Annotated in this window: 50 protein-coding genes and 1 riboswitch (1 of these 51 cut by a window edge); of the genes, 31 read left to right on the top strand and 19 right to left on the bottom strand. The window is 63.4% G+C overall.

The features are described from left to right. The 8 genes from tolQ to ftsH form a co-directional block, all read left to right on the top strand. On the top strand, positions 1-278 hold the 3' end of the coding sequence (gene tolQ / locus NKJ80_RS12325) for a protein TolQ (protein WP_023673844.1). The gene continues 433 nt to the left of window position 1, outside the view; 278 of the gene's 711 nt are visible here — the last part of the coding sequence; the start codon falls outside the window, past its left edge; it ends in the stop codon at positions 276-278. Between the two features lie 9 nt (positions 279-287). Further along, on the top strand, positions 288-740 hold the full coding sequence (tolR, locus tag NKJ80_RS12320; RefSeq protein ID WP_023673843.1) for a protein TolR: 453 nt from the start codon (positions 288-290) through the stop codon (positions 738-740). A gap of 7 nt (positions 741-747) precedes the next feature. After that, positions 748-1,905, top strand: a complete 1,158-nt coding sequence (tolA, locus tag NKJ80_RS12315) for a cell envelope integrity protein TolA (protein ID WP_023684181.1) — start codon at positions 748-750, stop codon at positions 1,903-1,905. 38 nt (positions 1,906-1,943) lie between these two features. Continuing rightward, positions 1,944-3,248 (top strand): Tol-Pal system beta propeller repeat protein TolB, encoded by a 1,305-nt coding sequence (gene tolB / locus NKJ80_RS12310; RefSeq protein ID WP_023673841.1) that lies wholly within the window; start codon positions 1,944-1,946, stop codon positions 3,246-3,248. A gap of 249 nt (positions 3,249-3,497) precedes the next feature. Further along, entirely contained in the window at positions 3,498-4,004 is a 507-nt protein-coding gene (gene pal / locus NKJ80_RS12305) for a peptidoglycan-associated lipoprotein Pal (protein ID WP_027050585.1), read from the top strand. Between the two features lie 211 nt (positions 4,005-4,215). After that, positions 4,216-5,298 carry a tol-pal system protein YbgF gene (gene ybgF, locus NKJ80_RS12300; RefSeq protein ID WP_023694601.1) on the top strand — a complete coding sequence of 361 codons (1,083 nt, stop codon included), beginning with the start codon at positions 4,216-4,218 and terminating at the stop codon, positions 5,296-5,298. A gap of 51 nt (positions 5,299-5,349) precedes the next feature. Beyond that, the gene (gene tilS / locus NKJ80_RS12295) at positions 5,350-6,765 is read left to right on the top strand and encodes a tRNA lysidine(34) synthetase TilS (protein WP_352497630.1); all 1,416 of its coding nucleotides are present in this window, start codon (positions 5,350-5,352) and stop codon (positions 6,763-6,765) included. 103 nt (positions 6,766-6,868) lie between these two features. Further along, a complete protein-coding gene (ftsH, locus tag NKJ80_RS12290) occupies positions 6,869-8,794 on the top strand; it encodes an ATP-dependent zinc metalloprotease FtsH (protein ID WP_023673598.1) in 1,926 nt (641 codons plus the stop codon). Positions 8,795-8,860: 66 nt separating this feature from the next. Here ftsH and NKJ80_RS12285 read toward each other — a convergent pair whose 3' ends face one another. Next, complete coding sequence (locus NKJ80_RS12285) at positions 8,861-9,229, bottom strand: winged helix-turn-helix transcriptional regulator (protein WP_023704885.1); 369 nt, start codon at positions 9,227-9,229, stop codon at positions 8,861-8,863. A 185-nt stretch (positions 9,230-9,414) separates the two neighbouring features. On the opposite strand from NKJ80_RS12285, the gene NKJ80_RS12280 reads away from it, so the two are divergent. Both NKJ80_RS12280 and NKJ80_RS12275 read left to right on the top strand, forming a co-directional pair. Beyond that, positions 9,415-10,179, top strand: coding sequence for an SDR family oxidoreductase (locus NKJ80_RS12280; RefSeq protein ID WP_023829277.1), 765 nt, complete (start codon positions 9,415-9,417; stop codon positions 10,177-10,179). A gap of 28 nt (positions 10,180-10,207) precedes the next feature. Further along, positions 10,208-11,077, top strand: a complete 870-nt coding sequence (locus tag NKJ80_RS12275; protein ID WP_023829276.1) for an NAD(P)-dependent oxidoreductase — start codon at positions 10,208-10,210, stop codon at positions 11,075-11,077. 72 nt (positions 11,078-11,149) lie between these two features. Here NKJ80_RS12275 and NKJ80_RS12270 read toward each other — a convergent pair whose 3' ends face one another. Further along, positions 11,150-11,602, bottom strand: a complete 453-nt coding sequence (locus NKJ80_RS12270; RefSeq protein ID WP_023829275.1) for a hypothetical protein — start codon at positions 11,600-11,602, stop codon at positions 11,150-11,152. A gap of 241 nt (positions 11,603-11,843) precedes the next feature. After that, positions 11,844-12,845 (bottom strand): hypothetical protein, encoded by a 1,002-nt coding sequence (locus NKJ80_RS12265; protein WP_023834648.1) that lies wholly within the window; start codon positions 12,843-12,845, stop codon positions 11,844-11,846. Positions 12,846-13,188: 343 nt separating this feature from the next. Between NKJ80_RS12265 and glmM the strand changes: the two genes are divergently transcribed. The 5 genes from glmM to serA all read left to right on the top strand — a co-directional run bounded on the left by glmM (position 13,189) and on the right by serA (position 19,765). Further along, on the top strand, positions 13,189-14,541 hold the full coding sequence (glmM, locus tag NKJ80_RS12260; RefSeq protein ID WP_023728611.1) for a phosphoglucosamine mutase: 1,353 nt from the start codon (positions 13,189-13,191) through the stop codon (positions 14,539-14,541). A 251-nt stretch (positions 14,542-14,792) separates the two neighbouring features. Then, entirely contained in the window at positions 14,793-15,638 is an 846-nt protein-coding gene (locus tag NKJ80_RS12255) for an outer membrane protein (RefSeq protein WP_352497629.1), read from the top strand. 229 nt (positions 15,639-15,867) lie between these two features. Next, a complete protein-coding gene (locus NKJ80_RS12250; protein WP_023694608.1) occupies positions 15,868-16,728 on the top strand; it encodes an outer membrane protein in 861 nt (286 codons plus the stop codon). A gap of 201 nt (positions 16,729-16,929) precedes the next feature. After that, positions 16,930-18,105, top strand: a complete 1,176-nt coding sequence (locus tag NKJ80_RS12245) for a phosphoserine transaminase (protein WP_352497628.1) — start codon at positions 16,930-16,932, stop codon at positions 18,103-18,105. Positions 18,106-18,163: 58 nt separating this feature from the next. After that, a complete protein-coding gene (gene serA, locus NKJ80_RS12240; RefSeq protein WP_023726192.1) occupies positions 18,164-19,765 on the top strand; it encodes a phosphoglycerate dehydrogenase in 1,602 nt (533 codons plus the stop codon). A gap of 63 nt (positions 19,766-19,828) precedes the next feature. Here the strand turns inward: serA and NKJ80_RS12235 are convergent, their stop codons facing one another. Both NKJ80_RS12235 and NKJ80_RS12230 read right to left on the bottom strand, forming a co-directional pair. Next, positions 19,829-20,293, bottom strand: coding sequence for a DUF2231 domain-containing protein (locus NKJ80_RS12235; protein WP_352497749.1), 465 nt, complete (start codon positions 20,291-20,293; stop codon positions 19,829-19,831). 105 nt (positions 20,294-20,398) lie between these two features. Further along, a complete protein-coding gene (locus NKJ80_RS12230) occupies positions 20,399-21,304 on the bottom strand; it encodes a DMT family transporter (protein ID WP_023688976.1) in 906 nt (301 codons plus the stop codon). Between the two features lie 209 nt (positions 21,305-21,513). Here NKJ80_RS12230 and NKJ80_RS12225 point away from each other — a divergent pair, with 209 nt between their 5' ends. Both NKJ80_RS12225 and NKJ80_RS12220 read left to right on the top strand, forming a co-directional pair. Continuing rightward, the gene (locus tag NKJ80_RS12225) at positions 21,514-22,812 is read left to right on the top strand and encodes an adenylosuccinate synthase (protein ID WP_023684197.1); all 1,299 of its coding nucleotides are present in this window, start codon (positions 21,514-21,516) and stop codon (positions 22,810-22,812) included. 76 nt (positions 22,813-22,888) lie between these two features. After that, positions 22,889-24,547 (top strand): hypothetical protein, encoded by a 1,659-nt coding sequence (locus tag NKJ80_RS12220; protein WP_352497627.1) that lies wholly within the window; start codon positions 22,889-22,891, stop codon positions 24,545-24,547. A 26-nt stretch (positions 24,548-24,573) separates the two neighbouring features. Here NKJ80_RS12220 and NKJ80_RS12215 read toward each other — a convergent pair whose 3' ends face one another. From NKJ80_RS12215 to NKJ80_RS12200, 4 genes are read right to left on the bottom strand one after another with little or no spacing between them, the layout of a single operon-like run. Beyond that, positions 24,574-24,873 (bottom strand): CcdB family protein, encoded by a 300-nt coding sequence (locus NKJ80_RS12215; protein WP_023673676.1) that lies wholly within the window; start codon positions 24,871-24,873, stop codon positions 24,574-24,576. Beyond that, entirely contained in the window at positions 24,873-25,115 is a 243-nt protein-coding gene (locus tag NKJ80_RS12210; RefSeq protein ID WP_502902199.1) for a type II toxin-antitoxin system CcdA family antitoxin, read from the bottom strand. The genes NKJ80_RS12215 and NKJ80_RS12210 overlap by 1 nt, the downstream gene beginning before the upstream one ends. A 55-nt stretch (positions 25,116-25,170) precedes the next feature. Then, positions 25,171-26,991: an ABC-F family ATP-binding cassette domain-containing protein gene (locus NKJ80_RS12205; protein ID WP_023690493.1), complete on the bottom strand. Its 1,821-nt coding sequence runs from the start codon at positions 26,989-26,991 to the stop codon at positions 25,171-25,173. Position 26,992: 1 nt separating this feature from the next. Beyond that, positions 26,993-27,652 carry a thiamine diphosphokinase gene (locus NKJ80_RS12200; protein ID WP_023690494.1) on the bottom strand — a complete coding sequence of 220 codons (660 nt, stop codon included), beginning with the start codon at positions 27,650-27,652 and terminating at the stop codon, positions 26,993-26,995. Positions 27,653-27,814: 162 nt separating this feature from the next. Next, positions 27,815-27,929, top strand: a riboswitch (TPP riboswitch). Positions 27,930-27,972: 43 nt separating this feature from the next. Here NKJ80_RS12200 and thiB point away from each other — a divergent pair. The 4 genes from thiB to NKJ80_RS12180 all read left to right on the top strand — a co-directional run bounded on the left by thiB (position 27,973) and on the right by NKJ80_RS12180 (position 33,297). Continuing rightward, the gene (gene thiB / locus NKJ80_RS12195) at positions 27,973-28,980 is read left to right on the top strand and encodes a thiamine ABC transporter substrate binding subunit (protein ID WP_031246663.1); all 1,008 of its coding nucleotides are present in this window, start codon (positions 27,973-27,975) and stop codon (positions 28,978-28,980) included. 220 nt (positions 28,981-29,200) lie between these two features. Then, complete coding sequence (gene thiP, locus NKJ80_RS12190; protein ID WP_023707250.1) at positions 29,201-30,799, top strand: thiamine/thiamine pyrophosphate ABC transporter permease; 1,599 nt, start codon at positions 29,201-29,203, stop codon at positions 30,797-30,799. Next, positions 30,796-31,560, top strand: coding sequence for a thiamine ABC transporter ATP-binding protein (gene thiQ / locus NKJ80_RS12185; protein ID WP_023707251.1), 765 nt, complete (start codon positions 30,796-30,798; stop codon positions 31,558-31,560). Before thiP ends, thiQ begins: the two co-directional genes overlap by 4 nt. A 330-nt stretch (positions 31,561-31,890) precedes the next feature. Beyond that, positions 31,891-33,297, top strand: a complete 1,407-nt coding sequence (locus NKJ80_RS12180) for a M48 family metalloprotease (protein WP_245260137.1) — start codon at positions 31,891-31,893, stop codon at positions 33,295-33,297. A 92-nt stretch (positions 33,298-33,389) separates the two neighbouring features. On the opposite strand, the gene NKJ80_RS12175 is transcribed toward NKJ80_RS12180, so the two are convergent. After that, the gene (locus tag NKJ80_RS12175; RefSeq protein WP_023685806.1) at positions 33,390-34,247 is read right to left on the bottom strand and encodes an RNA polymerase factor sigma-32; all 858 of its coding nucleotides are present in this window, start codon (positions 34,245-34,247) and stop codon (positions 33,390-33,392) included. A 397-nt stretch (positions 34,248-34,644) separates the two neighbouring features. On the opposite strand from NKJ80_RS12175, the gene NKJ80_RS12170 reads away from it, so the two are divergent. The 3 genes from NKJ80_RS12170 (at position 34,645) to NKJ80_RS12160 (ending at position 37,000) form a co-directional block, all read left to right on the top strand. Next, the gene (locus tag NKJ80_RS12170) at positions 34,645-35,418 is read left to right on the top strand and encodes an amino acid ABC transporter substrate-binding protein (protein ID WP_023699299.1); all 774 of its coding nucleotides are present in this window, start codon (positions 34,645-34,647) and stop codon (positions 35,416-35,418) included. 137 nt (positions 35,419-35,555) lie between these two features. Next, the gene (locus NKJ80_RS12165; protein ID WP_023693608.1) at positions 35,556-36,236 is read left to right on the top strand and encodes an amino acid ABC transporter permease; all 681 of its coding nucleotides are present in this window, start codon (positions 35,556-35,558) and stop codon (positions 36,234-36,236) included. Further along, positions 36,233-37,000 carry an amino acid ABC transporter ATP-binding protein gene (locus tag NKJ80_RS12160; protein ID WP_023673665.1) on the top strand — a complete coding sequence of 256 codons (768 nt, stop codon included), beginning with the start codon at positions 36,233-36,235 and terminating at the stop codon, positions 36,998-37,000. Before NKJ80_RS12165 ends, NKJ80_RS12160 begins: the two co-directional genes overlap by 4 nt. A 190-nt stretch (positions 37,001-37,190) precedes the next feature. Here the strand turns inward: NKJ80_RS12160 and NKJ80_RS12155 are convergent, their stop codons facing one another. The 6 genes from NKJ80_RS12155 to NKJ80_RS12130 form a co-directional block, all read right to left on the bottom strand. Next, on the bottom strand, positions 37,191-37,772 hold the full coding sequence (locus tag NKJ80_RS12155) for a CarD family transcriptional regulator (RefSeq protein WP_023673664.1): 582 nt from the start codon (positions 37,770-37,772) through the stop codon (positions 37,191-37,193). A 427-nt stretch (positions 37,773-38,199) separates the two neighbouring features. Further along, the gene (gene fdxA, locus NKJ80_RS12150; RefSeq protein ID WP_013529180.1) at positions 38,200-38,538 is read right to left on the bottom strand and encodes a ferredoxin FdxA; all 339 of its coding nucleotides are present in this window, start codon (positions 38,536-38,538) and stop codon (positions 38,200-38,202) included. Positions 38,539-38,791: 253 nt separating this feature from the next. Beyond that, positions 38,792-39,178 (bottom strand): RNA-binding S4 domain-containing protein, encoded by a 387-nt coding sequence (locus tag NKJ80_RS12145; RefSeq protein WP_023699303.1) that lies wholly within the window; start codon positions 39,176-39,178, stop codon positions 38,792-38,794. 75 nt (positions 39,179-39,253) lie between these two features. Next, positions 39,254-42,760, bottom strand: coding sequence for a helicase-related protein (locus tag NKJ80_RS12140; RefSeq protein ID WP_352497748.1), 3,507 nt, complete (start codon positions 42,758-42,760; stop codon positions 39,254-39,256). A gap of 693 nt (positions 42,761-43,453) precedes the next feature. Beyond that, entirely contained in the window at positions 43,454-44,179 is a 726-nt protein-coding gene (gene phbB, locus NKJ80_RS12135) for an acetoacetyl-CoA reductase (RefSeq protein ID WP_023698448.1), read from the bottom strand. Between the two features lie 129 nt (positions 44,180-44,308). Then, positions 44,309-45,493: an acetyl-CoA C-acetyltransferase gene (locus NKJ80_RS12130; RefSeq protein WP_023673832.1), complete on the bottom strand. Its 1,185-nt coding sequence runs from the start codon at positions 45,491-45,493 to the stop codon at positions 44,309-44,311. Between the two features lie 302 nt (positions 45,494-45,795). Between NKJ80_RS12130 and phaR the strand changes: the two genes are divergently transcribed. After that, positions 45,796-46,410, top strand: coding sequence for a polyhydroxyalkanoate synthesis repressor PhaR (phaR, locus tag NKJ80_RS12125; protein WP_023685813.1), 615 nt, complete (start codon positions 45,796-45,798; stop codon positions 46,408-46,410). Between the two features lie 45 nt (positions 46,411-46,455). Here the strand turns inward: phaR and NKJ80_RS12120 are convergent, their stop codons facing one another. Beyond that, positions 46,456-46,911: a GNAT family N-acetyltransferase gene (locus tag NKJ80_RS12120; RefSeq protein ID WP_031194243.1), complete on the bottom strand. Its 456-nt coding sequence runs from the start codon at positions 46,909-46,911 to the stop codon at positions 46,456-46,458. Between the two features lie 50 nt (positions 46,912-46,961). Next, the gene (locus NKJ80_RS12115) at positions 46,962-47,381 is read right to left on the bottom strand and encodes a rhodanese-like domain-containing protein (protein WP_352497625.1); all 420 of its coding nucleotides are present in this window, start codon (positions 47,379-47,381) and stop codon (positions 46,962-46,964) included. A gap of 68 nt (positions 47,382-47,449) precedes the next feature. Between NKJ80_RS12115 and ftrA the strand changes: the two genes are divergently transcribed. After that, positions 47,450-48,463: a transcriptional regulator FtrA gene (ftrA, locus tag NKJ80_RS12110; RefSeq protein WP_352497747.1), complete on the top strand. Its 1,014-nt coding sequence runs from the start codon at positions 47,450-47,452 to the stop codon at positions 48,461-48,463. Here the strand turns inward: ftrA and NKJ80_RS12105 are convergent. Beyond that, positions 48,460-49,599 carry a citrate synthase gene (locus NKJ80_RS12105; RefSeq protein WP_023693620.1) on the bottom strand — a complete coding sequence of 380 codons (1,140 nt, stop codon included), beginning with the start codon at positions 49,597-49,599 and terminating at the stop codon, positions 48,460-48,462. The genes ftrA and NKJ80_RS12105 overlap by 4 nt on opposite strands. Before the next feature lie 93 nt (positions 49,600-49,692). On the opposite strand from NKJ80_RS12105, the gene NKJ80_RS12100 reads away from it, so the two are divergent. The 5 genes from NKJ80_RS12100 (at position 49,693) to NKJ80_RS12080 (ending at position 57,322) form a co-directional block, all read left to right on the top strand. After that, entirely contained in the window at positions 49,693-50,781 is a 1,089-nt protein-coding gene (locus NKJ80_RS12100) for a citrate synthase/methylcitrate synthase (RefSeq protein WP_023693621.1), read from the top strand. Positions 50,782-50,982: 201 nt separating this feature from the next. Beyond that, entirely contained in the window at positions 50,983-52,113 is a 1,131-nt protein-coding gene (locus NKJ80_RS12095) for a patatin-like phospholipase family protein (RefSeq protein WP_023727617.1), read from the top strand. A gap of 521 nt (positions 52,114-52,634) precedes the next feature. Next, positions 52,635-53,831: an efflux RND transporter periplasmic adaptor subunit gene (locus NKJ80_RS12090; protein WP_352497746.1), complete on the top strand. Its 1,197-nt coding sequence runs from the start codon at positions 52,635-52,637 to the stop codon at positions 53,829-53,831. Positions 53,832-53,896: 65 nt separating this feature from the next. Continuing rightward, positions 53,897-57,067 carry an efflux RND transporter permease subunit gene (locus NKJ80_RS12085; RefSeq protein WP_023745740.1) on the top strand — a complete coding sequence of 1,057 codons (3,171 nt, stop codon included), beginning with the start codon at positions 53,897-53,899 and terminating at the stop codon, positions 57,065-57,067. 96 nt (positions 57,068-57,163) lie between these two features. Further along, on the top strand, positions 57,164-57,322 hold the full coding sequence (locus tag NKJ80_RS12080) for a DUF3309 family protein (protein WP_023707271.1): 159 nt from the start codon (positions 57,164-57,166) through the stop codon (positions 57,320-57,322). The last annotated feature ends 162 nt before the right edge of the window (positions 57,323-57,484 follow it).

Here is a 57,484-nt window from a genome sequence, read left to right as displayed (position 1 = left end):
CCTTCATCGGCCTGTTCGGCACCGTCATCGGCATCATGACCTCGTTCCAGGCGATTGCCGGTTCGAAGAACACCAGTCTCGCGGTTGTTGCACCCGGCATTGCCGAAGCGCTGCTGGCGACGGCCATCGGTCTTCTCGCCGCCATACCGGCGGTTATCGCCTACAACAAGCTGTCATCCGACGCGAACAAGATCGCGGTGCGGATGGAAGGGTTCTCGGATGAGTTCTCCGCCATACTCTCGCGCCAAATCGATGAAAAAGTAGCGCCTAAGGGCTGAGGTAAGAAGATGGGTATGTCGGTTGGCATGGCAGGACGCGGCGGGCGCGGACACAGGCGGCGCGGCCGCCACCATGCATTGATGTCGGAAATCAACGTCACGCCGATGGTCGACGTGATGCTGGTGCTCTTGATTATCTTCATGGTCGCCGCACCTATGTTGACGGTCGGAGTGCCGGTCGACCTGCCGGAGACGAAGGCCAAGGCTATGAACGCCGACACCCAGCCGATCACCGTTTCGATCGACGCGGCCGGCAAGATTTTCCTGCAGGAGACCGAAATCCCAAGGGAAGAGCTGGTCGCCAAACTGCAGGCGATTTCCAAGACCGGCTACGAAGAGCGCATCTTCATCCGCGGCGACAAGGCGACCAACTATGGCGCCGCGATGGAGGTGATGGCCCTCATCCAGGCCGCCGGCTACAAGAATATCGGCCTGATTTCACTGCAGCAACAGGATCAGTAGACGCACGATGAAGACCGGCCTCACCACATCGGTGATACTGCATACGGTGGCACTGGCTTTCGGCCTGTTCACCCTGTCGGCGCCGGCCGCGCTGCCGTCCACGGATGTCGAGTCGATAGCGGTCGACATCGTTCCCATGGAAGCCATTGCGCAGACGCTGCAGGGCGACAAGAAGGCGGTGATGCACGAAAAGCCGGCGCCGATGCCGACCAAGCGTCCCGACATCGTGCCAGATGCACAGAAAATCGGCGAGAACAGCGTTGATACCGACAAGCCGGTGACGGACGAGCCCAAGCCGAAGCTGGTGGAGAAAACAGCGACGGCTGCTCCGGCGCCGACCCCGACCGAAAAGCCGAAGACCGAGGACACGCCGAAGCCAAAGGAAGCGCCGAAGCCGACACCTGCGACGGAGGTGGCGCCGGAGCCGCAGCCGAAGGAAGAGGTCAAGCCCGAGCCGGTGAAGCAGGTTGAACCGAAGCCGACCCCGGTGAAGGAGCCTGCACCAACACCGCAGCCGGACACGACCGCCGCCATAGAGCCGAAGCCACGCGTGAAGCCCGATGCGGTCGCCGAAGCCATATCGGATCAGCAGCCTCTGGAAGAAGCGCAGCTTCCGACTTCCGCTCCTGCTCCCGAAGCACGGCCGAAGCCGCAGCCGGCGCAGGCCGAAAGCGCGAAGGCACCGGACCGCAAGGACGCTGACAAGCCAGTCAAGGAAGCCTCGTCGAAGCCGAAGTCGGATGACAAGCAGTTCAATGAGGCTGACATCAAGGCTTTGCTCGACAAGCAGAAGCCATCCGGCGGCGGCGCCAAGCGCTCGACCCAACAGGCATCGCTAGGCGGCGACAAGGATCAAGGCCAGAAGCTGTCGAAGTCCGAGCAAGGGGCATTGGAAGAACAACTCGGTGGCTGCTGGACCCTCCCGGTTGGGCTTGAGGGTTCTGAGGATTTCACCGTGGTGATCCGTTTCAGCCTGGATGCCTCCGGCAAGCTGGAGGGCCGTCCGACCGTCGAGAAGTCCAGCGGCAACCCCCAGTTCGACAGCAGCGCGGTTCGCGCTGTGCAGAAATGCGATGTCGCCGGCCTGCAGGTGCCCGCCGGAAAGCATGACATTTGGTCCGACGTTCGCGTCAACTTCGATCCCAGAGCGATGCTTGGCCTGTAGCCTGAGCACCCAGAAATCAGCAAGAGAAGCGAGAAGACATGAAATCCATCCTCAAGCCGCTCCTGATGGTCGCCGCGATGGCGATGGGCATGAACGCCGTCGTCACCTTGCCTGCTCGAGCAACCCTCGAGCTCAACGTCAACAAAGGCAATGTCGAACCGATGCCGATCGCCATCCCAGATTTCCAGGGAGGGCTCGGCGCGCAGATTTCCGAGATCGTCACCGCCGACCTGAAGCGCTCCGGTCTCTTCGCACCGATAGACAAGAACGCCTTCATCGAGAAGATCGCCAATCCGGATGCGCAGCCCCGTTTCGACGACTGGAAGGTGATCAATGCGCAGGCGCTGGTCACCGGCAGCGTGAGCAAGGAGGCGGACGGCCGAATCCGCGCCCAGTACCGACTATGGGATATTTTTGGCAACCAGCAGATAGCCGGGGAGCAGTTTTTCGCCAACGACGCAAATCAACGCCGTGTCGCCCACATCATCGCCGATGCGATCTATGAGAAGCTCACCGGCGAGAAGGGCTATTTCGACACACGCGTCGTCTTCATCGACGAATCCGGCGCCAAGAATGCGCGCAAGAAGCGGCTCGCCATCATGGACCAGGACGGCGCCAATGTGCGCTATCTCTCCGATGGCCGCTCGATCGTGCTGACGCCGCGTTTCTCGCCCAACCGGCAGGAAATCACTTACATGTCGTACGAAAGCGGTCAGCCGCGGGTCTATCTGCTGCAGATCGAGACCGGGCAGCGCGAACTGGTCGGCAATTTTCCCGGCATGACCTTTGCGCCGCGCTTTTCGCCCGACGGCCAGAAGGTGATCATGAGCCTGCTGCGCGACGACGGCAATTCCAACATCTTTGCCATGGATCTGCGCAGCCGCTCGACCACCCGGCTGACCAACTCGACCGCCATCGACACCTCGCCCTCTTATTCGCCCGACGGCAGCAAGGTAGTGTTCACTTCCGACCGTGGCGGCCGTGCGCAGATTTATGTGATGGGCGCCGACGGCTCGGGCCAGACCCGCATTTCGTTCGGCGACGGCGTCTATTCGACGCCGGTATGGTCGCCGCGCGGCGACCTCGTCGCCTTCACCAAGCAGACGGGCGGCGAATTCCAGATCGGCGTCATGAAGACCGACGGTTCGGGCGAGCGCATCCTTTCCTCGGGCTTCCAGCAGGAGGGACCGACCTGGGCGCCCAACGGCCGCGTGCTGATGTTCTTCCGCGACTCCGCCGGCGGCCCAAAACTGGTTTCCGTCGATCTCACCGGCCGCAACGAACAGTCGATCCCGACCGCGAATTTCGCGTCGGATCCCGCCTGGTCGCCGCTGCTGGAGTAGGTTCGGCCGAATTGCCACACCTGCTAAAAAGGGGCCCGTTTGGCCCCTTTTCCATTCATTAGTCGCGTTTCGGCCGCATTTCCGCCTAGGGTCCGCGCCAACTGTGACCGTGGATTTGAAGGTCGTGGACGGACGATCGAAACCAAACATTAACCGTATTTCTTGAATGCCGGTTAACCCAAACGTGGTTACTGGGTGATCAACGAAATCACTCGAAATACGATCACTCGAATACGAAGGAGAGGCGGCATGGGCCGTATCGCAGCACTTACCAGAAACCCGGCGATGATCGCCCTGATCGCAATGCTCGCCATCACCGGTTGCGCCTCGAAGAAAACCCCGAACAGCGCTGAAGAGCTCGGCCTCAACGGCGCGGGTGCGGCAACGCCCGGCTCGGCGAAGGACTTCACCGTCAACATTGGCGACCGCATCTTCTTCGACACGGACTCGACCGCGATCCGCGCCGATGCGCAGACGACGCTGTCGCGCCAGGCGCAGTGGCTCAACCAGTACAAGCAGTACGCCATCGTCGTCGAAGGCCATGCCGACGAACGCGGCACGCGTGAATACAATCTGGCTCTCGGCGCCCGCCGCGCCGCCGCCACTCGCGACTTCCTGGTCGCCAGGGGCGTTTCGGCGAGCCGCCTGAAGACCATTTCCTACGGCAAGGAACGTCCGGTCGCGGTCTGCGACGACATCTCCTGCTGGTCGCAGAATCGCCGCGCCGTCACCACGCTCTCCGGCGCCGGCTCCTGATGAGTAAGACGGCGGCCTTAGTCGCATAATTGCAACACTTCCATGCGAAAGGCGGCCTTGTGGCCGCCTTTTTCAGTTTCGGTCCCGGAAACAAACCCGGAAACAAAATTTGGCCGAAGTCTCGCCTCCTGCTAAGAGCCGAGGGCGTCGTGCCGGTCCCACTGTGATCGGAAGGCGCGAACAGGCTCACGATATTCACGGCGAGAGGCACATGCATTTCAGATCGGTCTTGAGCGGCACGCTTGCGCTGCTGCTCGTATCAGGCTTCGCGGCTTCCGCGAGCGGCACCGGACAACCCGCGGATAGCGGCTTTTCCTTCCATCTGCCGACGCTCGGCATTTTCGGCAAGAAGGAGAAGCCGGAGCAGCAACAGATCGCGCAGCAGCAGGACGGCACCGCCGCCGCGGGGCTGGAAGATCAGCTCCGGCAGATGAACGGCAAGCTCGAGGAACTCAACTTCCAGATCCTGCAGATGCAGGAGCAGATGCGCAAGCAGCAGGAAGACAACGAGTTCCGCTTCCAGCAGTTGGAAGGCGGCTCCAGCGGGCAGCCGCCGGCCCAGAAGAAATCGGAGGCCGCGCCGCAGGACGGTGGCGCGGGCACCGGCGTCGCCGAGGCCCCGGCAGACCAGGCGCCGGCCGATGCCGGCGCGCAGCCGGATGGCGGCCAGAGCGTCGGCGAGGTCATCGTCGAATCGCAGACCGGCGATCCCGGCAAGGTGATCAACGGCACGCCGCCCAAGACCTTCGGCACCATTACCGTCGACAAGAACGGCAATGTAATCGACGCCGGCGGCAACACGCAGGCAGCGGCGCCGGCGGAAGGTGCGGCTCCCGCCGCCGAGGCGCCGGCTGCCGGGGCTAAGACCGGCAAGTCGGACGGCACGGTGGTGGCGGCGCTGCCTGCCACCAACAACCCGGAAGAGATCTACCGCAACTCCTACCAGTTCATCCTGTCGGGCGACTACAGCACCGCCGAGCAGGGTTTTCGCGACCACATCGCTCGCTTCCCGAAGGACGCCAAGGCGGCGGACGCGCATTACTGGCTTGGCGAATCGCTGCTTGGCCAGCAGAAGTATCATGACGCTGCCGAGGTTTTCCTCTCCGCCAGCAAGGACTATCCGAAGGCCAAGAAGGCGCCTGACATGCTCCTGAAGCTTGGCGTGTCGCTGGTCGGCCTCAAGCAGAAGGATGTCGCCTGCGCCACCTTCGGCGAGATCGGCAAGCGCTATCCCGATATTTCGGCCGCGCTCAAGGAACGCGTCAAGCAGGAGAGGGCGCTGGCGGCGTGCTAGTCTTTGCCGTGTTGTCCCAGAACCGGGACCACTTTTGCGCGACATGCATTGATGCTCGATACCGAGCCTGACCTTTCGAATTTTTCGCAGATCGACTTTACCAACGGCGCGCTTGCGGCCGTGTCCGGCGGCAGCGACTCGACCGCCCTCCTTCTTCTCCTCAAGGCTCACCTCGACCGCAGCGCCCCGACAGCCCGGCTGCTGGCGGTGACGATCGACCACGGCCTGCGTCCGGAAGCAGCAGCCGAAGCGCGCAGCGTGGCAAAGCTTTGTGCCGAGCGCGGCATCGCGCACCGGACGCTCAACTGGTCCGGCGCCAAGCCGTCGGCCGGCCTGCCCGCGGCGGCGCGCGAGGCGCGCTACCGGTTGCTGGCCGAGGCAGCGCATGCGCAAGGCATTGGTGTGATCGTGACCGGCCACACCGCCGACGACCAGGCCGAGACCGTCCTGATGCGAGCCGCGCGGAATGATGGGCGAGAGCTCGGTGAAACGGCAGGCCGAGGTCTCGCCGGCATGGCGCCGGCCACCCTCTATGACTGGCGGACCTGGATCGCGCGGCCGCTGCTCGGCGTGCGGCGCGCCGCATTGCGCGCCTTCCTGCAGCGCGAACATGTCGGCTGGGTCGAGGATCCGACCAACATCGACACGAATTTCGAACGCCCGCGCATCCGGGCCGTGCTCGGCGAAGACCGGAGCGGGCAGCGTTTTGCCGAGGCAATCGGCCTGGCTGGGCGGGCTGCCGGCGATCGCGAGGAACTCGGTCGCCGCGCCGCCGCCCTGATCGGTGAATTTGCCAGCCGGCCGGCGAGGGGTCTCATCCGTCTCGATCCCGGTTTTGCCGAAGCTGACGAAACGCGAGCCCCGGTCTATGCGCTGCGTGTTCTGCTGGCGGCGACGGGCGGCACCGCCTTGTTGCCGGACCAGGCGCGCGGCGAAGCGCTGTTCGAGCAAATGCGGGCCGGACCGCTTTGCGCCACATTGTCGCGGACGGTCGTCGATATCAGGCGAAACGGCATCTTCCTGCGCCGTGAATCGCGCGACCTGCCGCGTTCCGCGCCGGCAGCTGGCACTCTGCTCTGGGACGGTCGCCGGCGGATCACGCCAGACATCGAAGCCGGGGCGATCACATTGGATGACAGTCCGGGTGCATGGTTGATCGCGCCGCTTGGCGCCGCTGCCGCCGCCAAAACGCCGATTGCCGGGGATGGCGCGCCGCCAAGCCTTGTGCGCGCCGCCCTGGCTGCGGAACCGGCGCTGTGGCGCGGCGGCGAATGCCGTGGTTTTGCAGGGGATGTAGCGGCGGCGGCGGCAATCGCGGTCAGCCCCGCCGCTGCCCCCTTTGCCCGTTTCCTGCCTTGCTTCGATCTGGTGTTGGCGCAGGCCGTCGCCGAGTTGATCGGCGCACCGCCTGTTCCGGCTTGCCCTTTGGCCGCCACAGTGCCGGTTGATCATGGCGCGAAAGCTTAACCCAGACGTGCTGTTATGCTTGGCAAGGGGGGGCGCTCTCCCTATGTTAGGCGCAAGTTTCCTCTCATGACGCGTGTCCCAGCGGGCACCAACGGGACAATTGATGAATCCGAATTATCGCAATCTCGCGCTCTGGGCGATCATAGCGGTCCTGCTCATTGCTCTCTTCAATCTGTTCCAGACGCCGCAGACTCGCGGGGCCTCGACCGACGTTCCCTATTCGCAGTTCCTGCAAGAGGTCGCGGCCGGCCGGGTCAAGACGGTGGTCATCGCCGGCGCCCGCATCACGGGCACCTACGCCGACAACGCCAATGGCTTCCAGACCTATTCGCCTGGCGATCCGCAGCTGGTCTCGCGGCTGCAGGACAAGAACGTCACCATCAATGCGCGGCCTGAGTCGGACGGTTCCAACTCGCTGTTCAGCTATCTGATCTCCTACCTGCCAATGATCCTGATCCTTGGCGTGTGGATATTCTTCATGCGCCAGATGCAGTCCGGCTCCGGCCGCGCCATGGGTTTCGGCAAGTCGAAGGCCAAGCTTCTCACTGAGGCGCATGGCCGCGTCACCTTCCAGGATGTCGCCGGCGTCGACGAGGCCAAAGAAGATCTGGAAGAGATCGTCGAGTTCCTGCGCGATCCGCAGAAGTTCCAGCGCCTCGGCGGCAAGATCCCGCGCGGCGTGCTTCTGGTCGGACCTCCCGGCACCGGCAAGACGCTGCTCGCCCGCTCCGTCGCCGGCGAAGCGAATGTGCCGTTCTTCACCATTTCGGGTTCCGACTTCGTCGAGATGTTCGTCGGCGTCGGCGCAAGCCGTGTCCGCGACATGTTCGACCAGGCCAAGAAGAATGCTCCCTGCATCATCTTCATCGACGAAATCGACGCCGTCGGCCGCCATCGCGGCGCCGGCCTCGGCGGCGGCAATGATGAGCGCGAACAGACGCTGAACCAGCTGCTGGTCGAGATGGACGGCTTCGAGTCCAACGAGAGCATCATCCTTATCGCCGCTACCAACCGGCCCGACGTGCTCGACCCGGCGCTGTTGCGTCCGGGCCGTTTCGACCGCCAGGTGGTGGTGCCGAACCCCGACATCGTCGGCCGCGAGAAGATCCTCAAGGTGCATGTGCGCAACGTGCCGCTGGCGCCGAATGTCGACCTCAAGGTGATAGCGCGCGGCACGCCGGGCTTCTCGGGTGCCGACCTGATGAACCTGGTCAACGAATCCGCTCTGATGGCGGCGCGCCGCAACAAGCGCCTTGTCACCATGGCCGAGTTCGAGGACGCCAAGGACAAGATCATGATGGGCGCCGAGCGCCGCTCGTCGGCCATGACCCAGGCCGAAAAGGAGCTCACGGCCTATCACGAGGCCGGCCATGCCATCCTGGCGCTCAACGTGCCGTCGGCCGATCCGCTGCACAAGGCGACCATCATCCCGCGCGGCCGCGCGCTCGGTATGGTCATGCAGCTGCCGGAAGGCGACCGCTATTCGATGAGCTACAAATACATGATCTCGCGGCTTGCCATCATGATGGGCGGCCGCGTCGCAGAGGAGTTCAAGTTCGGCAAGGAGAACATCACCTCGGGCGCCTCTTCGGACATCGAGCAGGCGACAAAGCTGGCGCGCGCCATGGTCACGCGCTGGGGCTTCTCCGACAAGCTCGGCCATGTCGCCTATGGCGACAACCAGGAAGAGGTTTTCCTCGGCCATTCGGTGGCGCGCACGCAGAACGTCTCGGAAGAGACCGCGCAGATCATCGACGCCGAAGTGCGCCGGCTGATCGACGAGGCCTATGTCACGGCCAAGTCCATTCTGACCAAGAAGAAGAAGGAATGGATCGCTCTGGCGCAGGGCCTGCTCGAATACGAGACGCTTTCGGGCGAAGAGATCAAGCAGCTGATCGCCGGGCAGAAGCCCGCGCGAGATTTGGGGGATGATACCCCCACAAGCCGCGGCTCGGCTGTGCCGAAGTCCGGCCGCCGCAAAAAGGGTCCCGAGCCCGAAGGCGGCATGGAGCCTCAGCCGTCGAGCTGAGCTGACATCACTTGATGCAAGAAAACGCCGCGGCTCAATCCGCGGCGTTTTGCTATTCAGGGTCTCTCAAAGAGCATGCGGGACGGATGCATTTGCTTTGCCGGGGCGCACACCGTCAGTCCGGCCAGCATGTTGCTTGCCCCATCTGGCCAGCGGGATCAGGGCATTGTCCAGCTCGATGCCGAATTCGGTAATCGAGTATTCGACCCTCGGCGGCACCTCGGGAAAGATTTCGCGATGGACGATGCCGTCGGCCTCCATTTCGCGCAGCTGTTGGATCAGCATCTTTTCGCTGATGTCAGGCACCAGCCGCTTCAGCTCACCGAATCGTGCCGGCGCCTTGTGAATCTGCCAGAGCAGTAGCGCCTTCCATTTGCCGCTGATGACCTCCAGCGCCGGCCCCAATCCGCAACTATCTGGCTGTTTCTTTCCCATGTTTCATCCAATTCTGAGCAATCGGTGGGTAGCTTACATTTTTGTCGGTACTTGAGAAAAACCAAGCCGGTCCATAGCTTCAAACCAGCTCGCCGGCATCGGCGAACACCACAACATCATATCGGTACCTCGCTTCGACCTGCAAAGGCCGTCGGCGGCCGGATTTTGTCAAAAACGGATGGATCATGACACGATACGCAAACAAGAAGGCCGTTGTCATAGGCGGGACGCACGGCATGGGGCTCGCCGTTGCCGAAGCCCTGATCGAAAGCGGCGCCGAGGTCTTGGTCACTGGCCGCGACCAGCGCAACATCGAGGCCGCGCGAGCCAAGCTGCTTTCGCGAGCTCATGTCGTGCGGTCCAATATCTCAGACATGGCCGATATCGTCACGCTCGGTGCCGAAGTGGGGCAGAAGCTTGGCCAGATCGACTTCCTTCACGTCAATGCCGGGGTGGCCAATCTCGAACCCGTGGAGCGGGTCACCGAGGACAGTTACGATCGCACCTTCGACATCAACACCAAAGGCGCTTTCTTCACCGCGCAGCGCCTGCTGCCCCTCATCAGGGATGGTGGCGCCATAGTCTTCACCTCGTCGATCGCCGACGAATCCGGCACTGGCGGCATGAGCGTCTATTCCGGATCGAAGGCGGCACTGCGCGCCTTCGCCAAGGTCCTGGCCGCCGAGCTTCTGCCGCGCCGGATCCGCGTGAATGTGGTCAGCCCTGGTTTCATCGATACGCCGACGATGGGTGTGGCCGACGCCTCGGCCGAGGAGCGGGCCGCCTTCATGGCGATCGGCGACGCGGTCACGCCGATGAAGCGCCACGGCACGATGGAGGAGGTGGCGCGCGCAGTGCTGTTCCTGGCGTTCGACGCGACCTTCACCACGGGCGCGCGGCTGACCGTGGACGGTGGCCTCGGCCAGGACCTGAGCCCGATACCGGCGTAACCGCGCAACCAAACCAAGGAGAAGCGGAATGAGCGACATATCAGTAATCGGTCTCGGCGCCATGGGCACGGCGCTTGCCGAAGCCTTTCTGAACCAGGGACATGGGGTGACGGTGTGGAACCGTTCTCCGGCAAGGGCTGAGGCTTTGGCAGCCAAGGGCGCCATTGTGGCCAAGAGTGTCGAGGAAGCCGTCAGATCGAGTCCACTGATCGTGGCGTGCCTGCTTGTCTATGACACCGTTGGTGAGGTGCTCGGCCCAAGCCGAGCCGCGCTGTCGGGCCGCACATTGGTCAATCTCACCAACGGCACGCCCGAGCAGGCGCGGGCGATGTCGGGCTGGGCGGTGAGCCAGGGCGCCAGCTATATCGACGGCGGCATCATGGCGGTGCCGCCGATGATCGGCGGGCCGCACGCCTTGATTCTCTACAGCGGTTCGCGCCAGGCGTTCGATGCCTGTTCGGGGCAGCTCGGAGCGCTCGGCACCAGCAAATTCCTCGGTGAGGATCCAGGCCTCGCGCCGCTCTATGATATCTCGCTTCTGACCGGCATGTACGGCATGTTCGCGGGCGTTCTGCAGGCGTTGGCATTGACGGGCGCAGCAGGAATCCCGGCCGGCGAGTTCATGCCGTTGCTGGCCTCCTGGCTTCAGTCGATGCAAGGCCTGCTGCCGAAGTGGGCGGAACAGATCGACAGTGGCGATCACACCAGCAATGTCGTTTCCAACCTGGGCATGCAGGCTGATGCCTATGTCAATCTCATCGATGCCAGCAGGTCGGCTGACGTCAGCACCGAACTCGTCTTGCCGATGCAAAGCCTGATGAAGCGCGGGGTGGCTGCCGGCCAGGCCAATGCCGATCTTACAAGCCTGGTCGCACTGCTCTCGAAACAAGGCGCTTGACGGGGAAGACCCAAGAGAAGGCCCGCCAACCTTGCGGTTGGGGGCCTTCGATCTTCAAACGCTGCTGGTCGATCAGCTCTTCAGCTTGGCGTTGCAGAGGCTGTAATAGCCGCCGCCCTTCTGGATCCAGCGAAGGCCGTTCAACGTACCCGCGTCCTTGTTGCCGTGGTAGCCCTGCAGGCATGTCTTCATCCGCGCCTTCGAGGGCTTCTCGGTCTTGAATTCGGCGGCGAGGGTGGTCGGGAATGTCACGCCCGTCGGCGCTACAGCGAGGGCGACCGCCGCGCTGGTTTCCTTCTGCGGCTGCGGCTCGGTTTTGACCGCATCCGCATTGGCACTCTCCGCAGCTGACGTCGCACACTTCTCTGTGCGGAAAGCGGTCCAATCCATGCCGTTCAGAGTGCCGCCTTCCTTGGCTGTGCGATAAGCCTCGCCGCATTCCTTCATTGTCAGTGCGCTTGCAGGGGTGACGCTCCACGCAATCCATGCCGTCACAGCCAATGCCGCCAATTTCAATCTGGACATAAGACCCTCCTGGTTGACAAAAGTTCGATGTCCTTTTGTATACCATTTGTTCTGCATATGTTCAATTGGAATCTTTGCGAACCACCGATATGTCTGGGGTGGGCAGTGTGGGCGAATAGATGATGCCGACAGCTTCCGCGATATGTAGACGTCGATCAACGCCGGGTGTGTTCGAGCGCAATAAAAAGGCCCGCGCATGCTGCGATGCGCGGGCCTCTGTCTGGAGAATATGGCTACGCGATCAGCTCTTCAGCTTGGCATTGCAGAGGCTGTAGAAGCCGCCGCCCTTCTGGATCCAGCGCAGGCCATTCAGCGTGTTGGCGTCCTTATTGGCGTAGTAGAGCTCGAGGCAGGTGTGCATGCGGCCCTTGGCCGGCGTCTCGCCGGCGTATTTCTTCGAGATCGCGGCCGGGAACTTCACGCCCTTGGGAGCGGTGACCGAGGGCTTCTCGGGCTCGCTGGTATAGGTCGCCTCGCTCGGAGCGGGCACGGTGTCGTCGTCATCTGCGCCTGCGCCGCATTCGGCCTTGCGGAAGTCGTTCCACTTCTTGCCGCCCAGAGTATTGGCAGACTTGGCAGCCTGGTACTTGGCGCTGCAATCGGCCATGCTCAGGCCCTTGCCGCTGCTGTCGGCAGCTGCCTTGGTGGTTGCCTTGGCGGGTGCTGCCGCGGCCGAGGCCCCGGCGGCGCATTCGGTCTTGCGGAAGTCATTCCACTTCACGCCGTTCAGCGTGCCGGCGGCCTTTGCCGCCTGGTATTTGGTGCTGCATTCCTTGGCCGTCAGGCCCTTGGCGCCATCGTCGGTTGTGGCTGCGGCCTTGGTCGTGGCCTTGGCCGGTTCTGCCGAGGCGGATGCGCCGGCGGCGCATTCGGTCTTGCGGAAGTCGTTCCACTTTGCGCCATTGAGCGTACCGGCGGCCTTGGCAGCCTGGTACTTAGCGCTGCATTCCTTGGCCGTCAGACCCTTGGCGCCGTCATCAGCAGCGGCGGCCTTGGTCGTGTCCGTCTTGGCCGCAGCGGCCTTCTTGGCCGCCGGCTTTGCGGTCTCGGTGGTGGCCGCCGCGTCGGTGCCGCACTCGGCCTTCCGATACTGATTCCAGGTCTGCCCGTTCAGCGTGCCGGCGTCCTTGGCGGCATTATACTTGGTACTACACTGGGCCATGGTCAGCGCGTTGGCGGGCGCCGCCATGAACAAGGTTGCGACGGCAAGACCCGTCAAAGTTGCAAGTCGGTGGATGAGCATGGCGTTCTCCCGTTGCTGCGCCCATAGGTTGTACCTGTGTCAATCAATAGCTCTCAACGCTAGGCTGCGCCAGATGCTAAACGGCGTTCTCCCGATAAGGTGATGGACCCTTGCGATCTGCCCCTCCAACAGTCCGGCTTACCGGCCCAATCTGCGCAGTGTGGCCCAGTGTGAATGCTATATTGCGGCAACACCGTGTCATGATACGCTGCCAACGCTCCGAACAGCCTGCTACAATGATTTTCTAAGAATTGGTAATATACAATCACACAATGTGATAGTCGGGCTCGGACCAATTGTGGCATTACGAGCCGGCTGAAAACCGACGGGGATTCTGGCAAGCATGGCAGGACGTTATTTTGGCACCGACGGCATTCGCGGGCGCGCCAACAAGTTTCCGATGACGGCTGAGATTGCGATGCGGGTCGGCATGGCCGCCGGCCTGTCGTTCCAGCGCGGCAGCCATCGCCACCGCGTCGTGCTCGGCAAGGACACCAGGCTGTCCGGCTACATGATCGAAAACGCCATGGTGTCCGGCCTGTGCGCGGCCGGCATGGATGTGTTCCTGCTCGGCCCGATCCCGACACCGGCGGTCGCCATGCTGGTACGCTCGCTGCGCGCCGATATCGGCGTCATGATCTCGGCCTCGCACAACCCTTATTACGACAACGGCATCAAGCTGTTCGGTCCCGATGGCTACAAGCTCTCCGACGAGATCGAGGAGCGCATCGAGAGCATGCTCGACAAGGATATCGAACTGGCGCTCGCCGATTCCGACGGGCTCGGCCGCGCCAAGCGCGTCGACGGCGTGCATGACCGCTACATCGAATTCGCCAAGCGCACGCTGCCGCGCTCGATGTCGCTGTCGGGTCTCAGGATCGTCGTGGATTGCGCCAATGGCGCAGCCTACAAGGTGGCGCCTGCCGCACTTTGGGAACTGGGCGCCGAGGTCATTGCCATCAATGTCGATCCGAACGGTTTCAACATCAACAAGGAATGCGGCTCGACCCATCCGGCCGGCCTGCAGAAGAAGGTGCATGAAGTGCGCGCCGATATCGGCATCGCACTCGACGGCGATGCCGACCGTGTCGTCATCGTCGACGAGAACGGCGCCATCGTCGACGGTGACCAGATCATGGCGCTGATCGCCGAGTCCTGGCACCAGAGCGGGCGATTGGCCGGCGGCGGCGTCGTCTCGACGGTGATGTCCAATCTCGGCCTCGAACGCTTCCTTGGCGACATGAAGCTGCAGCTGCATCGCACCAAGGTCGGCGACCGCTATGTCGTTGAGCATATGCGCGCGCATGGGTTGAATGTCGGCGGCGAGCAGTCGGGCCACATCGTGCTGTCCGATTTCTCGACCACTGGCGACGGGCTGGTCTCGGCGCTGCAGGTGCTGGCCTGCATCAAGCGGCAGAACCGGCCGGTCAGCGAACTGTCGAAGAAATTCGAGCCGGTACCGCAGCTGCTGAAGAATGTCCGCATCGCCGGCGGCAAGCCGCTTGAGGAAGCCACGGTCAAGGCGGCGATCGAAGACGCGCGCAACCGTCTCGGCAAGGCCGGCCGCCTGGTCATCCGGCCCTCCGGCACCGAGCCGCTGATCCGCGTCATGGCCGAGGGCGACGACCCACAGCTGGTCGAGGCCGTGGTCAACGACATCGTCGACATCATTTCGGAAACGCGCAGCGCCGCCTGATTGCGCTGCCTACAACGGCAGGGGCGGACTGCCGGCTCAAGACTTCAAGCCCGCCTGCAGGCGGGCTTTTTGTTTCGGCCAGGGTTGGTCCCAGCGTCATGCCGGCGGAGGCCGTTTGCTAAAATGTCGAGAATTCGTGGTTAATCGACAGGGTTAAACGCCTTTTAACTTTTGCAATTCATTATCCACAACTGAGGTCAAACACATTCGAGCGGATTCAAAGTTCCGACGGGTTCTCAGGGGTGACAAACATGTTCAATGCAGCAAAAATGGCTTTCCTTGCCGCGCTGTTCGCAGGCGTGGCCGGGCCAGTATTCGCCGCCGATCTGGCGGAGCCGCCAGTGGTCGAAGAGGCGCCGGCGCCGATCGCCTACGAGCAGCCGGCCGATTTCGGCGGCTGGTACATCCGCGGCGATATCGACTATCACTGGTCGAAGTTCCGCGGTGGTGACTATATTACCTACGGACCCGGCACGAACGACTTCGACACCGGCAAGCTCAAAAGCGCATTTTCGGCCGGCGCCGGTGTCGGTTACCAGATCAACCAGCATTTCCGTACCGATCTCACACTCGACTGGATGAGCAAGTCCAAATTCCGCGGCTCGACCAGCGGAACCTGCGGCGATCTGCTTCCTTGTACTTCCGTCGACACTTCCTCCTATTCGGCATTGTTGCTCCTCGCCAATGCCTATGTCGATATCGGTACTTGGCACGGCGTGACGCCCTATGTCGGCGCCGGCATCGGCGGTGCATGGCTGAAGTGGGATACGCTGCACAACACCGACAGGGACGGTTCGTTCGAGCACCGCGGCGGCAAAGGCTGGCGTTTCGCCTACGCCCTCATGGCCGGCGCCTCCTACTGCCTGACCGACCGCGTCAAGCTCGATGTCGGCTATCGCTACAGCCACATCAATGGCGGCCGCATGTTCGAATACGCTTCTGGACTGGGCGGCACCACCGGCGCTGGTCCGGGCTTCGATCGCGGCATCAATGTGCACGAAGTGCGCGGCGGCCTGCGCTACCAGTTCGGCCGGTCGGACTGCGCCCCGCCGCCGGAGCCTTACCAGCCCGAGCCCGAGCCGATCTACACCAAGTAAACGCTTCGAAACTTCCAGTTCGCGAACCGCCCGGCTTTTGCCGGGCGGTTTCGTTTGTGGTCTCAAAGAGACCTTCCAGACGGCGTTGACCGCCAGGAAAAAGCCCGGCGAAATCAATTCGGTAACGCTCCGTTATCCTTAACCCTGACTTAACCACTATGGTTAACAATGCTTGCTGAAACGGCGCCCGCGATTAAGGACGGGCGCCAATTTCAGGAGCCGGGGACCCATGAATTTCAAATTGCTGACAGCGCCGGCACTTGCCGCACTCGCGCTAGCGCTGCTGACGCCGGCGCAAGCCGCGGACTACGACCCGCCGATCTATGTCGATCAGGCGCCGGACTATCAACCGGTCGAGGTCGGCTCGGGCTGGTATCTGCGGGGGGATGTCGGCTACGCGTTCAGCCATCCCTTCGAGCATGAGGAAGCGACAACCGGCCCGCTTAACAGCTTTACCGATGAGAGCAGCCTTTTCACGGGCAGTTTCGGTATGGGGTATCATGTCAACGACTATCTTCGGGTCGAGCTGAACGGCGGGATTCTTCCGACCGACAAATTCGGGGAACACGCCAAGTTGGCAGCCACTTGCGACGGCCATACGCTTGTGGACGACGGTTTTGGCACCATCAATTCCGTCGCGGCTACGCAGGCATGCGATCTTTCCGACAATGCTTCCAACAAAGGCTACAGCATCATGGCCAATGGCTATGTCGATCTCGGCACCTATGTTGGAATCACTCCATATCTTGGCGGAGGGGTCGGTGTCGCATACAATAAATATTACAGGAGCATTGGGGCGAAGGATTGCGTGGAAGTGGCCCCCAATTCGTCCGGCACGGGCGGGTTCTCTTGTGATGATCCGGCCGGCTACGAGGGTGCAACGGATAAAGAGGGCAAATTCAACCTTGCTTATTCGATAGGGGGCGGTCTTTCCTATCAGGTGGCCAAGAACGTGTCGGTTGACCTTGGCTACGAATATTTCTCGGTGCCGGGCGCCAAATACGTCGCTTATGACAGCGGCGCCTTCAACATCCACAAGGGCATCAATTATCAGACGGTCAAGCTCGGGCTGCGCTACGACCTCTGGTAGGCTGGCTGCAGATACGAAACCCGACGGCGGATCTCTTCGATCCGCCGTTTGCGTTTGGGCTCACGAAATCCTGATCCCGGACTGCTTCTATCTTGTCAGCGACAAAAACTTTCCTCTTGACGCCTGAGGGCTGAACGCATATCGCCGTCCGTGGGCCACCCCTCCCCAACGAGGGGCCACTATCTGGAAGGATAGACCACGATGACGACGCATACGAAGCCCGGACTCCGTCCGGCAAACCCCAATTTCTCCTCAGGTCCCTGCGCAAAACGCCCCGGCTGGTCGGTCGAGGCGCTGAAGAATGCTGCGCTCGGCCGTTCGCACCGCGCCAAGATCGGCAAGACCAAGCTCGAACAGGCCATCGAGTTGACGCGCGAGATTCTCCAGGTTCCGGCCGATTACCGTATCGGCATCGTGCCGGCGTCGGACACGGGTGCTGTCGAGATGGCGCTGTGGTCGCTGCTCGGTGAACGCGGTGTCGACATGGTGGCATGGGAAAGCTTTGGCTCGGGCTGGGTGACCGATGTCGTCAAGCAGCTGAAGCTCGCCGATATCAGAAAGGTCGAGGCAGGCTATGGCGAACTGCCGGATCTCACCAAGATCGATTTCGACCGCGATGTGGTCTTCACCTGGAACGGCACGACCTCAGGCGTGCGCGTGCCGAATGGCGATTTCATTCCAGCCGACCGCAAAGGCCTGACCATCTGCGACGCGACCTCGGCCGCATTCGCGCAGAGGCTCGATTTCCAGAAGCTCGATGTCGTCACCTTCTCCTGGCAGAAAGTGCTGGGCGGCGAGGGCGCACACGGCATGCTGATCCTGTCGCCTCGCGCCGTCGAGCGACTGGAAACCTACAAGCCGGCGTGGCCGCTGCCGAAAATCTTCCGCCTGACCTCGGGCGGCAAGCTGATCGAAGGCGTCTTCAAGGGCGAGACCATCAACACGCCGTCGATGCTGTGCGTCGAGGACTATCTCGATGCGCTTCATTGGGCGAAGTCGATCGGCGGTCTCGATGCGTTGATTGCCAGAGCCGATGCCAATGCCGCCGTGCTCGATGGCTTTGTCGACAAGTCGTCCTGGCTCGGCCATCTCGCGGTCGATGCGGCGACACGGTCCAACACGTCCGTATGTCTGTCCTTCACCGACGCCGATGTCGCGGCGCTCGACGCCGACGGGCAGGCGGCCTTCGCCAAGGCGATCGTCTCTGTGCTCGACAAGGAAGGCGTCGCCTACGACATCGGCTCCTATCGTGACGCACCTTCCGGTCTGCGCATCTGGTGCGGCGCCACCGTCGAGACCTCCGATCTCGAGGCGCTGCTGCCCTGGCTCGACTGGGCCTTCGCCACGCAGAAGGCTTCGGTGAAGGCAGCAGCCTGAGAATTCGTGGCGGCCTGCGGGCCGCCATTTCCCGACAATCCAGTTCAAGGAGGCCGCCATGGCGCCCCGCGTTCTCGTCTCTGACAAACTCTCCACCACCGCCGTCCAGATATTCAAGGACCGCGGCATCGAGGTCGACTATTTGCCCGATCTCGGCAAGGACAAGGAAAAGCTGCTCGAAGTCATCGACCAGTATGATGGTCTTGCCATCCGCTCGGCGACCAAGGTCACGGAAAAACTGATCAACGCAGCGACAAGACTCAAGGTCGTCGGCCGCGCCGGCATCGGTGTCGACAATGTCGACATCCCCGCGGCGAGCCGCAAGGGCATCATCGTGATGAACACGCCTTTCGGCAATTCGATCACCACGGCCGAACATGCGGTGGCGATGATCTTTGCACTCGCACGGCAGATCCCGGAGGCCAATGCCTCGACCCATGCCGGCAAATGGGAAAAGAACCGTTTCATGGGCGTCGAGATCACCGGCAAGACGCTGGGTGTCATCGGCTGCGGCAATATCGGCTCGATCGTCGCCACGCGCGGCGTCGGCCTGAAGATGCATGTCGTTGCCTTCGACCCGTTCCTGTCGGACAAGCGCGCCGAGGAACTCGGCGTCGACAAGGTCGAGCTGGACGAGCTTTTCGCCCGCGCCGATTTCATCACGCTGCACACGCCGCTGACCGACAAGACGCGCAACATCATCGACGCGGCGGCGATCGCCAAGATGAAGAACGGCGTGCGCATCATCAATTGCGCGCGTGGCGGGCTCATCGTCGAAGCCGACCTGGTCGCGGCGCTGAAGAGCGGCAAGGTGGCGGGCGCCGGCGTCGATGTGTTCGAGGTCGAACCGGCGGAAAACAACGCGCTGTTCGGCATGGAGAATGTGGTGGCAACGCCGCATCTCGGCGCCTCGACAGCGGAAGCGCAGGAAAATGTCGCGCTCCAGGTGGCCGAGCAGATGGCCGACTATCTGATCAAGGGCGCGGTTTCGAATGCCATCAACATGCCCTCGATCACGGCCGAGGAAGCACCGCGGCTAAAGCCGTTCGTCAAGCTCGCCGAAGTGCTCGGCGCCTTTGTCGGCCAGGTCACCGAGGACCCGATCAACGAGGTCGAGATCCTGTTCGACGGCTCGACCGCGACGATGAACACGCGTGCCTTGATCAGTGCCACGCTTGCCGGACTGATCCGGCCGCAGGTCGCCGACGTCAATATGGTGTCGGCGCCGATCATGGTGAAGGAGCGCGGCATCATCGTCGCCGAGGTCAAGCGCGACAAGTCGGGCGTGTTCGACGGCTACATCAAGCTGACGGTGAAGACCGAGCACATGACGCGCTCGATCGCCGGCACCTGCTTCTCCGACGGCAAGCCGCGCTTCATCCAGATCAAGGGCATCAATCTCGACGCCGAGGTCGGCCAGCACATGCTCTACACAACCAATGCCGATGCGCCCGGCATTATCGGCCTGCTCGGCACGGTGTGCGGCGAGAACGGCGTCAACATCGCCAACTTCCAGCTCGGCCGCAACCGGCCGGGCGGCGACGCGATCGCGCTGCTCTATCTCGACGCGCCGTTCCCGGAGAAAGTGCTGGAACAGGTCAAGGCGCACAAGTCCATCGACTCGGCCAAGCGGCTGCAGTTCGACGTCAACGCAATGTAGTTGACGGCGTGGCGGATGCGGCGGTCCTCCCCCCATCATTGGGCGGCCGTCGCAGAGGCCGGTTCAGGTCAATTCGTCTGAGCCGTCGGAGACGCCCACGCGATGCCGATAGACCAGTTCCCAGCCCTTCCACCCTGTAAACAGCAGGATCAGAACCACGATCAGCGATAAGATAAAGCCGGTCGGGATCACAGCCGCCGCTCCACCGACATAACGAGAGTACCAGTTATAAAGCTCGATCAGCACGACGAGCACGTTGCCGCCGGCATGGAGCCATGCCGTCGTGAGATTGCGGATCTGAACATCGCCGAGAACATCCGTCAGGCCGGTAAGAGCGGCCAAGGCGCCCATGATCAGGCCGGCGCCGAGAAGCCAAAGCGATCCGGTGACACACCTGGGATCGGCTGTCTGCCAGAAAATCAGATCGCAAACGAAGGTACCGACAAAGAAGGCGATCGGAAACGGAATCAGCATTGGATGAATGGGGTGACCGGCAATGCTTGCTGTGCTGCGAGGGTTATGGCTCATCTTGTTGCCTCCCACGCAAGCAAACTCCGCCAGAGGTAAAATGTTCCAGGTCGGCGCGCGGCAGCAGTTATCGCGACGGCGGCGCAGCGCGGCAGCGGCCAAATGTTATCCGCAGCGGTTCGGTGCCGACATCTTGCGCCCGCTGTATTCGGCGAGCGAAATGCCGCCCAGCACCAGGGCAAGCGCCAGCGCCTGGTAGAGCTGGAATGTCTCGCCGACGATCAGCACTGACAGCAGCGTGCCGAAGATCGGCACCAGATTGATGAACAGCCCGGCACGGTTGGCGCCGATCAGTTCGTTGCCCCTGATGTAAGTGATCTGCGAAATGACCGAAGCGCCGATCGCGGTATAGACGATGACCACCCAGCCGCTGATATCGGGGACGATAACCTTGCCGGCGGCGACCTCCCACAGGAAGAACGGCAGCGAGGTGATGAGGGCAGCGATCGCCAGGGACAACATCAGGCTCTGCCAGCGCATCACCGGCTTCAGCCGCAGCCCGACCGAATAACCGCTGTAGAGGACGACCGCGACCAGCATGATGGCGTCGCCGAAATTGAGTTCCAATGTGAGCAGCCGGCGCGGATCGCCGTGGCAGGCAGTCAAGATGACGCCGAAGATGGTCAGCACCACGCCCGCAATCTGAGCCCAGCTCACGCGCAGGCGGAAGAAGAAGAAATTGGCAATGATGATCAAGACCGGCATCGCCGCCTGTTCGATCGAGACATTGATCGCCGTCGTGTAGTTGAGCGCGGTGTAAAAAATGGTGTTGAACAGAGTGAAGCCGCTGGCGCCAAGTGCAGCCAGGACGAACCAGTGTTTGCGCACCACCGGCCAGTCCTCCCTGATCGTGCGCCAGCCGATCGGCAGCAGGATCGCGACGGCCAGCACCCAGCGCAGGAAGACCAACGTCATCGGCGAGACGTGATCGACCGCCAGCTTGCCGGCGACGGAATTGCCGCCCCACAACAAGGTGGTCAGCAGCAGGAACAGGTAGGCGCGTCGATGCATTGCGGGATTCCGGCCGCTTGGGGAGTTGTGTTTGCCGGCCTATTGCCCCCGCCGACGCAAGTAAATGATGTCAAAGCCGAAAATTGTTGTGCCTCAGGGCATTTTCGGCGGCAAAGAAAGGTCGCGCTTGCGAGGTCTTGACGCTATAGAGGCCTGTCGTTTCGAACCATATCCAGGCCGCCAGGGCGGCATCTCAAGGGAAAAGAAACATGGCCAATGTGGTGGTCGTCGGCTCGCAATGGGGCGACGAAGGCAAGGGCAAGATCGTCGACTGGTTGTCGGAGCGCGCCGACGTGGTCGTGCGCTTCCAGGGCGGCCACAATGCCGGCCATACGCTGGTCGTCGACGGCAAGGTCTACAAACTGTCGCTGCTGCCGTCGGGCGTGGTGCGGCAAGGCAAGCTGTCGATCATCGGCAATGGCGTCGTCTTCGACCCGCACGCCTTTGTCGCCGAAGTGGCAAAACTCAAGGCGCAAGGCGTCGAGGTCACGCCGGACCGCCTGAAAATAGCCGAAAACACCGCGCTTATCCTGTCGCTGCACCGGGAGCTGGACGGATTCCGCGAGGACGCCGCCTCCAATTCCGGGACGAAAATTGGCACGACGCGTCGTGGCATCGGCCCAGCCTATGAAGACAAGGTGGGCCGGCGCGCGGTTCGGGTGATGGATCTGGCGGATTTGGAAACGCTGCCCCTCAAGGTCGACAGGCTGCTGACGCATCACAATGCGCTGCGTCGCGGGCTTGGCCATGGCGAAGTCACGCATGAGGCGATCATGACCGAGCTGACCTCGGTGGCCGATGAGATCCTGCCCTATATGGACCGCGTCTGGAAAATCCTCGACGACAAGCGCCGCGCCGGCGAACGCATCCTGTTCGAGGGCGCGCAAGGCACGCTGCTCGACATCGACCACGGCACCTATCCGTTCGTCACCTCGTCCAACACCGTTGCCGGCCAGGCAGCCGCCGGCTCGGGGGTGGGCCCCGGCGCCATCGGCTATGTCCTGGGCATCACCAAGGCCTATACGACGCGTGTCGGCGAAGGCCCGTTCCCGACCGAGCAGAAGAACGAGATCGGCGAATTTCTCGGTACGCGTGGCCACGAATTCGGCGTCGTCACCGGGCGCAAACGCCGTTGCGGCTGGTTCGACGCCGTGCTGGTGCGCCAGGCCGTCGCCGTCAACGGTATCAAGGGCATCGCCCTGACCAAACTCGACGTGCTCGACGGGCTGGATGAGATCAAGGTCTGCACCGGCTACCGTCTCGACGGCGAAACGATCGACTATCTGCCGGCCAGCCAGGGCGCGCAGGCGCGTGTCGAGCCGGTCTACGAGACGCTCGAAGGCTGGAAAGGCACCACAGCCGGCGCGCGCAGCTGGAACGACCTTCCGGCGCAGGCCGTCAAATATGTCCGTTACATCGAGGAGCTGATCGGGGCACCCGTCGCGCTCCTTTCCACCAGCCCGGAACGGGACGACACGATACTTGTGACCGATCCGTTTCAAGACTAGTTTTCTGAAGCCTTTCCGGGCATCGCGGCCGATTTGCGGGGGCCGGCGCGGAAACAAAATACAGGTCGACTGAAGCATGGCAGATTTCGTTGCTATTCTGAAAAAGGCGCTCGACAAGCACGGCGACGAAACGCCCGAAAAGCGTACGCGGATCTATGAAAGCGTTCGTACCATGCTGGCGAAGAAGCTTGCGGAGTATTCGCCGCCGCTGGCCGCCGAAGCCATAAGCACGCAGAAGCGATCCCTGGAAGATGCCATCTCGAGCGTCGAGCGCGACTATGCCAGGGCGGTGCCGGCATCCGATCCGCTGGCGGAGCTGGAGCACATCTTCTCCTCCATCGACCGCAACAAGAACCAGTCCAGTCATGTAAAGCCTTCCGCCACGCCTGCGCCGGCCTGGCAGCCGGCGAAACCCGTGCAGCCGGCGCCGACCGCCAGGACAGAGCCGAGCTGGCAGAGGCCCGCGCCGACACCGCCGTCGCCTGCGGCGCGTGCAGAAACCATCGACAAGCAAGCCGTGGAGCTGGACGCCGACGACGACAGCGCCGATGTGTTCGCCAATGACGAGCAGCCGGCGGCGGACACGTTCCAGCGCCTGCGCCCAGCCGAGCGCAGGCGCAGCTATGGCGGGTTGATCGCGGCTGTCGTCGCGCTTCTGGTGGTCGCCGGCGGCGGCTATGGCATCTGGCTGAACAAGGATGCCTTTGGCTCGATGCTGGGCCTCGGAGGCGACACCAAGACGGTCTCGACCGAACCGCTGGTAAAGCCGGCGCCGGCCAAGCCCGCGGCCGATGCACCCGCACCGGCTGCTGCCGGCGAGGGAACGAAGTTCACCCAGCGCCTGTCGCCCGAAGGCGGTGAAACCGACCCCGGTCCCGCGGCCGGTCAAAGCGGCATCGGCGAGGGCGAGTCCGTCGCCGCGCTGACCACACCGCCACCCCCGGCTCCAGCGCCTGCGCCGGCGCCAGCGTCTGCGCCGGCGCCAGTGCCTGCGACCCCGCCGGCCGGCGACGCCGCAGCCACGGGCGCGCCCGCCACGCCGGCGCCCGACGCTTCCGCCACGCCACCGGCAACGCCGCCCGCCGATGGCGTCGCACCGCCGGCCAATGGGGCAGCACCGGCTGATGCCGCCGCCACGCCGCCCGCTGCGCCGGCGGCCGCCGCTCCCGCGCCGACCGTTGCGGTCGGCCAGAAGGCGATCTTCTACGAGGAACGCACCTCGACCGCGCAAGGTTCGGCCGAACCCGGCAGCATCGTCTGGTCGCTGGTGCAGGAATCGCCCGGCGGCGACCTGCCGCCCGAGCCGGCGATCCGCGCCGAGGCGACCATTCCCGGCAAGGACATCCAGCTGCGCATGACCATCCGCCGCAATACCGACCAGACGCTGCCGGCCAGCCACATCATCGAGATGATCTTCCTGACGCCCGAGGGCTTTGACGGCGGTGGCGTCGACAACATCCTGCGCGTCGCCATGAAGAGTTCGGAACAGGATGCCGGCAGCCCGCTGATCGGCATTCCGGCCAAGATCGCCGACGGCTTCTTCCTGGTGGCGCTCAACGACACCAAGGCCGACGAGGACGCCAATATGACCTTGCTTCGAGGCCAGGACTGGATCGACGTGCCGGTGGTCTACAAGACCGGACGCCGGGCGCTGCTGACCATGGAAAAGGGCATTCCGGGCGAGAAGGTGTTCGACGAGGCGCTGAAGGCCTGGCAGGCCAAGACGGCAGGTTGACGGGCGGCAGTAGCGGCTGCCTTCGCTCAGAAGCCCTGGAACAGCATGTCGAGGGCGGCGACGATGTCGTCGTGATGTCTAGAAAGGTTTCCCTCTGGCATCCGCAATTCGGACGCGCTGAAGGCCGACACAAACTGTGTGACCATCACAAGATCTTTGCCGTTTATAGCGAAGGTCGGGTTCAGGCGGCGGCCAGGAAGCGGGGCAATCTCGGGCGGCATCAAAGGAACGACCACCCTCGTGCTCAGCCCTTCAAGCATATCTGACTGCACGTCGAGAAGATAACCGTCGCTCTCGGTACTCCGATAGAAATCGTAACGCGCCATCAGAACGGCCGGTGTTTAGCCAATGGCAGTCCGTTCTTTCGGACATATTCGTTGGAGCTTTCGATGGCTTCCCTGTTTTCTTCTTGCCATCGACGCGTTTTCTCCGCCGCAATCGCTTTCGCGATCCCTGCTTCGGCAGCGCGGGAGATGTTGATGCCCAACGCTTTGGCGTCCTTGATCAACTGAGAGTCAATGGACGTGTTGACAGGGGTCCGCTGAGTTTTTGGCGTCGATTGAAGCACGGAGATGCCTCCTTTCATGCGCACAATATACGCGCATAAAAGACCGCAGGCAATGCTACCCCTCCATCTCCTCACGCAGCATTTCCAGTTCCAGCCACTCTTCCTCGAGTGCGGCCAGCGTGGCGCGTTCCTTGTCGAGGGCGGCGATGGTCTTTTGGAACGAGGCCGGGTCGCGCTCGTAATAGGCGGGATCGGCGATGTTGTTTTCCAAACGCGAGATCGAGGCCATTACCGCCTCGATCTTCTTGGGCAGCGATTCCAGGGCGAATTTCTGCTTGAACGACAGTTTCTTCGACGGCCCTTTTGGCGCTGCCGGCTCGCTCTTGCCCGGCGCCGGCGCATCGCTGGCTTCGGCCTTGGCGCGCGCCTTGCGGTCGTCGAGCCGGGTGCCGCCGCGCTGCGCCAGCATGTCGGAATAGCCACCGGCATATTCGATCCAGCGGCCGCCTCCGTCCGGGGCGATGATGCTGGTGACGGTGCGGTCGAGGAAGTCGCGGTCGTGGCTGACCAGGATGACCGTGCCGGCAAAGCCGGCGACAAGTTCCTGCAACAGTTCCAGCGTCTCCATGTCGAGATCGTTGGTCGGCTCGTCGAGCACCAGAAGGTTGGCCGGCCGCGCCAGAACACGCGCCAGGAGCAGCCGCGCCCGTTCGCCGCCGGACAGCTCGCGCACCGGGGTGCGCGCCTGTTCCGGCTTGAACAGGAAATCCTTCATGTAGGACACGACATGGCGCTGCTCGCCATTGATGACGAGGTTTTCGCCGCGCCCGTCCGTGAGATACTGCGCCAGGGTCTCGGCCGGATCGACCGCCTCGCGCTTCTGGTCGAGCGTGGCGATTTCCAGATTGGTGCCGAGCCGCACCGAGCCGGCATCGGGCTTCATCTCGCCGGTGAGCATCTTCAACAGCGTCGTCTTGCCGGCGCCGTTCGGCCCGACAAGGCCGACGCGATCGCCGCGCTGGATGCGGGTCGAGAAGCCCTTGACCACGGTCAGGTCGCCAAAACTCTTCTCGATGTTCTTGGCCTCGATCACCAGCTTGCCGGATTCGGCGGCGTCGCTGGCCACCATGGTCGCCGAGCCCTCGGCGCCGCGATGGCCGCGAAAACGCTGGCGCATGGTCTGCAGTTCGCCCAGGCGGCGCATGTTGCGTTTGCGGCGAGCCGTCACGCCATAGCGCAGCCAATGCTCCTCGCGCACGATCTGGCGGCCGAGCTTGTGCTGTTCGCGCTCTTCCTCTTCCAGCACAAGGTCGCGCCATTCCTCGAAATGGCCAAAGCCCTTGTCGAGGCGGCGGGTCTGGCCACGGTCGAGCCAGACAGTGGCGCGCGAGACGCGTTCGAGGAAGCGACGGTCGTGCGAGATGACGATCAGCGCCGAAGACGTCCGGACAAGCTCTTCTTCCAGCCATTCGATGACCGACAAATCGAGATGGTTCGTCGGCTCATCAAGCAGCAGAATATCGGGTTCGGGCGCCATGACGCGGGCAAGTGCTGCGCGGCGCGCCTCGCCGCCGGAGAGATCGTTGGGGTTCTCCGTGCCGGCGAGGCCGAGATGCTCCATCAGATATGTGGCGCGGTAGGGATCGTCGGCAGGCCCAAGCCCGGCCTCGACATAGGCGCGCACATTGGCAAAGCCGTCCATGTCGGGCATTTGCGGGAGATAGCGCACCGTTGCCGAAGGCTGGCGGAAGACCTCGCCGTCTTGCGGCTCGATCAGACCAGCAGCAATCTTCAGGAGCGTCGACTTGCCGGAGCCGTTGCGGCCGACGAGCGCGATCTTGTCACCGGCGGACGCCGTCAGTTCGGCGCCATCGAGCAGCGGCGTGCCGCCAAAGGTCAGTCTTATGCCGTCGAGGTTGAGAAGGGGCGGGGCCATGTCAGCTTTCAGGCAAGGGGTAGGGGTGGGCGAGCAGCAGCGCGCGGCCATGGCCGAGCGCGATTTCGAGGCCGCCCCCGGTCGTGTTGGACTTGACCTCGTTCGAGATGGTCAGCGACGAGCCGAACACGACCTCGACATGGTCGAGCGGCCACTTCGCGCCGGACACGGTGAGGCCCGAAAGATCGGAAAAGCCGAGCACCGAAAACAGCGTTCCGTCGGCATAGTCGAAGCCGGCCTTGCCAGGCAGCAGAGGGGCGCCTTCCTGCGCTCCGCTGGTCAACAGCAATTTTGTGCCGGCCTCGGCCAGCCGCAGGCTGAGCGCCAGATGGAGGAAGGCGTGGTCGGCGCGCTTGCCGCCGAAAGCGCCGGCCAGCACCAGGCTGGTGGCGCCGCGTTCCAATGCCGCCGCGATCGCCAGTTCGCCATCGGTCTTGTCCTTTTCGGGAGGAAACACCTCCCGCGGCACGGCGGCGAGATCGGCAGGCAGGTCCGCCGGCACGGAATCGAAATCGCCGACCCACAGCTCCGGCATCACGCCGAGCAGGCGGGCATGATCGATGCCGGCGTCGGCGGCGATGACGCGCGTGCCCGCGACCTGGCGGTCGAGCCGCGGCGTGCGGACGAGATCGCCGCCAAGCAGGATGGTGAATGTGCTCATATCCGCTGGCCCTTACCAGCCCCGCCGACGAAACGGAAGGCCGAGCGGCACCGTCACTCTTTGTTGGAGCATGATCTTTTTCCGGAAACGGATTCCACTTTCCGGGATCACGCTCGGGCAAACTTCCACTTGCGTGGCACCTTGGCCGGGCCTATGTGTCGAAACGCTCTAACGGGGTGCCGGACGCGATCTTCGCGGACCGGCTGAGAGGCAGTCTCGCCAACCCGCTGAACCTGATCCGGTTTGTACCGGCGGAGGGATTAGACGCTTCGGACAGCCCGACGCCTCAATTCCTTTCAACACGAATGAAGGAGGCGCCGATGCGCATTTTTTTGTCCCGTCTTGTCCCAGCGCTTGGGCTTGCTGTTTCGCTACTGGCAAGCCCTGCGTGCGCGCAGGAAAAACTCACGATCTATACCTATGAGAGTTTCACTGCCGACTGGGGTCCAGGCCCCCAGGTGAAGAAGGAATTCGAGGCCGAGTGTGGCTGCAGCGTCGACTTCGTCTCGGTGGCCGACGGCGTCGCGCTGCTCAATCGCGTCAAGCTCGAAGGTGCGTCGACCAAAGCCGATATCGTGCTTGGCCTCGATACCAACCTCACCGCGGAAGCCAAGGCTTCCGGCCTGTTTGTCCCACATGGCGCGGTGGCTGAAAACAACGTGCCGGGCGGCTGGAGCGACGACACTTTCGTGCCCTACGATTATGGCTATTTCGCCGTCGTCTACGACACCGAGAAGCTGAAGAACCCACCGAAGAGCCTGAAGAAGTTGGTCGAGGGCGATGCCGCCGACAAGATCGTCATCCAGGATCCGAGGACGTCGACGCCGGGCCTTGGCCTGCTGCTGTGGGTTAAGTCGGTCTATGGCGACAAGGCGCCGGAAGCCTGGGCGAAACTCAAGGGCAAAGTGCTGACGGTGACGCCGGGCTGGAGCGAGGCCTACGGCCTGTTCACCAAGGGCGAGGCGCCGATGGTGCTTTCCTATACGACGTCGCCGGCCTACCACATGGTGGCGGAGAACACCGGGCGCTACCAGGCGGCCTCGTTCGAGGAAGGCGAGTATCTGCAGATCGAGGTCGCCGGCATCACCACCACGGGCGCGAAGAATCCGCTGGCGGCGAAGTTCCTGGCCTTCATGACCGGGCCGAAATTCCAGGATGTCATTCCGGAGACCAACTGGATGTTCCCGGCCGGGAAAACCGACAAGCCGCTCAATCCGGCTTTTGATAGGCTGGTCAAGCCGGCGAAGACCTTGCTGTTCAGCCCGGAAGAGGTCGCGGCAAATCGCAAGGCCTGGGTGGATGAATGGCTGGCGGTGATGAGCAAGTAGATTTGGCTGTATAGTCAAAAGATGAGTGCTCTACGGCGCCCCCCTCTGTCCTGCCGGACATCTCCCCCACGAGGGGGGAGATTGGCCTTTACGTTGACTTTCGCCAATCTCCGAAGCTGCAGGAATGAGCGGAGCGCTAAAACCGCCAATCTCCCCCCTCGTGGGGGAGATGTCCGGCAGGACAGAGGGGGGCGCGAAGGAACGCGACGCCCGGTAAAGAGTGCAACGCTCTGACCCCCGCATCACGGCCGGCATTGTCGCGCTTGCGGCAATCGCGCTGCTGATCGGTGGCGCCTTCGCCGGCCTTATCCGCGAAGGCGCGCACGACCTTTCCGGCGCCGCGTCCGCCTTTGACCTCTATCTCCTGCGCGTTGTCCGCTTCACGCTCTGGCAGGCTGCGCTCTCGACTCTGCTTTCCGCCGTACCGGCGCTCTTCGTCGCCCGGGCGCTGTCGCGGCATCCGCGCTTCTTCGGACGCGGCTTCATCCTGCAGCTATTCACTGTGCCCCTTGCCTTGCCGGCAATTGTCGGAGCGCTGGGAATACTGGCGCTCTATGGCCGCGCCGGTTATTTCGCCGCGATCGGTGGCCAGAGCTGGCCCGACATCTATGGGCTGTCGGGCATCCTCGTCGCCCACGTCTTCTTCAACCTGCCGCTGGCCACCCGGCTGTTCCTCGAAGCGCTGGGAACGGTGCCGGCCGATCAATGGCGGCTGGCGAGCCAGCTCGGCATGGGGGCGAGGCCAGCCTTCCGGCTGATCGAGTGGCCGGTGCTGCGCGCCGCGCTGCCGGGCGTCGCCGGGCTTGTCTTCATGCTTTGCATCACCTCCTTCACCATCGTCCTGATCCTCGGCGGCGGGCCGGCGGCGACGACGCTGGAAGTCGCCATCTATCAGGCGCTGCGTTTCGACTTCGATCCGGCGCGAGCGGTGACGCTGACGGTGCTACAGATCGCGCTGACTTTCGCCGTCATGCTGGCGCTGACGCGGCTCGGCGCCAATGTGACCGGCGACGCCAATTTGCCTGTCGCGCCGCGCCGCTATCACTTGGCCGGCAAAGCAGAAACAGCGTTCAACGCCGTCCTGATCGTGCTCGCCTTGCTGTTCGTCGCCGGACCGATGGCGGCCACCGTTGCCTCCGGCCTCGGCGCCGATCTCGGCCGGCTGGCGGGCGAGAGTGCCGTGCGTCAGGCGACGCTGACCAGCGCCGGTCTCGCCTTCTCGGCGGCGCTACTTTCGGTGGCGCTGGCACTGTCGCTGATCATGGCGCGGCGGGCACTGTCGCTGCGCCGCCGGTCCAGTGCCCGTTCATTGCTCGAACATGCCACCGACACCGGCGCCGGCTTCGTCCTCGTCGTGCCGCCCATCGTCATCGGCGCCGGCTGGTTTCTCCTGCTGCGCACGGTCAGCGATGTCTTTGCCATCGCGCCGGTCATGGTCGTCACCGTCAATGCGGTGATGGCGATGCCCTTTGCCATCCGCGCGATGCGCCCGGCCTATGATGCGGCGAGCGAGCGCCATGAAAAGCTGTGCGCGCAGCTCGGCATTGCGGGCTGGAACCGGCTGCTTCTGGTCGACTGGCCATCGCTCCGGCGGCCGCTGGCCACCGGCTTTGCCTTCGCCATGGCACTGTCGCTCGGCGATCTCGGCGTCATCGCGCTGTTCGGCAGCGATTCGGTGCAGACCTTGCCCTATCTCCTGCTGGCGCGCATGGGCAGCTATCGCACGGCCGATGCTGCCGGGCTGGCTTTGCTGCTCGGGGCGGTCTGCCTTGCATTGGTGGTCGCGGCAGACTGGCTGGGACGGGGAGAGAGATCGTGACGTCCGCTGTGGAGAAAGGCACGACTGTCCGGCTGGACAAGGTCTCGTTCAGCTATGGCGAAACGCCATTCCTGTTCGATGTCGAATTCGATACATCTAAGATCACCGCCATCATGGGGGCAAGCGGTTCGGGCAAATCGACCTTGCTCAATCTGGTGGCTGGTTTCGAGACGCCGGAGTCCGGTCGTGTGCTGATCGGCGCCGCCGATGTCGGCGCCGAGCCGCCTTCGGCGCGGCCGGTGTCGATGGTATTCCAGGAAAACAATCTGTTTGCTCATCTCTCGGTGGAGAAGAATGTCGGGCTCGGCCGCTCGCCATCGCTCAACCTGACCGACGCCGATCGCGCCGCAATCGCCGAGGCGCTTGACCGCGTCGGCCTGGCCGGCAAGGAAATGCGCCTGCCGCGCGAACTCTCCGGCGGCGAAAGGCAGCGCGTGGCGCTCGCCCGCGTTCTGGTGCGCGACCGGCCAGTGCTGCTGCTCGACGAGCCGTTCGCTTCGCTCGGGCCAGCACTGCGCGACGACATGCTCGACCTGGTGGCCGGCGTTCATGCCGAGCGGGCGATGACGGTGCTGTTCGTCACGCATCAGCCGGAAGACGCTCGCCGTATCGGCGAGCAGATGGTTTTTCTGGACAATGGCAGGGTTGCCGCGACGGGACCTGCCGGCGATTTTTTCGACGGCACTGGCCCTGAAGCGTTTCGGCGCTATATCGGCGCAAGTTCGGGCGGATCACGCGATATTGCCCGGAAGCGGACATAATTTACGACCAAACCGGCTACAGGTGATGTGGCGCTTGCTTGCCATGGTCCAGTCGATGTGGCTAGGTCCGCTTAGTACTGGTCCGGCACGAGCCGTGATTTGCCCCTACAGCGCCGCACCCGGCCGGATGCGTAAACGCTGTAGGTTTTTTGATGTGTGCAGGATTGCCAACGAAACCGATTTTTCGCTGGCGCGGACCCCGGTTCCAAATCATGCGCCGAGAGCTGAAGGAACGCCGTGCTGCCGACCGGCACTGACACTTTGAAACGCAGACCGCTGGTGCGCTTCCTCGCGCTGGCCGGCCTTGCCGTGGCGCTGGCCAGCTGCCAGATGTTCACGCCTCCCGAAGTGCAGGAATCCGGCTTCCAGCCTTCCGACAAGCCGATCACGGTCGACAATGTCGCCGCCAACAGCAAGCTTGCCGAACTGGCGAAGGCACAGCATCCGCGCATCCTTGCCACCTATGGCGGCGAATATTCCGATCCCAAGCTCGAGCGCATGGTGGCCAAGGTTGTCGGCAGCCTGACCGTGGTGTCGGCCAATCCGACCCAGACCTATCGCATCACCATCCTCAATTCGCCCAACGTCAACGCTTTCGCGCTGCCGGGTGGCTATCTCTACGTCACCCGCGGCCTGCTGGCGCTGGCCAATGATTCGGCCGAACTCGCCGCCGTCATCGCGCATGAGATGGGCCACGTCACCGCCAATCACGGTCTGCAGCGACAGCAGCTCGAGGCCGAGGAAGGCCTGGCGACCAAGGTGGTCTCCGATGTGCTGGGCGACAGCCCGACCGCCAAGCAGGCATTGATCCGCGGCAAGCTGAGGCTGGCGCAGTTCTCGCGCAACCAGGAGCTGGAGGCAGACGCCATCGGCATCAAGTCGATCGGCGAGGCGGGTTACGATCCCTATGCCGCCGGGCGTTTCCTGCAGTCGATGTCGGCCTACACCGATTTCCGCTCGATCAGCGGCGCCACCGACGCCAGCCTCGACTTCCTGGCCACGCACCCCAACACGCCGCAGCGAATTGATCTGGCGCAGCGCCACGCCCGCCAGTTCGGCGCGCCGGGCATCGGCACCCGCGACCGCGATTCCTTCCTGGCCGGGATAGACGGCCTGCTCTATGGCGACACGCCGGAAGAGGGCTATGTGCGCGGCCAGACCTTCCTGCATCCGGGCCTCGGCGTTTCGTTCACGGTGCCCGACGGCTTCATCATCGACAATTCGGCGGCGGCGGTGACGGCGACCGGTCCCGGCGACATGGCGATCCGCTTCGACGGTGTGTCGATCGACAAGGATCGTGCGCTGACCGACTACATCAGAAGCGGCTGGGTGGCCGGTCTCGACGAGACCAGTGTGCGCCAGGAGACGATCGACGGCAACCAGGCGGCGACCGCGCACGCCGGCGCCGATGGCTGGCAGTTCGACATTGCGGTGATCCGCGCCGGCGGTCAGGTCTACCGGCTTTTGACAGCGGCCCCCTCGGCCAGCACGACACTCGATCCGGTGGCACGCTCGGTCAGCGGTTCGTTCCGCGTGCTCAGCCCCGCCGAGAAGGCGGCACTGAAGCCGCTGCATATCCGCGTCGTCACGGTACAGGCCGGGCAGACGATGGGCACACTTTCGGCGCAGATGGTCGGCGTCGACCGCAAGCTCGATCTGTTCCGCGTGCTCAACGCGATGTCGCCGGGCGCCTCGGTTTCGGCCGGCGACAAGGTCAAGATCGTCACGGACAGATAGCGCCGGTCTTCGTCAGAAACCCCAGCCTTCGTAGTGCTTTTTTCTGAGATAACTTTTCTGAGATAACTCGGGGTACCCCGTTCCTGGCAATCTCAGGCCGCCATGAACTCCGGATTCTGCTTCACCAGCGCGAGCTTGAGCTTTTCCATGGCGCGGGCCTCGATCTGCCGGACACGCTCCTTGGAAATGCCGAGCGTCTCGCCAAGCGCCTCAAGCGTCGCACCTTCGTCGCTCAGCCGGCGCTCCTCGATGATCCTGAGTTCGCGGGCATTGAGCGCGCGGAGCGCCGTCTTCAGCCACATCAGGCGCCGTTCGACGTCGATGGTGTCGCCGGCGACCTCGTCAGGCAATGGATCGTCCGAAATCAGGAAGTCCATCCGCTCGGTGGTGCCAGCTTCGTCGGCGAGCGGTGCGTTGAGCGAAGAGTCAGGTGCTGAAAGCCTGGAATCCATCTTCGCGACATCGGCCTCGGAGACGCCTAGGGCTACCGAGACTTCGCGGTAGAGCGTGGCGTTGGAGATCGGCTCGGCGCCATTGGCAAGACGGGCGCGCAGGCGCCGCAGGTTGAAGAACAGCGCCTTTTGCGCCGAAGAGGTGCCGCCGCGAACGATCGACCAGTTGCGCAGGATATAGTCCTGCATCGAAGCGCGGATCCACCATGTCGCATAGGTCGAGAAGCGCACCTCGCGCTCCGGCTCGAAACGCGCGGCTGCTTCCAGCAGCCCGACATGGCCCTCTTGGACCAGATCTCCGAGCGGCAGGCCGTAATGTCGGAACTTCGAAGCCATGGAGATGACCAGCCGCATATGGGCGACGGTGATCTGATGCAGCGCCTGCTGATCCTGGTCCTCCTTCCAGCGCAAGGCGAGAACATGTTCCTCATCGCGCTCGAGGTAGGGGGCTTTCATTGCCGTGCGGACCATGGTCCGTCCTGCCGTGTCTTCGATCATGCCGCGCTCCTGCTCCCGGACATTTTCGGACGGCCTGGCGGCCGTTATCTCTGTTTGACGCAATTCCGAAGGAAACCGCTTTCCCACTTTCCTGGAATTGCTTCGGGCCTAGCGCAGCCAAGGGTTCTTGAAATGGAAACGCGGCGCCCTACAACAAGCCATGAACGTGCCATACCGGGGATTGGTTCCGCCGCCGAGGGCGGTTGTTTTGTGCGGTCCGACAGGGCGCATCGACACCGCAGATCGGGACTATTGGCACCGATCGGAGCTGCTTTGAGAATCTGATTTCTGGATCGCCGTTTTTTTGAAATCTGGTTCCTTATTTTGCTGCGCTGTATCTGTCAGTTTCCGGCTCTCACAAGCGCCGGACACCGGCCAAGGACGGGATCACATAGAAATGAAATGGCTCAATTCGCTCATCGTCGCCGGAACGCTTCAGGTTCTGGCTGTTACATCAGGCTATGCCGGCGCCAATCTTGACCAGATCAAGCAGGCCGGCACCCTCAAGGTCGGCACCGAAGGCACCTATGCGCCCTTCACCTATCATGATGCTTCCGGCGCGCTGGTCGGCTTCGACGTCGAGATCGCCAAGGCGATCGGCGACAAGCTCGGCGTCAAGGTCGAGTTCCTCGAAGGCAAATGGGACGGGCTGATCGCCGGCCTCGACGCCAACCGCTACGACGCCGTGATCAACGAGGTCGGCATCACCGACGCGCGCAAGGCCAAGTACGATTTCTCCGATCCTTACATCGCCTCCAAGGCCGTGCTGATCGTGCGCGGCGACAATACCGACATCAAGACCTTCGCCGACCTCAAGGGCAAGAAGTCGGCACAGTCGTTGACATCGAATTTCGGCAAGCTCGCCGAGACCAACGGCGCCGAACTCGTCGGCACCGACGGCTTCGACCAGTCGATCCAGCTGCTGCTCACCGGCCGCGCCGACGCCACCATCAATGACAGCCTGTCTTTCCTCGACTTCAAGAAGCACAAGCCGGACGCCAATGTGAAGATCGCCGCGCAGGAAGAGAACGCCGACTATTCCGGCGTCATCGTGCGCAAGGGTGATCCGGAGCTGGTCGCGGCGATCAACAAGGCGCTGGCCGACATCAAGGCCGACGGCACCTACAAGAGGATCGCCGATACCTATTTCGGCCAGGATGTCTCGCAGTAAAGACCATCTCCCGGCGGTTTGCCGGCAATGACCAATAGCGGCGGGCCGTCTTTGACGGCTCGCCGTTTTTCGCATGATATGAGAAGCACACAATCGCACTGCCGTCACCGCGGCGGTCTGTGAAGGAGGAGCCGTTCGTGCCGCACTGGCTACACCTGATGCTGGACTCGTTGCCGACACTGCTGTGGGCGGCGTTGATCTTCACCGTACCGCTGACATTGCTATCGTTCGCACTCGGCCTGTTCGTCGGCCTGGTTGTCGCCCTGGTGCGGCTGTTCGGTCCCAAGCCTCTGGTTGCCGTGGTCCGCTTCTATGTCTGGATCTTTCGCGGCACGCCGCTTCTGGTGCAGCTGTTCCTTATCTTTTACGGCCTGCCTTCGGTCGGCATATTGCTGGATGCTTTTCCGGCGGCGCTGATTGGCTTCACCCTCAACATAGGCGCCTACAGTTCGGAAATTATCCGCGCCGTGATCGGCTCGGTGCCGAAGGGCCAGTGGGAGGCGGCCTATTCGATCGGCATGACCTGGAGCCAGGCGATGCGGCGCACCATCCTGCCGCAAGCCGGCCGCGTCGCCGTGCCGCCGCTGTCCAACACCTTCATCTCGCTGGTCAAGGATACGTCGCTGGCCGCCGCCATCACTGTGCCGGAGATGTTCCAGGCGGCGCAGCGCATCGTCGCCACCACCTATGAACCGCTGATCCTCTATGTCGAGGCGGCGATCCTTTATCTGGCGATGAGCTCGGTGCTTTCGGCCTTGCAGACGCGGCTGGAGGAGCGGCTCAACCGCTATGGCGGCTTCCTGGAGGCGCGCTCATGATCGGCCTCACCGACATCGAAAAGCGCTTCGGCGACAATCTGGTGCTGAAGGGCGTGACGGTCACCATTGCCGAAGGCAGCGTCACCGCGCTCGTCGGCCCCTCCGGCGGCGGCAAGAGCACACTGCTGCGCTGCATCAACCTGTTGGAGATCCCGACCTCGGGCATGGTGCGCATCGGCGACGAGACGCTGGAATTCCGTCCCGGCATCAAGATCCCCAGCCGCGACATCCAGCGCCTGCGGCTGCAGACCGGCATGGTGTTCCAGAACTTCCAGCTGTTCCCGCATCGCACCGCGATCGAGAACGTCATGGAAGGCCTGGTGACGGTGCTGAAATGGCCGACGGCAAAGGCGCGCGAGCGGGCATTGGCGCTGCTCGAGAAGGTCGGCATGGCGCACAAGGCGGATGATTGGCCGGCAACGCTGTCGGGCGGCCAGCAGCAGCGTGTGGCCATTGCCCGCGCCCTGGCGCCGTCGCCGAAAGTGCTGCTTTGCGACGAGCCGACCTCGGCGCTCGATCCGGAACTGGCGCAGGAAGTGGTCGACGTGCTCGGAAAACTCGCCAGCGAAGGCACCACCATGGTGATGGCCACGCACGACCTTCGCCTTGCCTCCAAGATCGCGCAGGAGGTGGTGTTCCTCGATGCTGGTGTCGTCGTCGAGAAGGGGCCGTCCACCGTGGTGTTCAGCAATCCGGAGCGGGAACGGACCAAGCGTTTTATTGCGACGCTGAAGCAGGAGGCGGAGAAGGAAGCCGGCGGCTGAGCCTTCTACCTCCCTCTTGTGGGGAGGTCGGACGGAAGGTCCGGGTCGGGTCTGTTGCCGTCCCCCATCTTCGCAGCGACCTGCCTGGGCGAGCCACGGGTCTCGCCCGTCCTTGGAACCCCACAAGGGGAGGGTAAAAACATAAACCCGGCACAAGGCCGGGTTTTCATGAATTCGACGGTGAAAGCGATCAGGCAGCTTCTTCCTGCTCGGCTTCCTCATTGTCGGCCTTGGCGCCGCGCTTCGGGCCCTTATTAAGGTTGACCTCGATCAGGCGCACGGCTTCGGTTTCCGACATGCGGTTGACTGCCGCGATCTCGCGCGCCATGCGGTCGAGTGCCGCCTCATAGAGCTGGCGCTCGGAATAGGACTGTTCCGGCTGGTTGTCGGCACGGTAGAGGTCGCGCACGACTTCCGAGATCGAGATCAGGTCGCCCGAATTGATCTTGGCATCATACTCCTGCGCACGGCGCGACCACATGGTGCGCTTGACGCGGGCGCGGCCCTGCACGACCTTCAGCGCGCGCTCGACATAATCCTCTTCCGACAGCTTGCGCATGCCGATGGAGGTCGCCTTGGCGACCGGAACCTTCAGGCGCATCTTGTCCTTCTGGAAGTCGATGACGAACAGTTCCAGCTTGTGGCCCGCAACTTCCTGCTCGTCGATCGAGACGATCTGGCCGACGCCGTGTGCCGGATAGACGATGTACTCGCCGGTCTTGAAACCGTGGCGTGCCGAGGTGGACTTCTTCTGCGGGGTGATCGTTGCCATTACGCCCTGAACTCCTTGTTGTGGCACCGGCGGCCTGCCGGTCCGAACGCATGCGACCGGGGACACCGATCGTTAGCCGCACAACAAGATGAACCCATCGGAAAAAGCCGGGACCGGCAAACCGCATACATAGCGACTGCCTGGCCCAGATCGCTCTGGTCCGATTGGGGATTTCACCTTTCAGTGATTTGGGGCGCTTGCGCCATAAATCGACGTTGTGTCACCGGCATGTTTCAACTGGTGTAGCACAAAAAGTCGGAAGAATCAAGGTTTTGCTGCAAACGCGAAGGTCGAGCGACATCGCCGCCTGTCAAGGCAGTTAATGTATGATGCGCGTTACGCAGCGTTATGACGATCCAATAGGCCGCACTTTTTTGCTTTGCGCATCACCCTTTCCGAAATCGATTCCGATTCCAGGGTCATGCGCTCAATCGCCTTCGCCGGGCTCGGCGGAGAAATATTTCTCGAACTTGCCGGCCTCGCCGTCGAAGCTCTTGGCATCTGCCGGAGGCTCCTTCTTGGCGGTGATGTTGGGCCATTTCTCGGCGTATTCGGTGTTGACCTGCAGCCATTTGTCGAGGCCCGGCTCGGTGTCGGGCTTGATTGCATCGGCCGGGCATTCCGGTTCGCAGACGCCGCAGTCGATGCACTCGTCGGGATGTATGACAAGCATGTTCTCGCCCTCGTAAAAGCAGTCGACCGGACAGACCTCGATGCAGTCCATGTACTTGCATTTGATGCAGTTGTCGGTCACGACATAGGTCATTGGTCGGCTCCGGGACGTCCCGTTCTTGCTAGAGCGACGTGCGTCCACTTGGACGCACAAAGTACGCTCTAACACTTTGAATCTGCGCATCGTGCCTTCCGAAAAATCGATTTCCGATTTTCGCGCCGATGCGGCGGCTTTTTTGGTGAGGTAACGCCTTTGCCTGCCGCTTGCAAGGGCAGCCATTGCAGGCGGGGCCCGCGTGTCCGGAATGAAATTCCAGACCGCCGGCATGGCGCAGACGGCCAAGGCTTCAGTCTTCGCCGAACAGCCGGTCGGTTTGCCTGCGCTCTTTCTTGGTCGGCCGGCCGCTGCCGGCGTCGCGCAGCGCCGGAATGGCATCGGCAACAGCCTCGCCTTTTGGGACCGGCGGCGGGGACATGTCCTCGTAGAGCGTGCGCGCTTCCTCGGCCGGACCGCGCCGCACGCCGGTGCCAAGCACCTTCCAAATGAAAATACGGCGCTCGTGCGTAATGGTCAAAACGTCGCCAGGCTTGACCAGATCGGAGGCCTGCGCTGCTTTGTCGCTGTTGATGCGGACGCGTCCCGCGACAACCAGCTTGGCCGCCAGCGAGCGCGATTTTATCGCGCGCGAAAAGAACAGCCACTTGTCGATGCGCTGACGACCTTCAGCAACCATCGCAGCGAGTTATTTCTTGTTGGAGCATGATCTTGTCCGAAAACCGGTTCCACTTTTCGGGATCATGCTCAGAGCTTACTTCTTCAGCTGGTCGCGCAAGGCGGCGAGCTTGGCGAAGGGCGAGTCCGGATCGAAGCGCACCGGCCGTTCTTCGCGTGGCTTGGCCTGGAAGGCCGGCTTGGCGCCTTGCGGTCCGCCTTTGCCTTCCGGCCTGCCGCCTTTCCAGTCAGGCCGGCCCTCGCGCGGACGCTCGCCTTGCGGCTTGCCGTCGCGGCGCTGTTCGCCCTCGGCCTGCGGCTTGGGCTTGAACTTCGAACGGTCGAAACGTGGCTTGGCGGCACCGTCGCGCTGGTCGCGCCGGCCCTGATAGGCCGGCCGCTCGCCCGTTGCCGGCTGTCCGCCGGCAGCGTCGGCCGGCGCATCGGCGCGGGCAGCCTGGCCGTTACGCGGGCGATTGTCCCGGCCTTGACGATGGCGCGGGCGCTGCTCGAAACGACCCTGCCGCCACAGCGAGATGGGCTTTGGCGCTTCGGTCTCGGGGACAGGCTCAGCGCTTCCACCCTCCCCCTCGTGGGGAGGGTCGGCGCGCAGCGCCGGGGTGGGGGCAGCGCCGGCGTCGGCGGTTGCGCCTGCATCGGCTACGCGGTCTGCACTATCGGTTTCGTCAGCGCTGTCACCCCCACCCGCGTCGCTTCGCGCCGCGACCTCCCCCATCGAGGGGGAGGTAAAAGCGTCGGCGCTTTCGGTGACAGTGTCGTCAGCCTCTGCAACGGCCGGAGCGTGTTCTTGCGCTGCAGGCTCTGCAGTTGTTTCGTCGATGGCTGGGACCTCGGCGGTAGCTTCAACGGCCGCAGCTGGCTCCGAACCCTCGGCAGGCGCTTCCGGCTGAGCGTCTGCAACAGCCTCCGATGCGACTTCGGCAACGGGCTCCTCAGCCGCAACCTCAGTGGCGGAAGCCGCATCCGGCTCCGAACTGTCGGTCGGCGCTTCAGCGATAGCTTCGCCTGCAGCGGCTTCCGCCGTCTGGGCCTGCTCGGCCTTCGCTGCCGCTTCCGCCAGCTTTGCCGCCGCGGCTTCGCGCGCGGCATTGTCCTGCGCTTCCAGCCGCGCCTTCACCTCTGCGGGCGGCTTCGGCTCGGCGCGATAGCCGAGACCTTTCAGGATCTCTTCCATGTCGTCGGCGGTGGCGCCGAGGATGGACATCATCGGCGGCGTCACCATGAAGGACTGGCCGTCATAAGCGCCGTCGGGGCGCTGTCCCAGACCGGGCTTCCAGTTGGTCGCAGGCCGGATCAGGTCGGCCAGCCGTTCCAGAATGTCGATGCGCACGGCGCGGCGCCCGAGATTGCGGTAGCCGGCGAGCCTGTAGAAGCTCTTGTCGAAGGCCGGGTCGATGACCACCGATGTGCGGCCGGAGGCCAGCGCGTGCACCACGTCGCCAAAGCCGGGCTTGTCCTTGCCGTCGTTCTTCAGCGCCCACAACAGCGTAATCAGTCCGGCGGGCGCCGGCTTGATCAGCGCCGGCACGAAGACGTGGTAGGCGCCGAAGCGCACACCGAGCCGGCGCAAGGCGGCGCGACCCTCCTGGTCGAGCGACTTCATTTCCTCGGCGATGTCGCGGCGGTTGATGAGGCCGAAATGCTCGACGAGCTGGAAGGCGATGCCACGGCCGATGCCGGCGATCTGCTCGGCATTCTTCAAGTCGACCAGCGGCTTCAGCAAGGATTCGATCTGGAAATTGACGAAACGCTCGGCGCGCGCGGCGACCTTGTCTCGGGCGGGGCCGGTCAACTGCTCGTCGGCCAAAAGCACCAGGCGCGGCTTCAGCGCGTCCTCGCCGGCAACCAGCGTGCCGATCGGCGCGCCGATCCAGCGCAGCGTGCCGTCGGAGCCGAGCGCAAGGTCGCCATTGGCGCAGGCGCCGAAGCGTTCGGCACGCGCCTCGAACTCGGCGGCCAGCGCTTTTTGCGCTGCCGTACGCACGGCCTTGGCGTCTTCGCCGCCGGCGCTCTGGTCGGCGGTGAAGCGGAACCCTTGCAACTCGCCGACATGATGGCCTTCGACAAGGACGGTTCCGGTAGGACTGATTTCGGCTTCAGGCATTGTATTTTCTCTAAGGCGCCGCATGAGGACGGAAGTCCTGCGGTTTACAAACCGTTTCGTCAACCGCTCATGCAGCGCATCCGACAATCTGTCTTCGATTTCGCGCGTCTTTTCCCGCCAGTGTGCCTGATCGGCCAGCCAGCCCGGCCGGTTGGACACGAATGTCCAGGTGCGGATCTGCGCAATGCGGTGCGACAGCGTGTCGATGTCCCCCTCGGTCGTATCGGCGCGGCGCACCTGCTCGGCCATGTAGTTCTCGTCGACATGGCCGTGTTTGGCGAGGTCGGTGTAGATAGAAGCGATCAGGTCGGAGTGCTGGGCCGGCGCGATCTTGCGGTAGTCCGGCAACGCGCAGGCTTCCCACAGCAGCGCGACGCGCTTGGCATTGGTAGCCAGCGCGCGGATGTCCTCGTCGCGGGAGAGATGTTCGAGCGCCTGCGCATCGACCGCCGGCAGCGCGCGCGTCAGGCCTTCGACCGGCGCGTTGGCCTCGATCGAGCGCTTCAGCGCGTCGAGGCTGGCGAAGTCGAAATGCGCGGTGCGCCATTGCAGCACCTTCACCGGATCGAACTCGTGCCCCTCGATGCGCTTGACCAGTTCCTCGTCCAGCGGATCGACCTGGCCGGTGACGCCGAAGGTGCCGTCGCGCAGATGCCGGCCGGCGCGGCCGGCGATCTGGCCGAGCTCGGCCGCCGTCAGGTTGCGGTACTGGTAGCCGTCGAATTTGCGGTTCTGGGCGAAGGCGACATGATCGAGATCAAGGTTGAGCCCCATGCCGATGGCGTCGGTGGCGACGAGATAGTCGACGTCCCCTGCCTGGAACATTGCCACCTGGGCATTGCGGGTGCGGGGCGACAGCGCGCCTAGCACGACCGCCGCTCCTCCTTGCTGGCGGCGGATCAGCTCAGCGATGGCATAGACCTCGTCGGCGGAGAAAGCGACGATCGCCGTACGCCGCGGCAGGCGGGTCAATTTCTTCGAACCGGCATAGGCCAGGTGCGACAGGCGAGGGCGCGTCACCACCGAGACGCCTCTCAGCAGCTTTTGCAGGATGCCATGCATGGTGGCCGCGCCGAGCAGCAGCGTTTCCTGGCGCCCGCGCAGGTGCAGGATTCGGTCGGTGAAGATATGGCCGCGCTCGAGGTCGCCGGCGAGCTGCACCTCGTCGATGGCGACGAAGGCAACGTCGGTCTCGCGCGGCATGGCTTCGACGGTGCAGACCGAATATTTCGCGCCGGGCGGCTGGATTTTTTCCTCGCCGGTGATGAGCGCCACCTTGTGGGCGCCGACCTTTTCGCAGACGCGGGCATAGACCTCGCGCGCCAGAAGGCGGAGCGGCAGGCCGATAATGCCGCTCTCATGCGCCACCATGCGCTCGATGGCGAGATGGGTCTTGCCGGTGTTGGTCGGACCCAGCACGGCAGTCACGTCGCGGCCCGACAGGATCAGCGGCTCGGTGTGTTTCGGCTGGATGTTCATCGGCCTGGAGATGAGGCTTTCTGCATCGTGTTGTCGGGAGCGCGCCTCGCGTGGCGCGTATGACAGGCGACACATAGGGATTTCAGGCGCGAAGCGAAAGCGGAATGTTCCGGCCGGCAATCCCACGGTTCGTCTTTGAGGTCTCAATTAACAGTTGGAACGAGTCTGGAACGAATCGGCGACGAATCAGTGACTCCGGCAGATTCAGCTTTTGTTCACGGCTACATGTGGATTTTGCGAGGCTGAGTCTCACCATATGCTGAATCGCGGAAACTGGCCCGATTCCTGCAAGGCGACCATTGGCGTTAACCTTTGCCGGCGGGGCATCGTCGTGATCCGATACGCCTCGGCCAACATTATGAAATTGTTGAATTTTCTTAATCGGCCTTAACCATTTGCCGGTGATTTTCGGCGTTGGTCGTTAACGTTGCGCTCAAAGCCGGAACGAATCGGCGATCAATCAGCGATGGCGGGATTTTCCTGGTTTGTTCACCCCAACATGTTGTGTTATCCACAGCTTGTCCACCGAGAATTCACAGCTTGCGAACCGGGTTTTGCACAGGGCGCCTGGAAATCGTTAATCTTTGCGTGCCGGAACGGGTCAATGTCTAGCGCGCAGCCCGGAACATCGCCGGCCGGCGATGAAAAAACGGGCCATAAGCCGGCCCGTCCTACCGGGCGAAATGCTGTCGTTCAGGCGAAATACTGGCCGCCATTGGCTGTGATGGTCGAGCCGGTGATGAAACCGGCGTCCTCAGAGGCGAGGAAGACGACGCAACGCGCGATCTCTTCCGGTTCGCCGAGGCGGCCGACCGGGATCTGCGGAATGATGCGTTCATTCAGCACCTTCTCGTCGATCGCCTTGACCATCTCGGTGGCGATGTAGCCGGGGCAGATGACATTGACTGTGATGCCCGCGCGCGCGCCCTCCTGCGCCAGCGCCTTCGAGAAGCCGATGTCGCCGGCCTTTGCGGCGGAATAGTTGACCTGGCCGGCCTGGCCTTTCTGGCCGTTGATGGAGGAAATGGTGATGACGCGGCCGAATTTGCGGTCGCGCATGCCGCCCCACAGCGGATGCGTCATGTTGAAGACCCCAGACAGATTGGTGTCGATGACTTCCTTCCACTGCTCGCGCGTCAGCTTGTGGAACATGGCGTCGCGGGTAATGCCGGCATTGTTGACCAGCACCGAGACCGGGCCGAGATCGGCCTCGACCTGTTTGATTCCGGCGGCACAGGCGTCGTAGTCGGCGACCGACCATTTGTAGGCCTTGATGCCGGTTTGTGCGCTGAACTTCCCCGCTGCCTCGTCATTGCCGGCATAGTTGGCTGCAACGGTGTAACCGGCATTCTTCAGGCCGATCGATATGGCGGCGCCGATGCCGCGCGATCCACCGGTGACGAGCGCTACTTTGGTCATTGAAAGTTCTTCCTCCCTTTGGTCGGAAGAAGGGAATAGGGAGTAGGGAATAGCGAGTAGGGATCGATATCCCGCCGCGCTGCTCCTTCTTCCCCATTCACTACTCCCTATTCACTACTCACTTCTCTTTCACAGCGCTTCCACGCACAGAGCGACGCCCATGCCGCCGCCGATGCAGAGCGTGGCGAGGCCCTTCTTGGCGCCGCGGCGGCGCATCTCGAAAACCAGCGTGTTGAAGACGCGGGCGCCCGACGCGCCGATCGGATGGCCGATGGCGATGGCGCCGCCATTGACGTTGACGATCGACGTATCCCAGCCCATGCCCTTGTTGACGGCGCAGGCCTGCGCGGCGAAGGCTTCATTGGCCTCGACAAGGTCGAGGTCCTTGACCGACCAGCCGGCCTTCTCGAGCGCCCGCTTCGAGGCGGGAATAGGTCCGGTGCCCATGATCGCCGGATCGACGCCGGCCGTCGCCCAGGATGCGATGCGCACCAGCGGGGTGATGCCGCGCCTTGTGGCTTCAGCCTCGCTCATCAGCAGCGCGCCGGCGGCGCCGTCATTGATGCCCGACGCGTTGGCGGCGGTCACGGTGCCGTCCTTGTCGAAAGCCGGCTTCAGCTTGGACATGGCGTCGATGGTGGCGCCGTGGCGGATGTACTCGTCCTGGTCGACGACAGTGTCGCCTTTCCTGCCCTTGATCGTGAAGGCAACGATCTCGTCCTTGAACTTGCCGGCCTTCTGCGCGGCCTCGGCCTTGTTTTGCGAGGCCAGCGCAAACTGGTCCTGGTCGTCGCGGGTGATCTGGAACTGGCGGGCGACGTTCTCGGCGGTGTTGCCCATGTGGTAGCCGTTGAAGGCGTCCCACAACCCGTCCTTGATCATGGTGTCGATCATCTTGTAGTCGCCCATCTTGACGCCGGCGCGCAGGTGCTCGGCGTGCGGCGACAGCGACATCGATTCCTGGCCGCCGGCGATGATCACAGTGGCGTCGCCGGCGGCGATCTGCTGCATGCCGAGCGCGATGGCGCGCAGGCCAGAGCCGCAAACCTGGTTGAGCCCCCAGGCGGTGGTCTCCTTGGGCAGGCCGGCATTGATCGACGCCTGGCGGGCGGGGTTCTGGCCCTGCGCGGCGGTCAGCACCTGGCCGAGAATGACCTCGTCGACTTCACCCGGCTCGACGCCGGCGCGCGCCAAAAGCTCCCTGATGACGACGGCGCCAAGTTCATGCGCCGGGGTGGCGGCGAAGGCGCCGTTGAAAGAGCCGACAGCCGTGCGTGCGGCGCTGGCAACGACGATTGAATTGGAAGCGGACATTTTTCTCTCCAGACTTCGAGGTGTCGTGTTCTTGGGGGCTTGTTGGGACTTTTCTTGCCCGTTCCACACCCCAAGTCAAACCGGAAATGGGCATGCCGGCCAAGCGCCGCAAGCAGGGCGTGAGCGGCCGGCGGGATCGCCCAACCTTTGCTGCGCAGCATAATTGGCCGGCCATGCAGCAATAAATGATGCCGCACTGCACAAAGCGCTTGGAATTATAGAGCTTTTGCGCATATCCTTAAAAATGGCGCAATCGTTACCGGCGGCTTACTCAGGCGCGCCGGTGTCCCGGGAGGATGCTGATGGCCGCGAAAGACGACCCTATCATTATCAAGAAATATGCCAATCGCCGGCTCTACAACACCGGCACCAGCACCTATGTCACGCTCGAGGATCTGGCCGAGATGGTCAAGAAGGGCGAGGAGTTCACCGTCCAGGACGCCAAGACCGGTGACGACATTACCCATCCGGTGCTGACGCAGATCATCTTCGAACTGGAGAACAAGGATGGGCAGAACATGCTGCCGATCCCGTTCCTGCGCCAGTTGATCGCTTTCTATGGCGACCAGATGCAGCAGATCGTGCCGAGCTTCCTCGAACAGTCGATGATGGCCTTCTCCAAGGAACAGGAGCGGTTCCGCGAGCAGATGAAGGGCGCGATCGGCAAGTCGCCGCTGGATGTGATGAAGATCGCCACGCCGATCAAGGCGCTGGAAGAGCAGACACGCCGCAACATGGAAATGTTCCAGAACGCGATGCGCCTGTTCACGCCCTTCCCGACCGCCGCCACAAATGCTGCGGCCGCGGCTGCACCCGAGCCGGCCCGCAAGGACGTCCCGGAAAAGAGCGGCGACGACCTTCAGGAACTGAAGCAACAGATCGCCGCCATGCAGCGCAAGCTCGACACCATGTCGTAAGCGACCGCCGCATGGTCGACCGCCCTCAGTTGGTCGAGGCGGCCGTCACGGGTCGATTTTCAGCTGCCACGGTTCCCAGATATCGTCGGGCTGGCCGTCGAGCGAGCGGTAGAAGGCTTTGGCCGGCGAGTTGGATTTCAGCACCGTCCATTTGATGGCGGAGGCGCCAATGCTCAAAGCGTGTTGGCGAAGCTGTTCAACAAGCGCATGGCCGACCCCCATGCCGCGCGTCGCTTCAGTGACGTAGAGTTCCTTCAGCCAGACAACCGGCTTCAGGTCGTAGGTCCAGGGGATGAGGTAGTGGACGGCGATGCCGACGATCACGCCCTCTCGCTCCGCCACCAACACGCCGAACCGGGGCGATGGCCCCAGCCCGTGCTCGATGAGGTTCGCTTCGGTGACGCGAAGCTTGTCGTCATAACCCTCGAAGACAGCTAGCGCCCGCATGAGGGCGAGCACCGCACCGACATCCTGGCGCTCGAATGGACGAATTCTAACCATCGCCTTCTGCATGCTTGCTCAGTCTTCAAGGCCGACCATATCGCGTGGCCTCACGCGTGCAAGACACCGGGCTCCTTGCCTGAAACGAAAGGAAGGTCCTCGTCCTGCCAACCGGTTATGCCGCCGATCATGATCTTCACGGGACGACCGAGGCTGGCCAGCTTGAAGGCCGCCTGATCCGCGCCATTGCAATGCGGTCCCGCGCAATAGACGACGAACAGCGTCCTTTCGGGCCATTGCACCATCCGCCCGGCCGATATTTCGCGGTGGGGCAGATGCAGCGCGCCCGGCACATGGCGGCGTCCATAGGCTTCCGGCGAACCGACCACATGCAGGAGAACAAAGTCCGGCTCTCCGGCACGCAGTGCGGCGGCGACGTTGGAACAGTCGGTCTCGACGGAAAGCCGGCGCAGAAAATGGTCGCGGGCGATATCCGGCGATGCCGCCGGAATGTCTGTCACGTGGCTCATCCTCGTATCTCCATTGCTGATGCGACGGAGAGATAAGACAGGAAGCAGGGCGATTGCAGCTGGCAGCTTTGCCATATATCGTCAAGATCATGCCATCCTCTGCGAATCCGCGCCCTGCCAACCCTCTTGTCGTTGCCGTTGCCTATGACGGGATGTGCACGTTCGAGTTTGGCGTGGCGGTTGAGATCTTCGCCTTGCCCCGGCCGGAAATGGGTGAGGATTGGTACCGTTTTGCGGTTGCCGGTATTGATACCGGTGAAATGCGCGCGCTGGGCGGCGTGCGTATTGTTGCCGACGGCGGGATCGATCTGATCGGCCAGGCCGGCACGGTGATCGTACCGGGATGGCGCGGAACGGAGGCTCCGGTGCCGCCGGCGCTGATCGAGGCGCTTCGAAAGGCACACGAGCGCGGCTCTCGCATTCTTTCGATCTGTTCGGGCGTGTTCGTGCTTGCCGCCGCCGGCCTGCTGGCGGGCAAAAGAGCGACCACGCATTGGCGCTACAGCGAGAAGCTGACGGAGATGTACCCCGACATCACCGTGATTCCGGACGTTTTGTACATCGATGAGGGCAATGTGCTGACATCGGCAGGCAGTGCAGCGGGCATCGATCTTTGCCTGCATCTGGTTCGGCGCGACTTCGGCACCAAGGCTGCAAACATGGTGGCGCGCCGTCTGGTCGTGCCGCCGCATCGCGACGGCGGCCAGGCGCAGTATGTCGAGAGTTCCGTACCCGAGCCACATGAGCGCAGCCGGCTTGGACCGTTGATCGACAGGATGCGCGCCGATATTTCTGCCGACTATCCCGTCGCCATCTTGGCCGAGCTTGCCGGGATGAGCGAGCGGACGTTCCTGCGCCGGTTCGCGGCCGCGACCGGCGTCACGCCGGCGCGCTGGCTGCTGTCGGAACGGCTTTCGCGGGCGCGCACGCTGCTGGAAGACACCGCCATGCCGATCGAACGGATTGCCGAGACCGCCGGCTTTGGCGCGGCAGGCACGCTGCGGCATCATTTTCGTCAGCAGTTCGCCACGACGCCCGTCGCGTACCGTGCGCGGTTCGGGAACACGGCCAGGTCGGCTTAAGTCACGCGTCCCTCATAGCGGCCACGCGGCCTGATGATGCTGCCGCTAATGATCTGTTCGACCATATGCGCGGCCCAGCCGACACTGCGTCCGAGTGCAAACAGCTGGAACGGTGCATCGCGCGGCAAGCCAAGGCCGCGCGTTAGTGCGGCCAGGGCGAAGTCGATGTTGGGCTGGGCACCGGCTGCCGCCATGGCGGCTTTTTGCAGCTGTTGCAGCGTCTCGTCGACAGGGATGACTGCCAGAAGTGCGGTGGCACGGGGATCGCCGTCGGGATAGAGCGGATGGCCGAACGCCGGCAAGGGCCGATCATGGCCGAGCCAGCGCCGGATCGCCGCATCCGCGCCGTGGGCTGCTGCATCTTCAGCCAGTTGCATCACCGCTTCGCCGGCGCCGCCGTGGCGCGGGCCGGACAGCGTTGCCAGGCCGGCCAACAGGCATGCGGCAGGCGAGGCCCCTGTGGACGCTGCGACGCGGGCGGCGAAGGTCGATGCGTTGAGTTCATGATCGGCGAGCAGGACGAGGGCGCAGCGGATCGCTTCCGCTCCCGTCGCATCTACCGACCAGCCCTGCGCCAGGCGCTTATGGACGGGCGCTGTGCCGGCTTCAGCGCCCAGCGACTGCGCCAGCGCTCCGACTGTGCGCGCGGCCTCGGTGCACAGCGAGGCGGCGCTGCGTCCTAGCGAAGGCCGCCCGTGGCCTGCAAGCATGGCAAGCTGCGCAAAGGCCGAGGCGCGGCCGACTGGATGAGGCGCTTCAGATGACGGAGCTTTGAAAGCCACCGGTTCAGGCGAGGCCCAGAGCACAGCAGCGGTTTCCTCCAGCGTCGCCGCTTTGGAAAGCGCAACGGCGTCTTGCCCTCGGTAGATGAGGCGCCCGTGCAGAACGGTTGAAATTGCTGTTGCGATCGAGGGTTCGCCCCAGGCGATCGCACTCTCGGCGATGGCCGAGGGACTGCGGCCCCGCGCCCGGCGGGTCGCCAATGCCGCGATGTCGTCGGCGCGGTACTGGCTGCGGCGCGGGTCGCTCTCATCCGGCCGCATGCCGATGCGGCCACGGCTGACATAGGCGTAGAGCGTCTGCGGCCGGACCTTGAGCCGTTCCAGCGCCTCATCCCGCGACAGCCATTCGGACATTTTTAGCCCATGCATTGATTATATTGATCAAGATTGATCGAGGCGCAGCCTAACCCTTATCTCCCATGCAGAAAAGCTGCAAGGAGATGAGATATGCCGAACGGGCTCGATGATGTGGTGGCGGCGGAGACCGTGCTCTCCGATGTCGATGGCCTTGGCGGCCGCCTGACGATCCGCGGTCATTCGCTGCCGGAATTGGCGGGACGCTGGCGCTATGCGCAAGTGGTTCGCCTGTTGCTCGACGGCTTCTTCGACGGCCTTCCCGGCGATGCCGAACTGGCAGCGAGGCTGGGCAAGGCTCGCGTCGAGCTGTTCGAGCGGCTTGCACCCTCGCTGCCGCTGCTCGCACCGATTGAGATCTATGGCGCCATGCGCGCCGGCATGGCGCTGCTGCCGGATGGCGAGACACCGACGGACGCCTTGCGGCTGATCGCGGCGCCCGCCGTGCTGACGCCGGCTCTGCTGCGCCTGGCGCGTGGCGAGCAGCCGATCGCACCTGACGCGAAGGCCGATCATGCCGCCGACATGCTGAGGATGCTCGAGGGATCCGTCCCGTCGCCGGCGCTGGCAAGGGCACTCGACACCTATCTGGTGACCGTCTGCGATCACGGCCTCAACGCCTCGACCTTCGCCACCCGCGTCGTCGCATCGACGCTGGCCGGGCTGACATCGTCGGTGCTGGCCGGGCTCGGCGCGCTCAAGGGGCCGCTGCACGGCGGCGCGCCCGGCCCGGTGATCGAGATGCTCGATGCAATCCAGGCGCATGGCGACGCGGCCGGTTGGCTGCGCGAGAAGGTCGCGCATGGCGAGCGCATCATGGGTTTCGGCCATCGTATCTACCGCGTGCGCGATCCGCGCGCCGATGTACTGAAAGCCGTCGTGCGGCAGCTCGGCAGCGAGGGTGAAGCCGGCCGCCGCCTGGCCTTCGCCGAACAGGTCGAGCACACGGCGCTCGAAGTGCTGCGGATCGCCAAGCCGCAGCGCTCGCTGCAGACCAATGTCGAGTTCTACACAGCGCTTGTGCTTGAGGCGGCTGGCTTTCCGCCACAGGCGTTCAGCAATGTCTTTGCCGCCGGACGTGTCGCCGGCTGGATCGCGCATGCGCGCGAACAGCAGACGACGGGGCGGCTGATCCGTCCACAGTCGCGCTATGTCGGGCCGGTGCCGGACCTCGTGGCCTGAGGCCCGCCTGTTTCGGTGGAGCAGCCCCTTCAAAGCGGGGCTTTCTTCATGACCGAAATTTCATGTGATCACGCGACCGTGTTCGTGTTCTTGCCTTGGTCATCCCTTATATGCTGCACTGCAATATAAGTCCGCTGCCGTCGAACCCGCCCGATTTCCGGGCGGAATGAGGCAGCAGCGACCAAACCGAACAGGAACGCCATGACCAAAAACGGCAAGGCGGAGGAAACGAAGAAGATCAACATCGCGCTGCAGGGCGGCGGCTCGCACGGGGCTTTCTCCTGGGGTGTACTCGACCGGCTGCTGGAGGATGGCAGGCTCGACATTTCAGCCGTGTCCGGCACCAGCGCCGGCGCGATGAATGCGGTGGCGCTGGCCGATGGTTTTGTGCGCGGCGGCGTCGAGGGTGCACGGCAAAAGCTCGACGACTTCTGGCGCGCGGTGGCGGCCAAGGGCCGCTTCAGCCCGGTGCAGCGCATGCCGTGGGACGTCGCCTGGGGCAACTGGTCGATCGAGAACACGCCCGGCTATTTCTTCTTCGACACCATGTCCCGAGTGTTTTCGCCCTATGTCGCCAATCCGCTGGGCTTGAACCCGCTGCGCGACGTGGTCGAGCAGGAGATCGATTTCAAAAATGTTCACGCCTGCAAGTCGATGGAGCTGTTCATTTCGGCGACCAATGTCGAGACCGGCCAGCTGCGCGTCTTTTCCGACGGCGAGATCGACCTCGACACGGTGATGGCCTCGGCCTGCCTGCCGCAATTGTTCCGCGCCGTCGAGATCAAGGGCGTGCCCTATTGGGATGGCGGCTATGGCGGCAATCCGGCGCTGTTTCCGTTCTTCAAGACGGCGGCGACGGAGGATGTGCTGCTGGTGCAGATCAATCCGGTGGTGCGCGAGGGCACGCCGAAAAGCGCCAACGAAATCCAGAACCGCATCGACGAGATCACCTTCAATGCCGGGCTGCTGAACGAATTCCGCTCGATCGCCTTCGTCAAGGAGCTGATCGCCGCCGGCCGGCTGCCGCCTGGCGAATACCGCGACATCCGCATGCACCGCATCGATGCCGACGAAGCGTTCAAGGATCTGTCGGCGTCATCCAAGGTCAACGCCGAATGGGCTTTTTTGACCTATTTGCGCGACCTTGGCCGCATAGCGGCGAGCGACTGGCTGGAGGAGAATTACGACGCCGTCGGCAAGCGGCCGACGCTCGATCTTTCCGGCGAACTCGATGACGGCTTCAAACCGGTGCGCGGGCCGGCACCGGGACGGCGAGTGAAGGAATTTCTAGCCGCCCGCAAGAAGCCGGAGGCGGAACGCCGGCGGGCCTGAGTCCGCCCGGATCGATCAAGACGATCAGCGAAGTGTTCGGAAAATCGGAGTAGCGCCAATGACTTTCCGTCCCGGAACAATCGTTGCGTGTGACGGTATACAAAATCATACTGACGCCTGCTGCCATTCACTCAGTGGCTACGCAGGTCGCGCCCACATTTGAGCGTCAAAAACTGGTGCGGGCACAGGGGGGTGTCAGTGCTCAAAACGCCTTGAAAACAAAGCGCCTCCAACATCCGTATGGTTCCGAGACTGTCGTTCCGCCCCCTGACGGGGCGCTGACAAAACCGTTTCCCGTTGGCCACACTACATCGCCTGGCACAATGTTCCTGCAACTTTTCGACTGTATTGCGATGCAACTTTGATGTAGAAGCGCGGCTTCGCCGTTCACGGCAAATTGAACACGGCCTGGCGCGCACCCATATCGGCGACGCGCCCGAGTTGGAAGACACGGTAGCTGTTAGACGACGGACACCCTGTTGGATAACGACTTGGCCGAACCCCGCAGTGGAAAAACAATGATGCCGAAGATCAGGTTTCACAAGCTTGCCGCTATTGTCGTGCTCATCGGCTTCGCCGCCTGGATGGGAACAGGCGCGTTCTCGTCCGTCGGCAGCGCCGCTGTCGAAGGTGCTGGCAAGGCAGGCGATCAGGCCAAGACAAGCGATCAGGCCAAGACCGGCGATCAGGCCAAGGCGCCGGATGCAGCCAAGGCGGCCGAGGCCGAACCGAAGGCGCCGCTGCGCACCGTCGCGGTGGTGACGCCGCCGCGCAAGACCTATGCCCGCGCCATCCGCATTTCCGGGCTGACCGAGGCCGACAAGCGCGCCGTGCTGGCGACGCGTGTCGCCGGCGTCATCGAAAAGCTGCCGGTCAAGCAGGGCGATCACGTCAAGACCGGCGATCTGGTGCTGATGCTTGCGGCGGAAGAAAAGATCTCGATGGTCGACAATGCCAAGCAGCTCGTCGTGCAGCGCCAGGCTGAACTCGAAGCGTCGCTTCGGCTCATGAAGACCGGCAATCTGCCCAAGCTGCAGCTCGACACGGCGCGTTCGAACCTGACCGCTGCGCAGTCGCAGCTGGAAACGGCGCAGGCCGAACTCGACCGCAATCTGGTCAAGGCGCCCTTCGACGGCGTCATCGACCGGGTGCCGGTGGAGCTCGGCAGTTCCGTCATGCAGGGCGGCGAGGTGGCAACCATCCTCAAGCTCGATCCGGTGATTGCGCGCGGTGAAGTCAGCGAACGCGACCTCGGCTATCTCAAGCTCGGCGACAAGGCTGCTGTGCGGCTGGTCAGCGGCCAGACCGTCGAAGGCACCGTGCGCTACATCAGCCGCGACGCCTCGTCGGCGACGCGCACCTTCCGCGTCGAGATCGCCGTCCCCAATGCCGACGGCTCGGTGCCGGCCGGCATGACGGCAGAGATTGCGCTCAGCGCGCAGCCGACCGACGCCGTCATGTTGCCGCGCTCCGTGGTGACGCTGGGCGACAAGGGAGACCTCGGCATCCGCGCCGTCGACAAGGACAACAAGGTGGTGTTCTTCCCGATCGACCTGGTCGATGACTCGCCGAAGGGCCTGGTGCTTGGCGGCATTCCCGCCGATGCCCGCGTCATCGTCGCCGGCCAGGAACTCGTCAAGGAAGGGGACGTCGTCAAGCCGGTCGAGGCCGACCAGGCGACCATCCAGAAACTGTTGGGCGAAGCGACAACGCAGTAGCGCCGGGTGGCCCCGGGCGGGGACAACCGGCCGCCATGCGGCTCCTGAAATCTTGAGAACAGGCCATGGATATCGTCAAACTCGCGATCAACAATGCCCGGCTGACCATTGCGGTGCTGGTCTTCCTGCTGCTGGCGGGCTGGGTCGCCTATCAGTCGACACCGAAGGAAGCGGAACCCGACGTTCCTACCCCTTATGTTTATATAAATGTTGCCTATCAAGGCATCGCGCCCGAAGACGCTGAAAGACTTCTGCTTAGGCCTCTGGAGGCAAAGCTTAAGAGTCTCAAGGGGTTAAAGGAGATGAAATCATCCGCCTATCAGGGCGGTGCCTTTGTCTTCCTTGAGTTTCTGCCGTCTATAAAAGTCGACACCGCGGTGACTGATACACGCTCGAAGGTTCAGGACGCGAAGGCTGACCTTCCCCAAGCGGCAGAAGAACCGGTTGTTACCGAGGTCAACATTTCCGAGTTTCCCGTCCTGGTCGTCACGCTGTCCGGCGATGTGCCCGAGCGTGTGCTTACGGCGGCGGCGCGCGAACTGCGCGACCGCATCGAGGAAGTCCCGGGCGTTCTTGAGGGCACCATACAAGGCGCGCGCGACGATCTTGTCGAGGTCGTCATCGACCCGATGAAGCTGTCGTCCTACGGGCTGCAGCTCGACCAGCTGATCGGCGCCGTCGGCGCCTCCAACAGCCTGGTCGCAGCCGGTAACATCGAGGGGTCGGAAGGCAAATACGCGGTCAAGGTGCCGTCGCTGATCGAGACACCCGAGGATGTCGCGTCCTTGCCGGTGGTCGCCGGCCCCAATGCCGTCGTGCAGGCGAAGGACATCGCCACGGTGCGTTCGACCTTCGCCGACGCCGAGACCATCACTCGCCTCAACGGCAAGCCGGCCATCGCCATCGAAGTCAAGAAGCGCATCGGCGCCAACCTGATCGACACGCTGGCCAAGGTGCGGGAAGTGTCCGACGCCTATGTCAAGACCATGCCGGAAGGCATGAACATCACCTACACGCAGGACAAGTCGGTCTTCGTCAACCAGCTGCTGGGCGACCTGCAGAACCACGTGATGATCGCCGTCATCCTGGTGTTCATCGTCATCCTCTATGCGCTGTCGGGCCGCGCCTCGCTGCTGATCGGGCTTGCCATTCCGTCATCCTTCCTGATCGGCATCCTGCTGCTTGCGATGATGGGCTACACGATCAACATGATCGTGCTGTTCAGCCTTATCCTGGCGGTCGGCATGCTGGTCGACGACGCCATCATCGTCACCGAATTTGCCGAACGGCGCATGGGCGAAGGCATGCCGAAGGCGGAAGCCTTCACGCTGGCCGCCAAGCGCATGGCCGGTCCGGTCATCGCCGCGACCATGACCCGCATCGCGGCGTTTTCGCCGCTGCTGTTCTGGCCCGGCATCATCGGCGACTTCATGAAATACATGCCGATCACGCTGATCGTCACGCTGTCGGCCTCGATGCTTTATGCGCTGGTGTTCGCGCCGACGCTGGGCGCGCTTTTCGCCAAGGCGCCGGAGCATCACGAGGAACACAATCGCGACGGCTGGTACATGGCGCTGGTCAAACAGGCGGTGCGCTTCCCCATCACCGTGCTGGTGCTCACCGCCGTGCTGCTCACCGGCGTCGGCTTCGCCTATTCGAAATATGGCGCCGGCGTCGAGTTCTTCCCCAGCGTCGAGCCCGACTACGGCCTGCTCTATGTGCATGCCCGCGGCAATCTTTCGCTGGCCGAAATGGATACGGCGACCAGGATCGCCGAAAACCGGCTGCTCGGCTGGCCCGGCGTCAAATCGGTCTACACCCGCGTCGGCAAGACGCAAGGGGGCGGACAGGACGTGCCGGAGGACGTCGTCGGCGTCATCCAGTATGAGTTCATCGACTGGCGCGAGCGCAAATCGGCGAACAATATCCTGGATGAGCTGCGCACCGTCATGGCCGGCATTCCCGGCGTCGATGTCGAGGTGCGCGTGCCGGAGGCCGGTCCTCCCACCGGCAAGGCGGTCCAGCTCCGGCTTTCGGCCATCGATCCCAAAGGGCTCGACGACCAGGCCCGTGCCGTTGCGGCGCGCATTGCCAAGGTGCCCGGTGTCATCGACGTTTCCGACGGCCTGCCGCCGCCCGGCGTGGACTGGGCGCTCGAGGTCGACCGCGCCAAGGCGGCGCAGTACGGCATCAGCCCGACCGCCGTCGGCACCGTGGTGCAATTGGTGACCAATGGGTTGAAGCTGTCCGAGTACCGGCCGGCCGGCGCCGACGATGCCGTCGATATCCGCCTGCGCCTGCCCGAAGACCGGCGCACGCTGTCGACGCTCGACGAGCTCCGGGTGCAGACTGCGCAAGGCTCGGTGCCGATCTCGAACTTCGTCGTGCGCAAGCCGGAGCCGACCGTCGGCATCCTCAACCGCATCGACGGCGCCCGCACCGTGGTCGTCCAGGCCAACGTCGCCGCCGGTAACCAGGTTGCGGCGGTGCAGGCGGAGGTGACCAAGGCGGTCACCGACATGAAGCTCGACAACGGCATACGCTGGAAGCTCGCCGGCTCCAACGAGGACAGCGCCGAAGCCAGCGCCTTCCTCGGCAAGGCCTTCGGCGCGGCGATCTTCCTGATCTTCCTGGTGCTGCTGATGCAGTTCAACAAGTTCACCAGCGTGCTTCTGGTGCTGTCCTGCGTGGTCATGGCGACGATCGGTGTGTTCCTGGGGCTGCTGCTGACAGGCGAAGCGTTCGGCATCGTCATGTCGGGCATCGGCGTCATCGCGCTGGCCGGTGTGGTGGTGAACAACAACATCGTCTTGATCGACACTTATGACCGGTTGCGCGAAGAGGGCTGGGACAAGATGGAAGCGGTGCTGCAGACCTGCCGCGAACGTGCCCGCCCGGTGGTGCTGACGGCGGTATCGGCCATCCTCGGCGTGCTGCCGATCGCCTTTGGTCTCGGCCTCGAAATCTTCCATCACGAGACGACGATCAACGCACCGTCGACGCAATGGTGGATTTCGCTGTCCTCGGCCATCGTCTTCGGCCTGTCGTTCGCCACCCTGCTGACGCTTGTGGTGACGCCGTCGATGCTGATGATCTTCACGCGCAGCAAGAACAGCCGCTTCTATGCCTTCTTCCGCCGGCTGTTCGGCCGCGACAAGAAAAGGGATGCGTCCACGGGGCCGAAGCCGGGTCCGCTCGATGAGCCGGCAATCGCCTTCCCGAAAGCCGCGGAATAGCTGCATTCGACCAGTCAGACGAAAGGCCGTCCGGAACAACCAGGCGGCCTTTTGCATTGTCCCCTCATATCCGACCAGCAAGGCGAGGGACTCTTAATGACCGTCAGCACCATCCTCATCATTGTCTTGATCCTGATCCTGATCGGCGCCGTCCCGGCCTGGCCACACTCGCGCTCCTGGGGTTATGGGCCGTCCGGAATAGTCGGCGCTGTGCTGGTGGTGCTGCTGATCCTGGTGCTGATGGGCAGGGTTTGATTGGGGCAAGAGACCTCTGCGATCAGCGGGTCCTCGCCCGATGAAGGGCTGGCAATAGGCATACGGCGGCGCCCGCCGGTAGTGTGCTGAGAGTTCTGCAAATTCGCTGAGAGGGGGCGGTCATGGCAGGCTGGTGATTGTTCACGTCACCTGATTCCCGCG

It is taken from the genome of Mesorhizobium sp. M0030 (assembly GCF_040323695.1).
Lineage (GTDB): Bacteria > Pseudomonadota > Alphaproteobacteria > Rhizobiales > Rhizobiaceae > Mesorhizobium.
This window is presented reverse-complemented; position numbering and strand designations above follow the sequence as displayed.

Bases quoted from the DNA above. Each gene is read 5' to 3' on its own strand.
- NKJ80_RS12090 (WP_352497746.1), top strand. From the start codon at position 52,635: ATGCCGAAGATCAGGTTTCACAAGCTTGCCGCTATTGTCGTGCTCATC.
- thiB (WP_031246663.1), top strand. From the start codon at position 27,973: ATGCGCATTTTTTTGTCCCGTCTTGTCCCAGCGCTTGGGCTTGCTGTT.
- NKJ80_RS12115 (WP_352497625.1), bottom strand. From the start codon at position 47,381: ATGAGCCACGTGACAGACATTCCGGCGGCATCGCCGGATATCGCCCGC.
- phaR (WP_023685813.1), top strand. From the start codon at position 45,796: ATGGCCGCGAAAGACGACCCTATCATTATCAAGAAATATGCCAATCGC.
- NKJ80_RS12100 (WP_023693621.1), top strand. From the start codon at position 49,693: ATGCCGAACGGGCTCGATGATGTGGTGGCGGCGGAGACCGTGCTCTCC.
- NKJ80_RS12220 (WP_352497627.1), top strand. From the start codon at position 22,889: ATGGCAGATTTCGTTGCTATTCTGAAAAAGGCGCTCGACAAGCACGGC.
- NKJ80_RS12175 (WP_023685806.1), bottom strand. From the start codon at position 34,247: ATGATCGAAGACACGGCAGGACGGACCATGGTCCGCACGGCAATGAAA.
- NKJ80_RS12235 (WP_352497749.1), bottom strand. From the start codon at position 20,293: ATGAGCCATAACCCTCGCAGCACAGCAAGCATTGCCGGTCACCCCATT.
- NKJ80_RS12200 (WP_023690494.1), bottom strand. From the start codon at position 27,652: ATGAGCACATTCACCATCCTGCTTGGCGGCGATCTCGTCCGCACGCCG.
- NKJ80_RS12180 (WP_245260137.1), top strand. From the start codon at position 31,891: ATGTTCACGCCTCCCGAAGTGCAGGAATCCGGCTTCCAGCCTTCCGAC.
- NKJ80_RS12085 (WP_023745740.1), top strand. From the start codon at position 53,897: ATGGATATCGTCAAACTCGCGATCAACAATGCCCGGCTGACCATTGCG.
- NKJ80_RS12170 (WP_023699299.1), top strand. From the start codon at position 34,645: ATGAAATGGCTCAATTCGCTCATCGTCGCCGGAACGCTTCAGGTTCTG.
- NKJ80_RS12255 (WP_352497629.1), top strand. From the start codon at position 14,793: ATGTTCAATGCAGCAAAAATGGCTTTCCTTGCCGCGCTGTTCGCAGGC.
- NKJ80_RS12160 (WP_023673665.1), top strand. From the start codon at position 36,233: ATGATCGGCCTCACCGACATCGAAAAGCGCTTCGGCGACAATCTGGTG.
- NKJ80_RS12205 (WP_023690493.1), bottom strand. From the start codon at position 26,991: ATGGCCCCGCCCCTTCTCAACCTCGACGGCATAAGACTGACCTTTGGC.
- NKJ80_RS12265 (WP_023834648.1), bottom strand. From the start codon at position 12,845: ATGCTCATCCACCGACTTGCAACTTTGACGGGTCTTGCCGTCGCAACC.
- NKJ80_RS12280 (WP_023829277.1), top strand. From the start codon at position 9,415: ATGACACGATACGCAAACAAGAAGGCCGTTGTCATAGGCGGGACGCAC.
- NKJ80_RS12230 (WP_023688976.1), bottom strand. From the start codon at position 21,304: ATGCATCGACGCGCCTACCTGTTCCTGCTGCTGACCACCTTGTTGTGG.
- NKJ80_RS12250 (WP_023694608.1), top strand. From the start codon at position 15,868: ATGAATTTCAAATTGCTGACAGCGCCGGCACTTGCCGCACTCGCGCTA.
- NKJ80_RS12215 (WP_023673676.1), bottom strand. From the start codon at position 24,873: ATGGCGCGTTACGATTTCTATCGGAGTACCGAGAGCGACGGTTATCTT.
- NKJ80_RS12145 (WP_023699303.1), bottom strand. From the start codon at position 39,178: ATGGTTGCTGAAGGTCGTCAGCGCATCGACAAGTGGCTGTTCTTTTCG.
- NKJ80_RS12140 (WP_352497748.1), bottom strand. From the start codon at position 42,760: ATGAACATCCAGCCGAAACACACCGAGCCGCTGATCCTGTCGGGCCGC.
- fdxA (WP_013529180.1), bottom strand. From the start codon at position 38,538: ATGACCTATGTCGTGACCGACAACTGCATCAAATGCAAGTACATGGAC.
- NKJ80_RS12130 (WP_023673832.1), bottom strand. From the start codon at position 45,493: ATGTCCGCTTCCAATTCAATCGTCGTTGCCAGCGCCGCACGCACGGCT.
- NKJ80_RS12270 (WP_023829275.1), bottom strand. From the start codon at position 11,602: ATGTCCAGATTGAAATTGGCGGCATTGGCTGTGACGGCATGGATTGCG.
- glmM (WP_023728611.1), top strand. From the start codon at position 13,189: ATGGCAGGACGTTATTTTGGCACCGACGGCATTCGCGGGCGCGCCAAC.
- NKJ80_RS12105 (WP_023693620.1), bottom strand. From the start codon at position 49,599: ATGTCCGAATGGCTGTCGCGGGATGAGGCGCTGGAACGGCTCAAGGTC.
- NKJ80_RS12095 (WP_023727617.1), top strand. From the start codon at position 50,983: ATGACCAAAAACGGCAAGGCGGAGGAAACGAAGAAGATCAACATCGCG.
- NKJ80_RS12275 (WP_023829276.1), top strand. From the start codon at position 10,208: ATGAGCGACATATCAGTAATCGGTCTCGGCGCCATGGGCACGGCGCTT.
- phbB (WP_023698448.1), bottom strand. From the start codon at position 44,179: ATGACCAAAGTAGCGCTCGTCACCGGTGGATCGCGCGGCATCGGCGCC.
- tilS (WP_352497630.1), top strand. From the start codon at position 5,350: ATGCTCGATACCGAGCCTGACCTTTCGAATTTTTCGCAGATCGACTTT.
- serA (WP_023726192.1), top strand. From the start codon at position 18,164: ATGGCGCCCCGCGTTCTCGTCTCTGACAAACTCTCCACCACCGCCGTC.
- NKJ80_RS12245 (WP_352497628.1), top strand. From the start codon at position 16,930: ATGACGACGCATACGAAGCCCGGACTCCGTCCGGCAAACCCCAATTTC.
- ftsH (WP_023673598.1), top strand. From the start codon at position 6,869: ATGAATCCGAATTATCGCAATCTCGCGCTCTGGGCGATCATAGCGGTC.
- tolB (WP_023673841.1), top strand. From the start codon at position 1,944: ATGAAATCCATCCTCAAGCCGCTCCTGATGGTCGCCGCGATGGCGATG.
- ybgF (WP_023694601.1), top strand. From the start codon at position 4,216: ATGCATTTCAGATCGGTCTTGAGCGGCACGCTTGCGCTGCTGCTCGTA.
- NKJ80_RS12285 (WP_023704885.1), bottom strand. From the start codon at position 9,229: ATGGGAAAGAAACAGCCAGATAGTTGCGGATTGGGGCCGGCGCTGGAG.
- NKJ80_RS12225 (WP_023684197.1), top strand. From the start codon at position 21,514: ATGGCCAATGTGGTGGTCGTCGGCTCGCAATGGGGCGACGAAGGCAAG.
- NKJ80_RS12155 (WP_023673664.1), bottom strand. From the start codon at position 37,772: ATGGCAACGATCACCCCGCAGAAGAAGTCCACCTCGGCACGCCACGGT.
- NKJ80_RS12120 (WP_031194243.1), bottom strand. From the start codon at position 46,911: ATGGTTAGAATTCGTCCATTCGAGCGCCAGGATGTCGGTGCGGTGCTC.
- tolA (WP_023684181.1), top strand. From the start codon at position 748: ATGAAGACCGGCCTCACCACATCGGTGATACTGCATACGGTGGCACTG.
- pal (WP_027050585.1), top strand. From the start codon at position 3,498: ATGGGCCGTATCGCAGCACTTACCAGAAACCCGGCGATGATCGCCCTG.
- tolR (WP_023673843.1), top strand. From the start codon at position 288: ATGGGTATGTCGGTTGGCATGGCAGGACGCGGCGGGCGCGGACACAGG.
- NKJ80_RS12080 (WP_023707271.1), top strand. From the start codon at position 57,164: ATGACCGTCAGCACCATCCTCATCATTGTCTTGATCCTGATCCTGATC.